This is a genomic window from Mycolicibacterium sp. CBM1 (assembly GCF_054073305.1).
On the sequence record NZ_JBSXPP010000005.1, the window covers coordinates 278,431 to 334,947 of the forward strand.

Sequence of the window (56,517 nt, forward strand, 5' to 3'; positions counted from 1 at the left end):
GCACTCGAGGACCGCCTCGATACACCGCAGCAGCTGATCGGGCGGAGCGTGCGCCGCCAGTGCCGCCACCTTCTCGGCCATGTCGGGATGGTTCGGCACCACCACCGAGCCGGCGCCGTTGGCCACCACCAGCGCGTCCCGGAAGTACGTCGCGAGGTCGATCAGCGCGCGATCCAGCGCGTCGCGGGAAGCCCGGGTCTGGCGTGACTTCTGCCGCCGCTCCAGGTCGCGGATCGCCCCGGTGGCGCCCCGCAGCGCGCCCGCGGTGCCCTTACCGGTTCCGCCGGCACCCAATGCGGTGCGCAGTTCGTCGGACTCGGCCTCGTCGCGCCCGACGTTGAGCGCCTTGGCCTCCGCCTCGGCGGTGGTCACCAGTTCCTCGGCGGCCGCGTACGCCCGCGACGGGGTGGCCGCATCGCGGGCGAGTCGCAGTGCCCGGGACCGGCGTTCCCTGGCATCGGCATCGGTGGCCAGGCGCCGCGCGCGGCCCACGTGACCGCCGCTGACCGACGCCGCCCACTGCGCCTCCTCGGCCGACAGCCCGTCGTTGTCCATCAGCACCTGGGCGATGGCCGCCGTGGGCGGTGTCACCAGCGCCACGTGCCGGCACCGCGACCGCAGTGTGATCGCGATGTCCTCGGGATCCACCGACGGGGCACACAGCAGGAACACCGTCGACGGCGGCGGCTCTTCCACCACCTTCAGCAGCGCGTTCGCCGCACCTTCAGTGAGACGGTCAGCGTCCTCGATCACGACGATCTGCCAGCGTCCGGTGCTGGGCCGTCGCGAGGCGATCTGCACGATTGCCCGCATCTCGTCGACACCGATGGACAGCCCTTCGGGGATGATGCGCCGCACGTCGCCGTGGGTGCCGGCCATGGTGGTGGTGCACGATCGGCACCGGCCGCACCCCGGCGTGTCGTCGGCGGTGCACTGCAGCGCCGCGGCGAAACACAGCGCGGCCACCGAGCGGCCGGAACCAGGGGGCCCGGTGATCAGCCAGGCGTGTGTCATGGTCCCGGTCGCGGCGATGTCGTGAGCGGAATCACCGCGGGCGGCGCGCGCGGCACCGACCAACTCCGCTTCCACGGCACTTTGGCCGACCAGGCGAGCGAAAACTCCGGACATCACCGATAAACACTAGTGCTCAGCAACGACACAGCCGTTCCGCGGTGCGTTGTGAAGGTGCAGATCCGTCGCGCTGTACCGATACGGTGGGCTGGTGAGCACCGCACAGTTCAGTCCGGGGCGAATCAGCGGATTCGTCCGCTGGGTCGCACGGACGCCCTGGCCGGTGTTTTCCCTGGGCATGCTGCAGGCCGACATCATCGGTGCTCTGCTAGTGCTCGGCTTCCTGCGGTTCGGGCTACCGCCGTCGGACCGCATCATGCTCCAGGACCTGCCCACCCTCAACCTAGTCATCTTCCTCAGCTACCTGTTCATCTCGTTCGGCGTCGGCGCGTTTGTCAGCCTCAAGCTGCTGGTGCCGGTGTTTCGCTGGCAACGTCGAGACGCGCTGCTGGCCGACGACGACCCGGCCGTCACCGAAGCGGCCCGATTGCGGGCGCTGCGGATGCCCGTCTACCGCTCGGTGATCAGCATGACCAACTGGGTGCTGGGAGCGGCGGTGTTCATCGCCGCCAGCTGGCCGGTGGCCAGCCACGCCGCACCCGTGCTGGCGGTGTCCACCCTGCTCGGCGCCACCGCAACCGCGATCATCGGGTACCTGCAGTCCGAGCGGGTGTTGCGCCCGGTGGCCGTCGCCGCGTTGCGCGGCGGGGTCCCTGAGAGATTCCACCGGCCCGGTGTCACCCAGCGCCTGGTGCTGACCTGGCTGCTGTCCACCGGAGTGCCGCTACTGGCCATCGTGCTCTCGATCGTGGCAAGCAAGTTCTCCCTGCTACAAGCCTCGGCCGACGCGCTGTTCACCCCAATCCTGCTGATGGCGATCGCCGCGCTGGTGATCGGCTTGGCCGGCAACGTGCTGGCGGCGATGTCGATCGCCGACCCGCTGCGCCAGCTGCGCTGGGCGCTCGGCGAGGTCCAGCGCGGCAACTACAACGCCCACATGCAGATCTACGACGCCAGCGAGCTGGGCCTGTTGCAAGCGGGCTTCAACGACATGGTTCGCGACCTGTCCGAGCGGCAGCGGTTGCGCGACCTGTTCGGCCGCTACGTCGGAGAGGACGTCGCCCGCCGCGCCCTGGAACGCGGCACCGAACTCGGCGGTCAAGAACGCGACGTCGCGGTCCTGTTCGTCGACCTGGTCGGCTCCACCCAGCTGGCGGCCACCCGACCGCCTAGCGAAGTCGTCAGCCTGCTCAACGAGTTCTTTCGGGTGGTCGTCGACACCGTCAAGAAGCACGGCGGCTTCGTCAACAAATTCCAGGGCGATGCCGCGCTGTGCATCTTCGGAGCGCCGATCGAACACCCCGACGCCTCCGGAGCGGCGCTGGCCGCCTCGCGGGAACTGCACGACGAGCTGGTCAGCGTGCTCGGGCAGACCGACTTCGGCATCGGGGTGTCCGCGGGCCGGGCCATCGCCGGACACATAGGCGCCCAGGCCCGGTTCGAATACACCGTCATCGGAGACCCGGTCAACGAGGCGGCCCGACTGACCGAACTGGCCAAGCTCGAGGGCGGCCATGTGCTCGCCTCAGCGATCGCGGTCAGCGCGGCACTGGACGCCGAGGCGCTGTGCTGGAATGTCGGCGAGATCGTCGAACTGCGGGGCCGCACCGCACCCACCCAACTGGCTCGCCCGATGAACCTGGTGTCACCCGGCACGGCCCGCGAGACCGCAACGCGGTAGAGCCAGCCCGGCTAGGCCTTCTTCGCGGGGGCCTTCTTGCGCGGCGCAGCCTTCTTCGCGGGGGCCTTCGCGGTCTTCTTGGCGACCTTCTTCACCGGCCCGCGGGCGCGGCGTTCGGCCAGCAGCTCCGAAGCCCGCTCGTCGCTGATCGTCAGCACGTCGTCGCCCTTGCGCAGGCTGGCATTGGTCTCACCGTCGGTGACGTACGGGCCGAAGCGGCCGTCCTTGATCACCATCGGCTTGCCCGAGGCCGCGTCGGTGCCCAATTCCCGCAGCGGTGGCGTCGAAGCCCCTTGACGGCCACGGCGTTTGGGCTCGGCATAGATCTTCAACGCCTCATCGAGGGTGATGTCGAAGATCTGGCTCTCGGTGGCCAGCGATCGAGAATCGGTGCCGCGCTTGAGATACGGACCGTAGCGACCGTTCTGCGCGGTGATCTCCTCGCCATTGACGGGATCCACGCCGACGACTCGCGGCAGCGACAACAGTTTGAGCGCGTCGTCGAGGGTGATGGTCTGCAGATCCATCGACCGGAACAGTGAACCGGTGCGCGGCTTGGGGCCGGTCGGCTTCTTGCCCTTCTTGGCAGTCACACCGGGGTCGTCGTCCGGCGGCGGGGGCAGCACCTCGGTGACATACGGCCCGTACCGACCGTCCTTGGCGACGATCTCGTGGCCGGTGTCCGGGTCAACCCCGAGCGAGCGGCCCTCCTGTGGTGTCGCGAAGAGGGTCTCGGCCATCTCCAACGTCAGCTCGTCGGGCGTGATCTCGTCACTGAGGTTGGCCCGCTGCGGGGTGGGCTCACCGTCGTCGCCGGTGATCATCCGCTCCAGGTACGGCCCGTTCTTGCCGACCCGCACCACGACGGGACGACCCTCCGCGTCGTCGAAAAGCTTGATGGAGTTGACTTCTCGCGCGTCGATGCCTTCGAGGTTGACACCCACCAGCTTCTTCAGTCCGCCGGCGCGGGCGATCGAGTCGGCCACCCCGTGCTCGCCGCCGAAATAGAAGTTGGACAGCCAGTTGGTGCGCCGCTCGTTACCGGAGGCGATCTCGTCGAGTTCGTCCTCCATGGCGGCGGTGAAGTCGTAGTCCACCAGTCGGCTGAAGTGCTGCTCGAGCAGTCCGGTGACGGCGAACGCCACCCACGACGGCACCAACGCACTGCCCTTCTTGTACACGTAGCCGCGATCCTGGATGGTCTTGATGATCGAGGAATACGTTGAGGGACGGCCGATTCCGAGTTCTTCGAGCGCCTTGATCAGTGAGGCCTCGGTGTAGCGGGCGGGCGGGTTGGTGGTGTGCCCGTCGGCAGTCAACCCAGTCGCGTCAACACGCTGGCCCTGCCGCAGCTGCGGCAGCCGGCTCTCTGCGTCGTCGGCCTCACCGCCGGCGAGTTCATCGACGGTCTCCACATAGGCCTTGAGGAAGCCGGGGAAGGTGATGGTGCGGCCGCTGGCGCTGAACACCACCTCGCGTGTGCCGGCGGCGACTCCGTTGATCCGCAGGCTCAACGTGGTGCCCCGCGCGTCGGCCATCTGCGAGGCCACGGTGCGCTGCCAGATCAGCTCGTAGAGCCGGAACTCGTCGGTGTCGAGTTCGCGGTGCAGCGCTCCCGGGGTGGCGAAGGTGTCACCCGCGGGACGGATGGCCTCGTGGGCCTCCTGGGCGTTCTTGACCTTGCGGGTGTACTGGCGGGCCGACGGGTGGACGTACTCGTCGCCGTAGAGCTGGCGGGCCTGGTTGCGGGCGGCGTCAATGGCCGACTGCGACAGGGTCGTCGAGTCGGTACGCATATAGGTGATGTAGCCGTTCTCGTACAACCGCTGCGCGACGCTCATCGTCCGTTCGGACGAGAACCGCAGCTTGCGTCCGGCCTCCTGCTGCAACGTGGAGGTCATGAACGGCGGATACGGCTTGCGGGTGTAGGGCTTCTCCTCCACGGACGCCACGGAGAGGCTGGAGCCCCGTAGGCCCGCGGCCAGCGAGCCGGCCCCGGCCTCGTCGAGCACCGTCACCTCGTCCGGCTTGCGGAGCACCCCGAGTGAGTCGAAGTCGCGGCCGGTGGCCACGCGCTTGCCGTCGACGTTGACCAGGCGGGCGGTGAACTTCGGCGGCGCGGCGTTCGGATCGGACACGCTGGCGTCGAGCTCGGCGATCACGTCCCAGTAGGAGGCGCTGCGGAACGCCATGCGGTCGCGTTCGCGTTGCACGATGATGCGGGTGGCCACCGACTGCACGCGGCCGGCCGAAAGCTTCGGGGCGACCTTCTTCCACAGCACGGGGCTGACCTCGTAGCCGTAGAGCCGGTCGAGGATGCGGCGGGTCTCCTGCGCGTCGACGAGGTCGTTGTCCAGGTCACGGGGATTTTCGGCGGCCGCGCGGATGGCCGGTTCGGTGATCTCGTGGAAGACCATCCGTTTGACCGGTATGCGGGGCTTGAGCGTTTCCAGCAGGTGCCAGGCGATAGCCTCACCCTCGCGGTCACCGTCGGTGGCGAGGTAGAGCTCGTCTACATCCTGCAGCAGGCCCTTCAGCTCCGAAACGGTGCCCTTTTTGTCCGGGCTGATGATGTAGAGCGGCTCGAAATTGTGCTCGACGTTGACCCCGAGGCGAGCCCAGGGCTCGGATTTGTACTTGGCCGGTACGTCGGCGGCGTTTCGCGGCAGGTCACGGATGTGCCCGCGGGACGACTCGACGATGTAGTTGGAGCCCAGGTAGCCGGCGATTTTGCGCGCCTTGGTGGGCGACTCGACGATGACGAGCCGCCGGACGTTGCCGCCGCCCCTGCCATCACCACTTGCGCCGGATCTGTCGTCAGCCAACTGCGCTTACGCTCCACTTCTGTCTTGCCCACAGGTACCCCCAACCCGCGCGCACCTGACAATTTCGCACTCTGGACCGATCAACGCAAACCGGCCCCCTCCACGAAATCTCTCAGACCCGCGGCCACGCTGACAACGCCTCCATGCCATCAGGCGGTTCCCCCACATTCTCTACCAGGCGCGATAGCCGTCGGCGACCACTTATTCGCAGGGCCGGGCGGGCGCCCCGGGTGCCGATCAGAGTGGGTGCCATCCCGACCCGCATCAGCGCCGACGCCAGCGGGGAATGGGTGTCGGGTGCGTGCGGGTCCAGCCCGAGCAGATAACGGTCGGCCTCGGGCACGCCGGCGGCCAGTGTCCACGCCCGCAGCTCGCGCGGTCCGGGCAGCCACTGCGGGGGCACGGTCTTCACGGCACCGCGCGTCCAGTCGGCCGCCAGACCGACTAGGCGCACGTCGACGGCGGTCCGGACCAGCGGGGTCTCTTCGTCGGTGCGGGTAATCTCGGCGTCGAGTCCGGCGTCGTCGATCATCGCGGCCAGCGCGCGAGCCCGCCACAGGTCGTCGACGACCACCGACAGCCGGGCGCCACCGCCGACCATCGCCACCTGTCCGGCCGCTGCAAGCAGCCCGGTCAGGTCGGCGACCGCAGGGGGCACCGACTCAGCCGAGAAGAAGGACAGCTGGCTCACGATTCGACAGTAAGCCAGTCAGCGACCGCCGTGGCGCCGCCGAGCCGTAATGGCAGTACACAAACACCACGGGGCCGGCAAACCGGGCCCCGAAACGAAAGCACCCCCGGCGGTACCCGTCACCGGGACGCTCGGGGGTGATTCCTGTTGGCGTTGTGGATCAGACTGCGCGGACGCCTGTGGCCTGCGGCCCCTTGGGGCTCTGGCCGACCTCGAACTCGACCCTCTGGTTCTCCTCAAGGGTGCGGAAGCCGGACCCCTGAATTTCCGTGTAGTGGACAAACACGTCGGCAGAGCCGTCCTCGGGAGCGATGAACCCGAAACCCTTCTCGGCGTTGAACCACTTCACAGTTCCCTGTGGCATCTTTCGTACTTTCCTTCTCTTCCTACCGGGAGCGGTCGACCGAGTTTTTCGGCAGACCGGGCCCGTTCCGACCGCCATCCTTCGTGGAGTCGTCGGAACTCACCCGACCTACAGACCCTCGCAGGAACCGCGATCGCAACGTCGATCCTGCGAGTGTTGGAACACGAACACAGAAGCTGCGACCGCCCTTATCCAATCACGTCCAGAGCGCTTAGGACAGTCTCGGTGCTACCAACTGATGAACAATTCGATACAGGCCTGTAGACATGCGCCCGAAAGCACGTCGCAGTGGCCGCAAGTAGCCCTTAGTTATAAGGAAAGGCACGATTTCGATGGTGAGTTTCGGCAGCGAGCTGCTTACGGCAGCGGTGGCCGGCGCCGAATCCTCGCCCGATGCGCTGCGTCACGTCGCCGAGCTCCCGGCACGGCAGGCGCAGAGCGCGGACTGGCCCGGTTGGGCGCACCCAGATGTGCTCCGCGCGTTCGTTGATCACGGCATCGCCCGGCCGTGGTCGCATCAGCTGCGTGCCGCCGATCTGGCGCACGACGGGCACCACGTCGTCATCAGCACCGGCACGGCGTCCGGTAAGTCGCTGGCGTTCCAACTGCCGATCATGGATGCCCTGGCCCGCGACCCGCGGGCACGGGCGCTATATCTGTCGCCGACGAAAGCGCTCGGCCACGACCAGCTGCGCACCGCGCATTCACTGACCGCGGCCGTAGCCGCCCTCGGCGATGTGGCACCGACCTCTTATGACGGCGACACTCCGACCGAGGTGCGCAGATTCGCCCGCGAACGGTCGCGGTGGCTGTTCTCCAATCCCGACATGATCCACCTGTCGCTGCTACGCAACCACGCCAGGTGGTCGGTCTTCCTGCGCGGCCTGCGCTATATCGTGGTCGACGAATGTCATTACTACCGAGGCATTTTCGGCTCGAACGTGGCCATGGTGCTGCGCAGGCTGCTGCGATTGTGTGAGCGGTACGCACCGGCGTCGTCGCGGGAGGGGGCCGGGCCACTGCCCACGGTGATCTTCGCCAGTGCGACCACCGCGGCACCGGGCGCCACCGCCACCGAACTGATCGGGCAGACCGTGCAGTCCGTCACCGAGGACGGTTCGCCGCAGGGGGCGCGCACGGTGGCGCTGTGGGAGCCGGCGCTGCGCACCGATCTACTCGGCGAGAACGGCGCCCCGGTCCGGCGGTCCGCGGGTGCGGAGGCGGCCCGGATGATGGCCGACCTGGTCGCCGAAGGCGCACGCACCCTGACGTTCGTGCGGTCAAGGCGCGGTGCGGAGTTGACGGCGCTGGGAGCGCAGGCGCGACTAGAGGAGATCGCCCCCCAGCTGCGCGACACCGTCGCCTCCTATCGGGCAGGCTACCTCGCCGAGGACCGCCGTGCGCTTGAGCGTGCCATCGCCGACGGGGAGTTGCGCGGCTTGGCCACCACGAACGCCTTGGAGCTGGGTATCGACATCGCCGGGCTGGACGCGGTGTTGCTCGCCGGCTTTCCCGGGACGGTCGCCTCGTTCTGGCAGCAGGCCGGCCGATCGGGACGGCGGGGCCAGGGTGCACTGGTGGTGCTCATCGCCCGTGACGATCCCCTGGACACCTACCTGGTCCACCATCCGGCGGCCCTGCTGGACAAGCCGGTGGAGCGCGTCGTCATCGATCCGGCCAACCCCTACGTTGTCGGCCCGCAATTGCTCTGCGCGGCAACCGAACTGCCGCTGGACGAGGCGGAGGTCCGGCGCTGGGAGGTCGAGCCTGTCGCGGCCGAGCTGGTCGAGGACGGACTGCTGCGACGCCGCGGCGGCAAGTACTTCCCCGCCGCCGGTCTCGATCCCCATCCGGCGGTGGACATCCGCGGTTCGGCCGGCGGAACGGTGGCGATAGTCGAAGCCGGCACCGGACGGATGCTCGGCAGCTCCGGCGCCGGACAGGCACCGGCCACGGTCCATCCCGGGGCGGTGTACCTGCATCAGGGCGACAGCTACGTCGTCGACTCGCTCAGCCTCGAGGACCGCGTGGCGTTCGTACACGCCGAAGACCCCGGCTACGCCACCTTCGCCAGGGAGATCACCGACATCACCGTGACCGGAGCCGGTGAACGCGCCCACTACGGCGCCGTGACGCTCGGCCTCGTCCCGGTGACGGTGACCCACCGCGTCATCGGCTACCTGCGGCGGCGGCTGTCCGGGGAGGTGATCGACTTCGTCGAGCTAGACCTGCCCGAACAATGTCTGTCGACCACCGCGACGATGTACACGATCACCCCGGAAGCACTGTCCGACAGCGGAATAGACCTGCGGCGCATACCCGGCTCACTGCACGCCGCCGAGCACGCGGCGATCGGACTGCTACCGCTGGTGGCCAGCTGCGACCGCGGCGACATCGGCGGGCTGTCCACCGCCGTGGGCGAGGACAGCCTGCCCACAGTGTTCGTCTACGACGGCCACCCCGGCGGAGCAGGGTTCGCCGAACGCGGCTACCGGCAGGCCGAAATGTGGCTCGGCGCCACCGCGGCGGCGATCGAAGCGTGCGAGTGCCCACTTGGCTGCCCGTCGTGCGTGCAGTCACCCAAGTGCGGCAACGGGAATGACCCCCTGGACAAGTCCGGAGCGATCGGTGTTCTCAACCTCGTTCTCACTGCGTTGGCCGGCGGACTCGACTGATCCTGCGCCGACCGACCCCTCGAACGGTCGACTCCTACGATCTGCGAGCACGCCAGCCGGCGTATCGATCAGGTGCCCCGCGCTGCTGGAGGCGTGCTGGCAGCCGACTGCACTGCCGGAGACGAACGGCCGGACAACTCGGTCCCTAACAATCCCGACGGGTCGGGCGTAGGCGAAAAATACCCAACCGCACCAGTGGCTCGCAAGAAATTGGACATCACGATGGCAGTCCAGGCGAATTCGTTCACTCCGACCTGCGGATTCCACCCGCTCACGCCTCAAGGTCGGCCGAAACTTTCGCCGTTAAACTGCCGCGCATGGACCACGACTGGCTACTGGTAGAAACACTCGGTACCGAGCCGGTGGTCGTCGCGCAGGGCCGTCAGATGAAGAATCTCGTGCCGCTGCGCATCCTGTTGCGACGCAACCCATACCTGTCGGCGATCCAGACCGCGATCGCCGAGACGGTGGCGAGCGCTCAGAGCCTGGCCAGCATCACGCCCAAGAGCGATCGGGTGATTCGCACCGAGCCGGTCCGGATGCCGGACGGCCGGATGCACGGGGTTCACGTGTGGATCGGTGCTGCCGACGCCCAGCCGCCCGAGCGTCCGCTGCCAGGTCCGCTGAAGTGGGACATGACGTTGGGCATCGCGACCGAGACCGCCGAGTCGCTGACCAATGCGGGCATGGATCCCACGCTGGAGCCGACCCACGGCCGCGCCTTCGCCGAAGATCTGCCCGCGCGCAGCTTCACTCGCGACGAGGCCAAGGTGCTTGCGCTGATGATCGACGCCGCACCGGGCCGGACATATTGCACCACATGGGATTTCACCGATCCTGACGGTAATCCGATCAGAGCGGGGTTCACGGTGCGCACGGCCGTCGAGATCGTCGACGACGGGACACAGCACGTGATTGCCCGGGCGATGAACCTGCGCTGCGATATCACCGAGAATCCGCCGCTGCCCGAACATCTGGCCAAACGCATCCTCGACGGCCTCACCCCGCCCGGGGCGCACCGTGCGCTGGTCGACCTGAGCACGTGGCGGCTGTTGAAGTGGCTCGACGAACCCTGCCCACACTTCGACTGGCGCCAGAGCGTCCGGTTCCACCCGGATGATCGCGACGTCCTGCTGCCGATGACCGAGGAGTTCGAGACCGGGAGCACCAGCCGGGTGTTGCGGCTGCCTCGCACCGACGGCGGCTGGGTGCCGATGCATGTGACAGTCAACCGTGTCGAGGTCGACACCGGGGTGTTCGCCGGGCTGATCGCCGTTCGGCTGCCGACCGCGGCTGAACTGGCCGAGGCCGGACACGCCGGAGCGACGCCCTAGCCGGCATCGTCAGCCGGTCCGGCGCGCGCCCTGGCTTTCGCGACCCCGCCGAGCAGGCGGCCCGTCGCGACGTCGACCGTCACCACGACATCGAGCTCCTCGACGTCGCATGCACCCAGCGCTGCGCCCATGGCGTGCGTGACCCCGGCCGCTTCCCGGCATGCCGCCGCGGTACCGCCGGGCAGCCAGACGGCCGCCGCCAGGGCGGCGAGATCGGCGGCCGCCTGGGCGCGGTGACGCGCCACCACAGCTCCGCCGATCTGCACACCGGCGACGGTGACGGCGACCAGGACGGTGATCAACACCGCCGCCAGTACGGTGGCCGCCCCGGTGTCATCGGCCGGGTTCGATGGCGGCGACGGCATCGGCGGTGATGACGACGCCGGGCAGCAAGTGGGATCGGCCGCGGACCGTGGCCACCACGAACTGCCCGTCGCGCCGCACCGACACCGCCGCATCCTCTGGTCCGACAAGGCGGGCCGCGGCGAGCGCACCCGGCTCGTCACCCCGTGCCGCCAGCCGCGCCGCCTCCCGCGCGGCGTCGATACAGCGCACCTGCATCGCCATCGCTGTGAGACCCGCGGCGCACACCACCAGCACCACCACCAGCGCGGCGATCGCCAGCGCCGCCTCGACGGTGGCAAACCCCGCCGCACCGGCTAGACGTTGGTGTTGAGCGCGCGATTGATGATGTTGGTCAACGCACCGACGATCGAGTCGCCGGTGACCACGCTGTAGAGGATCGCGCCGAACGCGGCCGCGGCAATGGTTCCGATGGCATATTCGACCGTCGACATTCCCGCGTCGTCGACCACCGCCACGACAAGCCTGGCCTTCAGCTCCCGAAATAAGTTGATGGACTTGATGGACACGACATTCCCCTTCTCTCACAGCATTCCCGAGGTGAACACGTCGCCGGCCAATCCGGCGACGACGGGCACGATGCCCAGACAGACGAACGCGGGCAGAAAGCACAGGCCCAGCGGCCCTGCGATGAGCACCGAGGCACGTTCGGCCCCCGCGGCCGCGGCATGGGCGGCGCCCTGGCGCGATTCTTCGGCGAGTTCGGCCACGGCTCGAGCCAATGCACTACCGGAAGACGCCGATCGCCGAGCCAACCGGCGCAGTGCCTCGCCGCCGTCGTCGCCACCGCTGTCGCCGGAGCCGGTTGGTGCCGACCATGCGGTGTCCGCGTCGGCGCCGAGGGCCAAAAGATCGGCCGCCCGCCGCAGGGCAGTGCCGACGCCGGTCGGGGCCGACGGCGCCGTAGCGGCGGCGGCCGCCGACACCGACATGCCGGCGGACAGACACACCGCGAACACGTCGAGCGCGGAGGCGGTCGCCAACGGGTCGTCACGGTGGCCACCGGGTCGAGCCCGTAACCGGTGGACCCTGACCAGACCGGTCCGGCGGCGGGTCACCAGTGGGGCTGGACTCACCAGCAGCGCGGCGGCGAGGAACAGCGCCGCGGTGCTCACGCCACCAGCCGATCGGTGATGCGATCGGCCCACAGCAGCCCCAGGCAGACCAGGGCCACGCCCACCACGAGCAGCACACCGCCGGCCCCGCCACCAAAGAGGAATCGGACGGGATGGGCGTCGATGAGCTCGCCGAGCAGCACACCGAGCAGCGGCAGCCCCGCCAGGATGACGGCCGTGGCTCGCGCACCCGCCAGGCCGGCCTGCACCCGGGCGGTGAATCGCTGCCGTTCGACGATGTCACGCTGGGCAGCCCGCATCAGCGCCGCCATCGCCAGGCCGTGCTCACTGGCCAGCTGCCAGCACACCGCGAGGCGTTCCCACTGCGCGGGCACCGTCGATGTGGCGGTCATGGCGCGCAGGCCGCCTGCGACGTCAGCACCGAGCCGGGCCCGGGCCGCGACCGCGCGCAGGGTGCTGCCGACCTCCCCGGTGGAGTCACCGGCGGCGACGCCGAACGCGCGCACCGGGTGCGCACCCACCCGCAGCTCACCGACCAGCGTCTCCAGTGCTGCCGCCAGGGCGTGACCGTCCCGGCGGCGGCGGTCGTCGCGGAACCGCCTGCGCCGGTGCAGGCCCAACGTCATCGCCAACACCGCCAGGCTCAGCAGCGCCGGCGGCGGCAGGAACACCGCGGCCAACAAGGTCGCGGCCACCGGCACCGGGAAACTCCTACCGACGCGCGGAACCACCGGCACCAGCCGCCACCGCGGCGGTGGCGGCGCGACCAACACCGCAGCCGCCAGGAGGGCAGCCGCCAGCGGGATGCCACTCATGACGGCCGCCGCCGGGTGAGCAGATCGCGCAACTGCGCTTCGCCGCGCTCCCAGCCGCGGTCGGCGTGCCAGACGGGAACGGCGTGCACCCACCCGGAGTCCCCGCGAGACAGCACGGCGATCTCGCTGAGCCGGCGCCGGCCGTCGCGCCCACGCCCGACATGCACGACGACCTGGAGCGCGGCCGCCAGCTGGCTGTGCAGCGCAGTCCGGTCGAGCCCACCAAGCGCCGCCAATGCCTCCAGCCGGGCGGGCACTTCGGCCGGGCTGTTGGCGTGTACGGTCCCGGCACCCCCGTCATGGCCGGTGTTCAACGCGGTCAGCAGATCCACCACCTCGGCGCCGCGCACCTCCCCGACCACGATCCGATCGGGCCGCATGCGCAGCGCCTGGCGGACGAGCTGACGCATCGTCACTTCACCGGCCCCCTCGACATTCGCGCCGCGCGCCACCAGCCGCACCAGGTGCGGATGGGCCGGCGCCAGTTCTGCGGCATCCTCGACACACACGATCCGCTCGGTGCCGGGCACTGCCCCCAGAGCGGCAGCCAGCAGGGTGGTCTTGCCCGCACCGGTTCCACCGGAGACCAGGAAGGCCAGCCGGCCGTCGATGATCTCCTCCAGCAGCCGCCCGGCGTCGGGTGCGATCGCACCGGCCGCGGCCAGGGCGGCCAGATCCTGGGTGGCCGGCCGCAGCACCCGCAGCGACAGGCAGGTGCCCCCGGCGGCCACCGGCGGCAGCACCGCATGCAGACGGACGGAGAACTCGCCGGTGCCCAGCCCGGTCAGCTGGCCGTCGACCCACGGTTGCGCGTCGTCAAGCCGGCGACCGGCGGCCACCGCGAGGCGCTGCGCCAGCCGCCGTATCGAGGCCTCGTCGGCGAAGCGCACCGCGGTGCGCCGCAATCCGTCGCCGTCGTCCACCCATACCGCGTCGGGGGCGGTCACCAGCACGTCGGTGGTGCCGGGCGCACGCAGCAGCGGCTCCAGCAGACCGGCGCCGGTCAACTCCGTCTGCAGCACGTGCAGGTTCGTCAGCACCTCGGTGTCACCGAGCACTCCGCCGGATTCCGCTCGGATCGCCGCCGCCACCGCGGCCGGCCGCAGCGAAGACGACTCGGCGGCCAACCGCTCCCGCACCCGCTCGATCAGGGAGTCACTCATGCGGCACGTGCCCGGCCGCTCGCGGGCAGCATCTCGAGCACGGTGCGGGCCGCCACGCCCAGCGGGGAACGGCGCCGCAGCCGCAGGCCGCCGCGTTCGAGTCGTTCGGCCAGCAACGGCTCGGGACGCATGGCCGCCAAGAGCGCAAGGTCGGTGACCTCGGCCACCTCGGCCGCCCGAAGCCCACCCGGAGCCGGGCCGCGCACCACCAAACCCACGTTGGGGTTGGCCGAGCGCAACACCGGCGCCATGGCGGCGGCGGCCGCCACCCCGCGCACGTCACAAGTGGTGATCAGCACGACGAGGTCGGCTCGGTCCAGCGCGGCGGCGGCTGCTGCCGTGGTTCGCCGAGGCAGGTCGCAGATCACTACCACCCCGCCGCGGCGGCCTGCGTCGAGGACGGCCTCGACCGCCGCGCCGTCCAGTTCGTGACAGTGCCGCGCGCCCGACAACACGCTGACCCCGTGCCGGTTCGGCAGCGCGTCCCGCACCGCGGTCCACGCCAATCGGCCGCCCTGCAGGTTCAGGTCCGGCCAACGCAGCCCAGGCTCCGATTCGCTGCCGGCCACCAGGTCGATGCCGCCGCTCCAGGGATCGAGATCGACCAGCAGCGCCGCGGTGGCGGCCTGCGCCAACGCGACGGCGAACGTGGAGGCACCGCCGCCGCCGCGGCCGCCGGTGACGGCGACCACCGCCCCGGTCCGTGACCCGTCATGGCTGGTTTCGGCGGCGTCGGACAGAGCCCGCACCAGCTCGGCGTCTTGCGCGGGAAGTACGCAAACTCGTTGCGCGCCAATGGCCATCGCGATCGACCAGGTTGCGGATTGCGGTTCACCGGACGCAACCAGGATGACTCCCGCGCGGCGGGGCAGCTCGTCGCTCTCGAGGCTGCGGGCGGCGTCCTCGTCGAGGATCACGGCCGCGGCGGCCATCCAGGCCTTGCGGCTCGGCGGCTCGGCGCACGGCACGGGGCGCACCCCCACCGCGGCAGCCACTCGCTCAGCCTGTTCGCGCAGTTCACTGTCCCCGATGAGGGTGATGACGACGGCCGGGTTGCTACTCACTCCCCCACCGTGCGGCGGCCGGGCCATCCGCGCCAGGCAGGGTGACCCCGGCTGTGGACGAACCCGATTCTGGGGATGACGCGGCGCGGCACCTGACGCACAACAGCGATCCCGGCAACATTTTCTACGTTTGCCGGGATCACTGTTGGATTCTTGCTGCAGAAAAAAGACGACCCCCGCCAGGGGGGGAGGAGGCGGAGGTCGTCGTATATCAGCCCCGGGGGGTCGGGCTGATATACACCCGGCATAAGCCGAGTAAGGCTTACTATACACACGAGAAAGCGGGCCCGCGCAAGGGTTGCGGCCACTTTGAAACCATGTATTCGCTGTGAAAATGCTGGGTATGACACCTGGCTTGGCCTGCCACTTTGTCGCCGGCGGCGGTCTCGAGACGGGGTCACACCTATCCTGGTCGGTGTGACCGTCCCCGCCTCGGGTGCTAGCCAGCTAATCGATCCCAGACCCCGCCCGGGCCCGCCGGGCCCATCGCGCACCGCGGCGTTCTTCGACCTCGACAAGACAGTCATCGCCAAGTCAAGCACGCTCGCTTTCAGCAAACCCTTCTTCGATCAGGGCCTCCTGAATCGTCGGGCCGTCCTCAAGTCCAGCTACGCCCAATTCCTGTTCCTCATGTCCGGCGCCGACCACGATCAGATGGACCGGATGCGCTCCTACGTCACCGCGATGTGCGCCGGCTGGGACGTCGAACAGGTGCGGGCGATCGTCAACGAGACGCTGCACGACATCGTCGACCCGCTGGTCTTCGCCGAGGCGGCCGACCTGATCGCCGACCATCGACTGTGCGGTCGCGACGTGGTGATCGTGTCCGCGTCGGGCGAGGAAATCGTCGCCCCGATCGCCCGCGCGCTCGGCGCCACCCATGCCATGGGAACCCGGATGGTCGCACAGGAGGGCAGATACACCGGCGAGGTTGCCTTCTACTGCTATGGCGACGCCAAGGCGGCGGCGATCCGCGAGCTCGCCGCGCTGGAGGGCTATCCGCTGGAACATTGCTACGCCTACTCCGACTCGGTCACGGATCTGCCGATGCTGCGCGCGGTCGGACATCCCCACGTGGTCAACCCCGACCGTGCGTTGCGCAAGGAGGCGGCCGCGCAGGACTGGCCGGTGCTGACCTTCTCGCGTCCGGTGCCGTTGCGTGACCGGATTTCAACCCCATCGAGCGCGGCGGTGGCCACGACTGCCGCACTCGGGCTCAGCGCGCTGGCAGCAGGTGCGCTCACCTACTCGGTAATCCGAAGGTTGTCCTTCTAGCGTCCGACTCGCGCCCAATTCGTTGCCGACAAGACCCTTGCTGTGACGGGGGTCACGGAGTACAAAGGAAGCACGGACGCCTGGCAAGGCCAAGATAGCGCCGGAAGAGAAGGCACTATCTCCCGAGTCAAGCGGCCCAGCACGGTTCCTGGCACCCACGCGGAGCACGCCGCGATAATGGCAAAAGTGTTGCGGGCCTGCGTAATTGCGAAGAGCGGACAGACACCTCAGCCCCTTGGGTGGGGCTAAGTCAGTAGCGCAGCGCAAGACCGCCGAGGCCAACCCACGCAGCCCACCTCGCACGCTTGGTAACCGGGTCACCGTGCTAGCGGGCGGCGAGCCGAATCTTTCGGATCGCCGCCCGCTTTCGGCGTCCAGCGGGCGTTACTTCGCCGCGGCCTCGGCGATCGACAACGCTTCGCGCGCACCGTCTTCCAAGGCCTGACAGCACATCAACAGCCACGCCCCCACCGCCTCCGGCTCCCCGGTGGCGAACGCCCTCGCGCTCGCCCGGTAGTCGTCGGCGCGGCGCATCCAGTACACCTCGGGCACTCCGAGCCCGTGCGGGTCGAGCCCACTGGCCATCGTGACGAGGCGCGAGACCGCGCGGGCCACCACACCGTCGGCAGCGCCGAAGGGGGCCAGCGTCAACAACTCGCCGTGGGCGACGGCGGCCAGCACCGGTGCGGGCGCGGAGCTTCCACCGGTCACCAGCCGGGTCACCAGATCCAGCCGAGCCGCCACCTCCGGAACCTGACGCGGCCGGCCCAGTTCGTCCTCCCCGATCAGGTCGGCGGCGGCCAGCGCATGCAGTCGCGCCAGCGCCTGCAGTGGGGCCCGCCGCCACACCCCGACGAGGTTGGTGGTTCCGCCCTCGAGCGCCTGGCCGACGCGCAATGCACCCGCCAGGACCGGATCGTTGGGTTCGGCACCGGAGGCGTCGAGTTGCACGGCGCCGCCGTCGAGCGCCGAGGATGACCTCGCCCCGCGGATCGCCGACTCGGCGGCGGTCACCGGCCAGTTGCGCAGGTTCGTGCGGTGCCGGTGTGCCTTGGCCAGCGCCTCGCGCGCAGACTCCGCGCCGTCGGCCACCCCGGGCAGTTCGAGCAGCGGGGCCAGGAGATTACTCACGTTCGGTCACGCTATCCGATGCTGAGCTGCCGTTCGGCGCGCGGCAGGAACCGTCCGCCGACGATTGTGAGGCGCCAACGCCGATGCAACGTTCGGTGACTACGCTCACAAACATGACCGAGGCGCACACCGAAGTTCCGTCAGGCTATCCACCGTTGGCCGAATTCGCCGCCAACGCCAACGCCACCGCCGAACTCTACGAGCGGGCGGAGGCCGACCGGCTGGCGTTCTGGGCCGAGCAGGCCAACCGGCTGTCCTGGGCGACCCCTTTCAGTGAGGTCCTGGACTGGTCGCAGGCGCCGTTCGCCAAGTGGTTCGTCGGCGGCAAGCTCAACGTCGCCTACAACTGCGTCGACCGGCACGTCGAGGCCGGCAACGGTGACCGGGTCGCCATCCACTGGGAGGGCGAGCCGGTCGGGGACTCCCGGGTGCTCACCTACGCCCAGCTCAAGGACGAGGTGTGCCAGGCCGCCAATGCCCTGACCGAACTCGGCCTGGTCGCCGGCGACCGGGTGGCCATCTACATGCCGATGGTTCCCGAGGCCATCGTGGCGATGCTGGCCTGCGCGCGCCTGGGCGTCATGCACAGCGTGGTCTTCGCCGGGTTCTCGGCCTCGGCGCTGCGGGCCCGCGTCGAGGACGCCGAGGCCAAGATGGTGATCACCACCGACGGCCAGTACCGGCGCGGAAATGCGGTGTCGCTCAAGGACGCCGTCGACGAGGCGGTACAAGGGCTCACGGCCGCCGAAAATGGCCCTGTAAAGCACGTGCTGGTGGTCCGCCGCACCGGCATCGACATCGATTGGACCGATGGCCGCGACCAGTGGTGGGACGAGGTGGTGGCCAAGGCCTCCACCGAACACACGCCGGAGGCGTTCGACTCCGAGCATCCGCTGTTCCTGCTCTACACCTCCGGCACCACCGGTAAGCCCAAGGGCATCATGCACACCTCCGGGGGTTACCTGACCCAGGCCTCCTACACCCACCACTACGTCTTCGACATCAAGGCGGAGACCGATGTCTATTGGTGCACAGCCGATATCGGCTGGGTCACCGGGCACACCTACATCGTCTACGGGCCGCTGTCCAACGGCGCGACCCAGGTGGTCTACGAGGGCACCCCGGCGTCGCCCGACGAGCACCGCCACTTCCAGGTCATCGAAAAGTACGGTGTGACAATCTATTACACCGCGCCGACGTTGATCCGCACGTTCATGAAGTGGGGTCGCGAGATCGCGTTCGCCCATGATCTGTCCAGCCTGCGGCTGCTTGGGTCGGTGGGCGAGCCGATCAACCCGGAGGCGTGGCGCTGGTACCGCCTGGTCTTCGGCGGCGATGCCGCCCCGATCGTCGACACCTGGTGGCAGACCGAGACGGGTGCGGCGATGATCTCCCCGCTGCCCGGCGTGACCACCTGCAAGCCGGGCTCAGCCATGCGCCCGCTGCCGGGCATCTCCGCCAAGATCGTCGACGACGACGGAAATGACTTGCAGCCCAGCCCTGATCACGGTGAACACGTCACCGGCTATCTGGTGCTGGACAAGCCCTGGCCGTCGATGCTGCGCGGTATCTGGGGCGATCCGGAGCGTTTCAAGGAGACCTACTGGTCGCGCTTCGCCGAACAGGGTTGGTATTTCGCCGGCGACGGCGCGCGCTACGGCAGCGACGGTGAAGTGTGGGTGCTCGGCCGCATCGACGACGTGATGAACGTGTCGGGCCACCGCATCTCGACGGCCGAGGTGGAGTCGGCACTGGTCGGACATTCCGGTGTCGCCGAAGCCGCCGTCGTCGGTGCCACCGACGATCACACCGGTCAGGCGATCTGTGCGTTCGTCATCCTCAAGGCCCACCACGCCGAGACACCCCGCGAGCAGATGGTCGATGAGTTGCGCGCCGAGGTGGCCCGCGAGATCTCGCCGATCGCCAAGCCGCGCGAGATCCACGTCGTGCCCGAGCTTCCCAAGACCCGCAGCGGCAAGATCATGCGGCGGCTGTTGCGCGACGTGGCCGAAGGGCGCGAACTCGGTGACACCTCGACGTTGGTGGACCCGACGGTGTTCGAGGCGATTCGGGCCAGTAAGGCCTGAAACCGCCAATCAGCTAAGCGGGGCCCGGCGCCACTGACGCGGTCGGAACGAAGCCGGTGCCGGGCCGGTTCTTCGCGGCGATGTCACCCAGGATCGCGTTGATCGACATCGTCACCGCCGGGGTGTGCAGCGGGATGAACTTCACGACGCATGTCGGCAGGTCCTCGCTGAACGCGCCGTGGATCATGCCGACCAGTTTGTTGTCCACCGTCACCGGGGCGCCGGAATCGCCGGGCTGGCCGCAGACCTGGTTGACGATGGTGCCCGGATCCTGTCCCGGCCCCCACGTGACGCCGCACGAGTAGCCGGTGGTGCGGCCGAGCTTGCAGGCGATCTGACCGAAGACCGGGTCCGCGCCGATGCCGTCGATGACGAAGCCCTTGTAGTTGGAGACGGGATCGACCTTGGCGGGGTCGAAGCGGATCACCGCGTAGTCGAGGTTGTCGTTGCCGGCGACCATCGTGCCAACCACGCCATCATCGGGTCGCTCCTCGGAGGAGACCTGCGCACCCGGCCCGCCACAGTGCGCGGAGGTGAATCCGATCAGCGCGCCGGTGTTGTCATTGCCGATGGCGGTCAGGGTGCAGTAGGTGTCGCCGTTGACGACGATGCCCGCCCCGCCACCGAGCGGCACCTTGCCGTCGGCACCGGCATACGAAGCCGGGCCGGCCAGCAGCCCGCCGAGGGCCAGAACCGCAGCCCCCGCCGTCAGCCGCACACGGTGCGCGGTCGTCACTGGCAACCTCCATCAACAGTCCACCCCGACAACGCAGTCTAGCCTGATCACACCCGTAACTTGCGTAACAGCTCACTGGGTATCCCGCCGCGAGCCGGGCATGGCAACATGAACCGCGACGACAGCGAACAGTTGGAGGACAGCCGTGAGCAATGGCGATCGCAAGAACGGGGTGCCCACCACCGTCACCTCGATCCCGCTGGTGGACCCGAACGCGGTCCCTGCCAATCCCTCCATCGGCGACCTGGTCAAGGATGCCACCGCCCAGGTGTCCACCTTGGTGCGCGCCGAGGTCGAGCTGGCCAAGGCGGAGATCACCCGCGACGTCAAGAAGGGCCTGACCGGCAGCGTCTTCTTCATCCTCGCGCTGGTGGTGCTGTTCTACTCCACGTTCTTCCTGTTCTTCTTCCTCGCCGAACTGCTCGACACCTGGTTGTGGCGATGGGTCGCCTTCCTCATCGTGTTCGGGTTGATGTTGCTCACCACCGCGGTGTTCGCCTTCCTGGGGTATCTCAAGGTCCGCCGGATCCGCGGGCCGCAGCAGACCATCGAATCCGTCCGGGAGACCAGGGACGCGCTGACGCCGGGGCATGACAAGACACCCGGCAAGGCGGTCGCGACGACGAACGGCAGCACCACACCGCCCACCGACCCCTCCGGCTGGTGATGGCGCAACCGGATCCATCGGTCGCCCGCATCGCGGGCCCGTGGCGTCACCTCGACGTCCACGCCAACGGCATCCGGTTCCACTGTGTCGAGTCGAACAACGGCGACCAGCACGACGACACCCAGCCCCCCACCCCCGGCACGTCCCGCCCGCTGGTCATCCTGCTGCACGGCTTCGGATCGTTCTGGTGGTCGTGGCGCCACCAATTGCGTGGGCTGTCCGGAGCGCGAGTGGTCGCGGTGGACCTGCGCGGCTACGGCGGCAGCGACAAGCCGCCACGCGGCTACGACGGCTGGACCCTGGCCGGCGACACCGCCGGTCTGATCCGGGCGCTGGGCCACGGCTCGGCGACGCTGGTCGGGCATGCCGACGGCGGGCTGGTGTGCTGGGCGACCTCGATGCTGCACTCACGGATGGTGCGGGCCGTCGCTCTGGTTAGTTCGCCGCACCCGGCGGCACTGCGCGCGTCGGCGCTGACCCGCCGCGACCAGAGCCGCGCCCTGCTGCCCAGCCTGCTGCGCTACCAGCTGCCAATGTGGCCCGAGCACGCGCTCACCCGGCACAACGCCGAACTGCTCGAGCGCATCGTACGCAGCCGGGCCTCGGGCAAATGGCTTGCCTCCGAGGACTTCTCCGAGACCATCTCGCACATGCGCCGGGCCATTCAGATTCCGTCGGCCGCGCACTCGGCGCTGGAATACCAGCGCTGGGCCGTCCGCAGCCAGTTACGCAGCGAGGGTTGGCGCTTTATGAAGGCGATGAACCGCCAGCTCGACGTCCCCCTGCTGCACCTGCGCGGCGATGCCGACCCCTACGTGCTCGCGGCCGCCGTACACCGCACCCAGCACTACGCCCCACGCGGACGGTTCGTCTCGGTCGCCGAGGTCGGGCACTACGCGCACGAGGAGGCGCCGGCCGAGGTCAACGAGCACCTGCGCCGGTTCCTCGACCAGGTGCACGGTCCGGCTAAGTGACACAGGCGCCGGTGGGCACCTTGTCGGTGTTGCCGATCTTGGCCAGCTGACGCGACACCTCGTTGGCCGTCAGCACGAATCCGGTGTCGTTGTCGTCGACCGCGGCACCGAACACCACACCAAGCACCTGGCCAGCACGGTTGATCATCGGACCACCCGAATTACCTTGTCGCACAGTACCTCTGATGGTGTACACCTCGCGATTGACGGTGGTGGTCCGGTAGATGTCGGGTCCGCTCAGCTCGATGGTCTCCCGTACCCGCGCCGGGGTCGCCGCGAATTCGCCACCACCGGGGTAGCCGAGCACGACGGCGTCGGTGCCCGACTTGGCCGGTTGTTCGGCGAACACCAGCGGGCGCTGCGGCAGGTTCGGCACGTCCAGGATCGAGATGTCGGCGTTGGGGTCATAGGAGACCACCGTCGCGTCGTAGGTCTGGCCGTCGGCCTCCACGGTGACGCTGTCGGATCCGGCGACCACGTGCGCGTTGGACATCACCCGGTTGGGGGCGATGACGAATCCGGTGCCCTCCAACACCTTCTGGCAGCCGGGCGCGACGCCGCGGATCTTCACCACGCTGGGGCGGGCGTTGGCGACGGCAATGCTGTCGGCCAGCGAGGCGTCGGGGGCGTCGACGGCCTGGATCGGGGTGCGGCCGAAGGGCTGCAGCACCTCGGGCAGGCCCGACGTCCGCAGCAGTGCCGACATCCGCTTGGGCACCGACTTGAGCCACTCCGGGGCGTACTTGTCCACTTCGGCAAGCACTTTCGAGCCGCGGGTGGCGGCGGCGAGATTCGGCTGGTCCGAGGAGGTCAGCGGGCTCGCCAGCAGCCAGGCCGCCACCATCACCACGACCAGTTGCAACGCGACGCCGATCACCGAGTCGACCGAGCGCACCCCGCGGTTGCGGATCGCACCGCGCACCGCGCGGCCGAGCACCACGCCGGCCACCTCACCGATCACCACCAGCGCCAGGATCAGGAACAGGGCGGCGAACAGCTTGGTCCGCGGCGAGGTGATGTGGCTGACGATGTGCGGGGCCAGCATCACGCCGGCGATCGCGCCCAGCACCACACCGACGAAGGACATCAGCGAGCCGAGTGCGCCGGACCGCCAGCCGGAGATCGCCGCGACGAACGCCACGGCCACTACGGCGATGTCCAGCCATTGCGAACTCGTCACAGCGGCTCCTCACTGCTTCCGACGAGCGCCATCGCCTCGTCCAACTCCCGGACGTCCTCGGTGTTCCACGGCTGGGACCAGCCCGCCACGTCCAGCATCGCCGAGATGACATGGCCGGTGAAGCCCCACACCAGCATCTCGTTGAGCAGGAAGGCAGGGCCGGCGTAGCGGACTCCCGCGCCGGTGCGGTACACCATCAGCCGGTTCTCCGGATTGACGAAGGCCCGCACCGGAACCCGTGCGACGACGGCGGTTTCGGCCGCGTCGACAACGGTCACCGGCCCGGGGTCGGGCGAATACGCCAACACCGGCACGACATGAAAGCCGGACGGCGGGATGAAGATTCGCTCCAGAGTCGCCAGCGGGTGCAGGCGGCCCGGGTCGATGCCGGTCTCCTCCTGAGCTTCCCGCAGCGCGGTGTCGACCGGGCCGGTGTCGCCGGGATCGACGGCACCGCCGGGGAAGGCGGCCTGACCGGCATGGTGGCGCAGGGTGCCGGCCCGCACCGTCAGCAGCAGGTCGGCGTCGTCGGGCAGCGGGCCGGGCGAGCGGGCGGAGTCTGGTCCGGAAAACAGCACCAGCACCGCGGCGTCGCGGCCGCTGCGTGCGGCCTCACCGGCTCCACTGACCGCCGCGACGAGTTCGGGGGGCACCCGAAGGCGGTAGGCCTGCGGCACCCGGTCGACGTTTTCCACCAGCGGCGCCAGCCAGGACGGCCGGCGATGCGGGTTGAGCGTCACCGGGCTCTGTGAGCGGGAGGTACCCCCAGAGGTCACCGGCGCGTCTCTCTCATTCGTTGTCACTGCAAAGCATTCTTCACCGCTGCGGCGATCTCGTCGGCACTGGCGAACGCCTGCGGCAGGATTTTCGCAACGCTACCGTCCGCGCGGAGCACCACCGTTGCGGGCATCACATTGGGCACGCCGAGGGCGGCGGCGACCTTACGCTGACCGTCCTGCAGCGTCGGCAGCCGCACCCCCAGCTCGGCGAGCCGCAGCAGCGCCGCGGTCTCGTTCTCGTCCTGGTGAACGGTCACCACCGCCACCGTTTCGCCGGCTCTGCGCTGGTATTCGGCCATGGCCGGCAATTCCTCGGCGCACGGCCCGCACCAGTAGGCCCACAGATTCAGCACCACCGGGCGGCCGGCCAGCGCCCGGGCCACGTCGACGCTCGAGCCGTCGGCGGCGCACTCGACCACGATCCCGCGCAACGTGGCCGGGCCGGGATTGTCCGCGCCGGTGGGGCACGGCGGCAGATCGGCGCGCTGGCGCGGACCGGCCAGCGCTTCGGGAGTGTCGGCGTCGCGGTGCGTGCGGGACACCTGGGTGCTCGGATCACCGGTCGGGCCGGCCGGCGGGTCGTCGAGTGCGGCCACCAGCGCCGCCACCAAGGCGGCGATCACGGCGAGCACCAGCAGGGTCCAGCGGGTCGAGGTCGTCATAAGTGCGTAGTGCCGGGCCGAGGGGTCAGAGCCCGGCCAGGGCGAGCAGATGCTCGGTCTCGGGGCCCTTCACCAGCGGCGCGGCGATCAGCGGGTCGGTGGGGCCGAGGCCGAACGACGGGCAGTCCTTGGCCAGCACGCAGACGCCGCATGCCGGCTTGCGGGCGTGGCAGACGCGGCGGCCATGAAAGATGACACGGTGGCTCAGTAACGTCCACTCGCTGCGCTCGATCAACTCGCCGATCGCGTGCTCGACCTTCACCGGGTCTTCCTCGGCGGTCCAGCGCCAGCGCCGAACCAGCCGGCCGAAGTGGGTGTCGACGGTGATGCCCGGGATGTCGAAGGCGTTGCCGAGGATGACGTTGGCGGTCTTGCGCCCGACACCGGGCAGGGTGACCAATTCGTCCATCGTCTTGGGCACCTGCCCGTCGAAGCGTTCGACGAGTTCCTGACCGAGCCGGATCAGGGAGCTGGTCTTGTTGCGGTAGAAGCCGGTGGGCCGGATCAGCTCCTCGAGTTCGGTGCGGTCGGCCTGGGCGTAGTCGCGAGCGGTTCGGTACTTGGTGAACAGCGCCGGGGTGGTCAGGTTGACCCGCTTGTCCGTGGACTGCGCCGACAGGATGGTGGCGACCGTCAGCTCCAACGGATTGGTGAAGTCGAGTTCGCAATAGACGTGGGGAAACGCCGTCGCCAGCTCCCGATTCATCCGGCGAGCGCGGCGCACCAGGCCGAGGTGGGTTTCGGTGTCCCACTTGGTGGCTGCGGGCTTGACCGCCGCCTCGGCCGAAGCGGGCTTCTTGGCAGGCTTGCCGGCCGTCTTGCGCCTGGTCGACGTGCCGTCCGTAGTCACGAAGCCAAGGGTACTGACGGGGTCCGTCAGGCTGCGGACGGACCGGTGACAAACCGTAATCCCGCTGAGACCTTGCCCGTGTTTACTTTCCCCGTGACCTGGTTGCTCGCGGTGTGTGTTCCAGGGTTGTTGATGCTTTCGACGTTCGGCTTGCAACGAGTCGAGGAAGCACTGCAGACCGACCGCACCGCCGAGGACGACGTCACCGAGTATCTGGAGCGGGCGGCCAAAGCGGCCAAGGCGGCGGCAAAGGCGCCGCCAGCGGCGGCTGGAATCCCCCATCGACGGCCGGACGGGCACTCCCGACTGGGCGCCGATGAGCCCGGTTTGCCCACCCGGTCGTACGCGCACGCCACGCCGAATCCGCAAGTTCACCGGACTCAATACGCCAATCGTGTGTAGCGTTGGCTCGTCGCAAGACCGGCTGCCTCTACACTGAACTCGCTAAGCGACAGAGCTGGCCTGCGTATTTCACATCATCGAAGAGTTTAAAGAGGGGCAACGTGGACGAGATCCTGGCGAGGGCCGGAATCTTCCAGGGAGTTGAGCCCAGCGCTGTTTCCGCGCTGACCAAGCAACTACAGCCGGTTGATTTCCCGCGAGGGCATACGGTGTTCGCCGAGGGCGAGCCCGGTGACCGGCTGTACATCATCATCTCCGGCAAGGTGAAGATCGGCCGCCGCTCCCCGGATGGACGCGAGAACCTGCTGACCATCATGGGACCGTCCGACATGTTCGGTGAGCTGTCGATCTTCGACCCGGGCCCCCGCACGTCCAGCGCTACCACCATCACCGAGGTGCGCGCGGTCTCGATGGACCGCGACGCGCTGCGGGCCTGGATCGCCGACCGCCCCGAGATCGCCGAGCAGCTGCTGCGCGTGTTGGCCCGCCGGCTGCGCCGCACCAACAACAACCTTGCCGACCTGATCTTCACCGACGTTCCCGGCCGGGTCGCCAAGCAGCTGCTCCAGCTGGCGCAGCGGTTCGGGACCCAGGAGGGCGGCGCCCTGCGCGTCACCCACGACCTCACCCAGGAAGAGATCGCCCAGCTGGTGGGCGCCTCCCGCGAGACGGTGAACAAGGCGCTGGCCGACTTCGCTCACCGCGGCTGGATCCGCCTGGAAGGCAAGAGCGTGTTGATCAGCGACAGCGAAAGATTGGCACGGCGAGCGCGCTAGAGCCCGCTAACCGCGCCGATTCCGGCGCGGTTGCGTTCGCTCAGCGGCGGTTTCCGCGCCGAAGTCACGCCCGCAGGTAGTCCAGCTGGGCGCGCACCGACTTCTCGGCGGCGTCCCACAGTTTCTCGTCGACATCGGTGTAGACGTGCTCGACGACCTGCCGGGCAGTGGCGTCTTCGCCGATCACCCGCAGGGCTTGGCGCACCTGATCGAGGCGCTCCTCGCGGTGGGCCAGGTACATGGCACTTACCGCAGCGAGATCGTCGAGCTCGGGCCCATGCCCGGGTAGCACCCGGCGCGGGCCAAGCCCCTGCAACCGGCGCAACGATTCCAGGTAGTCGCTCAGGTTGCCGTCCTCGTCGTCGATGACGGTGGTCCCGCGGCCCAGCACGGTGTCGGCGGTGAGCACCGCGTCACCCACCACAAACGACAGTGAGTCAGCGGTGTGGCCGGGGGTGGCCATCACGGTGATGCGCAGCCCCGCAGCGTCGATGACCTCGCCGTCGGCCAGCGGGCCACCCAGCCCGCGCAGGAAGCCGCTGCCCACCGAGCGCACCACCGCCCCGGAGGCGTCGACGATCTTGTCGATGCCGCCGGTGTGGTCCTCGTGCTTGTGGCTGATCAGCACCAGCGAGATCCTGCCGAGGCCGGCCAGCCGGCTGATGTGTTCGTCGTCGTCGGGCCCGGGATCGATGACGACGATCTCGTCGCTGCCGGGGTGGCGCAATACCCAGGTGTTGGTGCCGTCCAGCGTCATGATGCCCGGGTTGTCACACAGCAAGACGGAGGCCACGACCGTGTCCGTCTCCACGACCGGCCTCAACACCCCGTACGCGGGATGGGTCACGCGCTCACGCGACCTCGACGATCAGTTCCACCTCGACCGGCGCGTCGAGCGGCAGTTCGGACACCCCGACGGCCGAACGGGCGTGAGCGCCGGCCTCGCCGAAGACCTCACCGAGCAGTTCCGAGGCGCCGTTGATGACGCCGGGCTGTCCGGTGAATCCGGGGGCGGAGGCGACGAATCCGACGACCTTGACCACCCGGGTCACGTTGTCGATACCGACCACACTGTCGACGGCGGCCAGGGCGTTGAGTGCGCACACCCGCGCGGCGGCCTTGGCGTCTTCCGGGGTGACCTCGGCGCCAACCTTGCCGCTCACCGGCAGGGTGCCGGCCTGCATCGGCAGCTGACCGGCGGTGTAGACCAGGTTGCCGGTGCGCACGGCCGGGACATAGGCCGCCAGCGGCGCCACGACCTCGGGAAGCGTCAGCCCCAACTCAGCGAGGCGGGCGGTTGCCCCACTCACTTGGGCCGCTTCAGATAGGCGACGTGCTGCTCACCGGTGGGGCCCGGCAGCACCGCGACGAGTTCCCAGCCGTCGGCACCCCACTGGTCGAGAATCTGCTTGGTCGCGTGGGTCAGCAGGGGCACGGTGGCGTACTCCCATGTCGTCGGTTCGCTCATGGCCGAAGCTTATCGCTCACACCTTTCACCCAGGTTGGTGCAACCGCTTGGCTAGCATGCATGGATGGTGACCACACCGAGCGACGGCGCTCCTGTCGGCTGGCCTTCTCGCCTCACGAAGGCCCGGCTGCATTTCGTGACCGGCAAGGGGGGCACCGGTAAGACGACCGTCGCGGCCGCCCTGGCGCTAACGCTGGCCGCCGGGGGCCGCAGGGTCCTGCTCGTGGAAGTCGAAGGGCGCCAAGGCATTGCGCAGCTTTTCGATGTGCCGCCGCTGCCCTATGAGGAGTCCAAGATCGCCACCGCCGACGGCGGCGGGCACGTCAACGCGCTGGCGATCGACATCGAGGCGGCGTTCCTGGAGTACCTCGACATGTTCTACAACCTGGGGCTGGCCGGCCGGGCCATGCGCCGGATCGGGGCGATCGAGTTCGCGACGACGATCGCGCCGGGCCTTCGCGACGTGTTGTTGACCGGCAAGATCAAGGAATCGGTGGTGCGGGTGGGCCGCGACAAGCGCCCCGCCTACGACGCGGTCGTCGTCGACTCGCCGCCTACCGGGCGGATAGCCCGATTCCTCGACGTCACCAAGGCGGTTTCCGACCTCGCCAAGGGCGGGCCGGTGCATTCGCAGGCCGAGGGGGTCGTCAAGCTGCTGCACTCCGAGCAGACGGCGATCCACCTGGTCACCTTGCTGGAAGCGTTGCCCATCCAGGAGACCATCGAAGCCATCGAGGAACTCGAAGAGCTCGGCCTGCCGATCGGCAGCGTGATCGTCAACCGCAACATCCCGCCGTTCCTGGCCCCCGACGACCTGGCCAAGGCCGCCGAAGGCGACATCGACGCCGACGCGGTCCGCGCCGGTCTGACCCGGGCCGGCATCACCCTCGAGGACGCCGACTTCGCCGGGCTGCTGACCGAGGCCATCGAGCACGCCAGCCGGATCCGCGCCCGCACCGAAAGCGCCGAACAACTCGAGGGTCTGCACGTCTCACGGCTGGAGTTGCCGACCATCGCCGACGGCGTGGATCTGGGCAGCCTGTACGAGTTGGCCGAAACGCTTGCAGAGCAAGGAGTCCGATAAATGAGCGGCGCACCTCCAGCCCTCGACATGAAGTCGATCCTGGCCGACAAGTCCAACCGGGTCGTGGTGTGCTGCGGCGCCGGCGGCGTCGGGAAGACCACCACCGCGGCGGCGATGGCGCTGCGCGCCGCCGAGTACGGCCGCCACGTGGTGGTGTTGACGATCGACCCCGCCAAACGACTGGCCCAGGCGCTGGGTATCAAGGAACTCGGCAACTCTCCGCAGCGGGTGCCGCTGGCACCCGAGGTGTCCGGTGAGCTGCACGCGATGATGCTGGACATGCGTCGCACATTCGACGAGATGGTCATCGAGCATTCGGGAACCGAACGCGCACAAGCGATTCTGGACAACCAGTTCTACCAGACGGTCGCCACGTCACTGGCCGGCACGCAGGAGTACATGGCCATGGAGAAGCTCGGCCAGCTACTCGGCCAGGACCGCTGGGATCTGGTGGTGGTGGACACCCCGCCGTCGCGCAATGCGCTCGATTTCCTGGACGCCCCGAAACGGTTGGGCAGCTTCATGGACGGCCGGCTGTGGCGCCTGCTGCTGGCCCCGGGCCGCGGTATCGGACGTCTGGTGACCGGCGTGGTCGGCCTGGCCATGAAGGCGATGTCGACGATCCTGGGCTCGCAGATGCTCTCCGACGCTTCGGCTTTCGTGCAGTCACTGGACTCGACATTCGGCGGGTTCCGGGAGAAGGCCGACCGCACCTACGAGTTGCTCAAGCGGCGGGGCACCCAGTTCGTCGTGGTCTCGGCCGCCGAGCCCGACGCGCTGCGCGAGGCGTCGTTCTTCGTCGACCGGCTCTCCGCGGAGGGTATGCCGCTGGCCGGGCTCATCCTCAACCGCACCCACCCGACGTTGTGCGCGTTGAGTGTCGAGCGCGCCGTCGACGGTGCCGAGGCATTGGCAGCGGGGTCGGACAACGGTGATCAGTTGACGGCGGCCGTGCTGCGGATCCACGCCGATCGGGCGCAGACCGCCAAGCGCGAGATCCGGCTGCTGTCGCGGTTCACCGGGGCCAACCCACATGTGGCGGTGGTCGGGGTGCCTTCGCTGCCCTTTGACGTGTCCGATCTGGACGCACTGCAGGCGATTGCCGATCAGATCACCGGGGAAACGGGACGGTAACCGCCGGCGACATGCGGCGGCTCGGTCCGGAGGCTGGGTCCGGACGTTGAGTCCGGACGTTTGGTCCGAAGTTAGCTGACGCTACGGTGCTTGCGCTGCGCGGCGAAGAATTCGGCCCAGGACACCACTTCGGGGTGCTGCTTGAGCAGGGCGCGCCGCTGACGCTCGGTCATGCCGCCCCACACCCCGAACTCCACGCGGTTGTCCAGGGCGTCGGCACCGCATTCGGCCATGACCGGACAGTGCCGGCAGATCACGGCTGCCTTGCGCTGCGCCGCACCCCGGACGAATAGCTCGTCAGGGTCGGTTGACCGGCACAAAGCCCGGGATACCCACGCAATCCGGGCCTCCCCGTCAGCTTTGTCGCACAAACCGTTCAGAGGCGCTGCGCTTGGCTTACAGGCAGCGGGCCGAATACTTGACACCGGCGATCCCCTTCGTCCGGCCGCACACCGCGGCTTACAAATGTTCGGGTGCAGACCTTATGCGATCTACGCCACATTGCGATCGGGAGTGTTACCTGAATCGCACTGTCTGTTTAAGTTAGGTGGTCAGGTATCTTTTGCGCAACAGTTGGATCTCATGTTTTTTGGGACGATCGTGCCGACCGATCATGAACTGGGCTTTCTGACTTGTCCGTCAATTGCCACGGCCATATTGGCCCGGCCCGGTACGCACCGCAAGGCCCCGGAACCCCTAGTTACTCTGTAACCCATGTCGGATCGCCCGCCGGCCGGCGCCACCATCATCAAGCTGGCCTGGTGCTGCCTATTGGCCAGCGTGTTGCTCGCGGCACTGCTGTTTCCCGTGGTGGGTGGCATCGGGTTGATTTCCAACCGCGCCTCGGACGTCGTAGCCAACGGATCGGCGCAGCTGGTCGAGGGCGAAGTGCCTGCCGTGACGACGATGGTCGACGCCAAGGGCAACACCATTGCGTGGCTGTACTCGCAGCGCCGCTTCGAGGTCCCCAGCGACAAAATCGCCGACACGATGAAACTGGCAATCGTTTCGATCGAGGACAAACGGTTTGCCGAACATAACGGTGTCGACTGGAAGGGCACGCTGACAGGTCTGGCGGGCTACGCCTCCGGCGATATGGACACCCGCGGTGGATCGACGATCGAGCAGCAGTACGTGAAGAACTATCAGCTGTTGGTGATCGCGCAGACCGACGCCGAGAAGCGCGCGGCGGTGGAGACCACCCCCGCGCGCAAGCTGCGCGAGATCCGCATGGCGCTCACCCTGGACAAGACGTTCACCAAGCCCGAGATCCTCACCCGCTACCTGAACCTGGTCAGCTTCGGCAACGGCGCCTTCGGCATCCAGGACGCGGCGCAGACCTATTTCGGGGTCGACGCCTCGCAGCTGAACTGGCAGCAGGCCGCGCTGCTGGCCGGGTTGGTGCAGTCCACGAGCGCACTCAACCCGTACACCAACCCCGACGGCGCGCTGGCCCGGCGCAACCTGGTGCTCGACACCATGATCGACAACCTGCCGGACAAGGCCGACGAGCTGCGCGCCGCCAAGCAGGAGCCGCTGGGCATCCTGCCGCAGCCCAACGAGTTGCCACGAGGCTGCATCGCCGCCGGCGATCGCGCGTTCTTCTGCGACTACGTACAGGAATATCTGGCCCGCGCCGGCATCAGCAAGGAGCAGCTCGCCAAGGGCGGCTACCTGATCAAGACGACCCTGGATCCGGACGTGCAGAACTCGGTCAAGCAGGCCGTCGACTCGCTGGCCGCGCCCGACATCCAGGGCATCGCCAGCGTGATGAGCGTGGTGATGCCAGGCAAGAGCGCGCACCCGGTGACCGCGATGGTCAGCAACCGCACCTACGGCCTCGACTCGGCGCTCGGGGAGACCATGCAGCCGCAGCCGTTCTCCCTGGTCGGGGACGGCGCGGGGTCGATCTTCAAGATCTTCACCACCGCCGCCGCCCTCGACATGGGGATGGGCATCAGCGCCAATCTCGACGCCCCGGTCCGATTCGAGGCCAAGGGACTGGGCAGTGGCGGCGCCAAGGGTTGTCCCAAAGACACCTGGTGCGTGCAGAACGCCGGCAACTATCGCGGCTCGATGAGCGTCACCGACGCGTTGGCCACCTCGCCCAACACCGCCTTCGCCAAGCTGATCTCGCAGGTCGGGGTGCAGCGGACCGTCGACATGGCGGTCAAGCTGGGCCTGCGTTCCTACGCCGAGCCGGGCACTGCCCGCCCCTACGAGCCCGGCACCAACGAGAGCCTGGCCGATTTCATCAAGCGGCAGAATCTCGGGTCCTTCACCCTGGGTCCGATCGAAGTCAACCCGCTCGAGCTGTCCAACGTCGCGGCGACGCTGGCGTCCGGCGGCGTGTGGTGCCCACCCAACCCGATCGACAAGCTCTACGACCGCAACGGCAACGAGGTGTCGGTGACCACCGAGGCCTGTGACCAGGTAGTGCCCGAGGGGCTGGCCAACACCCTGTCCAACGCCCTGAGTAAGGACGACGTCAGCGGCACCGCGGCCGGCTCGGCCAGCTCGGTCGGCTGGACCCTGCCGATGTCAGGCAAGACCGGCACCACCGAGGCGCATCGGTCCTCGGGTTTCCTGGGCTACACCAACCGCTACGCGGCGGCCGCCTACATCTATGACGATTCCCCGACGCCGTCGGATCTGTGCTCGTGGCCGCTGCGCCAGTGCGGCGATGGAAACCTCTACGGCGGCAACGAGCCCGCCAAGACCTGGTTCACCGCGATGAAGCCGATGGCCGAGGCCTTCGGTGACGTGGCGCTGCCGCCCACCGATCCGCGATATGTCGACGGCGGCCCGGGTTCGCGGGTGCCCAGCGTCACCGGGCTGACCCAGGACATGGCGCGGGATCGCCTCAAGGAGGCCGGGTTCCAGGTCGCCGACCAGCCCACCCCGGTCAACAGCGCCTCGCCCTACGGCACAGTGGTCGGCACCTCCCCCGGCGGGCAGACCATCCCCGGTTCGATCGTCACGATCCAGATCAGCAACGGAATCCCGCCGCCTCCACCACCACCTCCGGCGGGCCTTCCCCCGCCGATCCCGGGCCTGGACGGCGCGCCGTTCGGCCAAACCGTGGTGGAGATCCCCGGCCTGCCGCCGATCACGGTGCCCCTTCTGGCGCCGCCACCACCGTGAGGCGGATGTGACGTCGCGTTTTTCACAGCCAGCTCGGCGGGCCCGTAACCAGGCGGTAGCAGTATTCTTGCCGGTATGGCTGTGCCGTCAGCAGTGAAATCCTCCGCAGTAGCGGCCGCGGGTTCGGCCGCGCTGGCGATCGGCTACGCCACGGTGGTCGAACGCAACGCCTTCGTCGTGCGCGAGGTCACCATGCCCGTGCTGACGCCGGGCTCCACGCCGCTGCGGGTGCTGCATCTCAGCGACATCCACATGCGTCCCGCCCAACGGCACAAGCAGGCCTGGCTGCGGGAGCTGTCGCGCTGGGAGCCCGACCTGGTGGTCAACACCGGTGACAATCTCTCGCACCCCAAGGCGGTACCGGCGGTGGTCCAGGCGGTCGGCGACCTGCTCTCGGTGCCCGGTGTGTTCGTCTTCGGCAGCAACGACTACTTCGCGCCCAAGCTGAAGAACCCGGCCAAGTACCTCACCGACAGCGACCACCGCATTCACGGCAAGCCGCTGCCCTGGCAGGACCTGCGGGCGGCGTTCACCGAACGCGGCTGGCTGGATCTGACCCACACCCGCCGCGACTTCGAGGTGGCCGGGCTGACCATCGCGGCCGCCGGCGTGGACGACGCGCACCTGGCGCGCGACCGGTACGACACCATCGCCGGGCCCGCCAACCGGAGCGCCAACCTCACCCTCGGCGTCACCCACGCCCCGTACACCCGCGTCCTGGACCGGTTCGCCGCCGACGGCTACCAGCTGGTGATGGCCGGCCACACCCACGGTGGGCAGCTGTGCCTGCCGTTCTACGGCGCGATCGTCACCAACTGCGATCTGGACCGTTCGCGGGCCAAGGGCGCGTCTCGGTGGGGGGCGGAGACCGCGCTGCATGTGTCGGCGGGGATCGGCACCTCGCCGTACTCGCCGTTCCGGTTCTGCTGCCGCCCGGAGGCCACCCTGCTGACGCTGGTGGCCGCACCGACCGGCGGGCGCGACGAGAGCCGGACCGCGGTGCGGTCCTCCCCGACCGCGTCCGTGCGGTGATCGTCGCCGCCCACAGCCATCCGCGGGATTGGGTCGACGGAGCCATCCGTCTGATCGAGGCGGACGCGCGACGCAGTGCCGACACCCATCTGCTGCGCTACCCGTTGCCCTCGTCGTGGTGCGACGGGGTGGATGTCGCGTTGTATCTCAAGGACGAGTCGACCCACATCACCGGCAGCCTCAAGCACCGGCTGGCCCGCTCGTTGTTTCTCTACGGGCTGTGCAACGGCTGGATCGGTGAGCACACCACCGTCGTCGAGGCGTCGTCCGGCTCGACGGCGGTGTCAGAGGCCTACTTCGCCGCGCTGTTGGGTCTGCCGTTCGTTGCGGTGGTGCCCGCTTCGACCAGCACGTCGAAGGTCCGGTTGATCGAGGCCAAGGGCGGCCGGTGCCATTTCGTCGACCGGTCCGACGAGGTCTACGCCGAGGCGCAGCGGATCGCCGCCGAGACCGGCGGGCACTACCTGGACCAGTTCACCAACGCCGAACGCGCCACCGACTGGCGGGGCAACAACAACATCGCCGAGTCGATCTACGAGCAGATGCGCGACGAGCGGCACCCGATTCCCACCTGGGTCGTGGTCGGGGCAGGCACCGGCGGCACCAGCGCCACAATCGGGCGCTACATCCGCTATCGGCGGCACGACACCAAACTGTGCGTCGTCGATCCGGAGAACTCGGCGTTCTTCCCGTCCTACGCGCAGCGCCGCTCCGACGTGGTCACCGGCATGCCCTCACGGATCGAGGGGATCGGTCGCCCTCGGGTGGAGCCGTCGTTCCTGCCGGAGGTAGTCGACCGGATGGAGTGCGTTCCGGACGCGGCCTCTATCGCTGCGGCACACCATGTTTCGCGAGTCTTGGGACGACGGGTCGGGCCGTCGACGGGGACCAACATCTGGGGCGCCTTCGGCCTGTTGGCCGAGATGGTGGCTGCCGGCGTCAGCGGCTCAGTGGTCACGTTGATCGCCGACAGCGGCGACCGCTATGCCGATACCTACTTCGATGCCGACTGGCTATCGGCTCACAAGCTGGAGCCGAGCGAGTACTCCGGCGCGCTCGCCGAGTTCGAGCGATCCTGCACCTGGGTCTGATCCGGCGCGGCCGCGTCGGCACCCACGGTGTCGAAGTCTGCATCGGAGTCAGCGGTGTCGTAGTCGCCGGTCACCACCAGCCACAACGCCGCCAGCAGAAAGAACCCTCCGTAGACCACGGCCCCCAAAGCGGTCATCATCCGCTCCACCCTTCGTGCTCGGCATGTTCGATCTGCCGCTAGTCTGCACAACGCCACCGACATCGCCATTGCTTCCCGCGGTGCGCCGCGAGTTTGGCGAATCGGCCTCCGACTAGCCGTTTGGCTTCTCGAGGGTCACGTGCGATACGCTGTCGTGGCTCCACGCGGGGTGTGGCGCAGCTTGGTAGCGCGCTTCGTTCGGGACGAAGAGGTCGTGGGTTCGAATCCCGCCACCCCGACTTGAGTGAGCAGACAGAGGGCTCTGATCCGGTTTCCGGGTCGGGGCCTTCTGTCGTTATTCGGCCAGGAGTTCGGGCAGGTCGCTAGCCAGCGACAGTGCCAGCATCACGTCGAGTGGTTGGTCTCCGCTGTCCCGCGCCAACAGCTGCTCTGCCCGCTTGACGCGGTAGGCGACGGTGTTTGGGGCAACGTGCATCTTCTCGGCCACCAGACGCGGACTTCGCCCGCTGGAGAGGTACTGCAACAGAGTTTCGCGTAGATCTTGGTCCTTGGGACTTACGCCGACCAAACCGCCCAGGGTGTCGCGAACGAACCAGCCGGCGAACTCCAGGTCATCGACCAGAAGGCTCGCAGCCCGCACCGAGTCCAGGCCCAGCACGGTGTTGCCGTCGCGCGGGTGCGATTGTGCATGGCGCCCCAACCGTGCCGCCACCAAGTAGCTGCGCCGAAAACCCTTGGCGCCGGCAATTGTTGGCCCCACAGCGCACCAGGCGGCAGGCAGGTCCACCAACAGCTCGCGGACCGTCATCAGAAACCGGTCCGAGGGCGCGGTGGGCAAGCTCAGCCACGCTCCGAGCATTCCGTTATCCATCTCGACGACGGTGATCTGAGCGGCGAGCGTCTTGGCCGCGTCGGTCAGCGCGCGCCGTAATCGGGCAGTCAGGGCCGACGCCGACGCCTGAGTTTCGTCGGTTCCGACGACGATCGCGACGTGGTGGGAGGTGAGCTTGAGCCCCACAACTCCCTCGACCTCGTCGACGTCTGCGGTCCCGTCGATGATGGACAGGACGGCCTCCCGCTTGGCAAGTGCGGCATGCTGTTCCCAGTCGCGCTGGTGGTAGTCCCACTCCTCGGTGGACTTCTTCCACAAAGCGTCGAAGTAGGCGGTCATCGTCTGATTGACGTCCGCAGCCATTCGCAGGGTTCCTTCCGGGGAGGTCGCCGCGACGGTGTCGTTGACCAGCATGTTCAGCAGTTCCTGCTGCAGGTGGCTGTGGGCGTGCCAGGCGTTCTGCAACAACGTCGCAAACGGCATCCCGCGTCGCAGCGCCCGCTGGTTGGATTCCCAAACCTCGGCGGGGATGACCAGGGCTGAAGGGCCAACACCCGCGTAGAGACCCCGCAGCAGGGCAAGCACGCAAGCCTCGCAGTTGGCCCGCTCGTCGCTCTGGGCGAGGGACGCTGCGTGCCCGAGGCTTCCGCCTTCGTTGGCGGCGGCGATCCGGGCGCTGATGTCGACGGTCCAGGCGACCGGACCGGCACCGAGTTCTGCCTCCGCCGCCGCGACGGTCGCGGCCGAACACGCAGGTTCGAGCGAGAATCGGGGCGGGGGCGCAAGATCGCGGATCCATGTGTGTCGGACGGGCACCACACACCTCCAAACCGACCTCGCCTGCAGCGCCATCTTAGGGCCCGTCCGCCTGCGCGCCGTCCCGCTGCGAACCTGCTTTCTGCGTTCTCACCGCAAAACGAACACCGAACCCTGTGGCGGCACCGCAAGAGATCCCCTACGCGACTGGCTGCAATGGCAATGAACCGCAATACCGCCGACACCCGCCGGCGCCCGAACTGCATCCGAGGACGACCATGAACACGTCACTGAACCTGCGGCCCGGCACGTCCTTTCCGGACATCCCGCTGTTCCAGGGAGACAACGCGCCCAGCCGCATCGAAGCCGATGTCTACGAGTTGGAGTCGTTCGGCCAGATCCCGGCCGACCTCAACGGTCGCTACTACCGGGCCGCCTACGACTGGGCCCACCCTCCGATGTTCCGCGACGAAATCGGCCTCAACGGCGACGGCATGGCGACGATGTTCCATTTCCAGAACGGTCACGCCGACTTCAAGTCGCGCTATGTGCGGACCGAGAAGTTCCGACTGGAACGCGCCGCCCGCCAGGCCCTGTTCGGCCGGTACCGCAACGTCTACACCGCCGACCCCAGCGTGCGCGGCCGCGTCCGTTCCACGGCCAACACCCACGCCGTGTGGCATGCCGGCAAGCTGCTGATGCTCAAAGAGGACGGTCTGCCGTGGGAGATCGACCCCGACACCCTAGAGACCATCGGGCAGTGGGACTTCCACGGCGCGATGACCAGCAAGACCTGCACTGCCCACCCGAGCTTCGATCCGGACACCGGAGAGATGTTCCTGTTCGGCTACGAGGCCAAGGGTGAGGCCACCCGCGACATCGCCTACTACGTCATCGATCCCAGCGGGCACGTCAAACACGAAGCCTGGTTCGAGGCACCCCACGCCGCCTACATCCACGACTTCCGCGTCACCCGTGGGCACGTTGTCATCCCCATCTCCCCAGCCGCGGTCGACCTGGAACGGTTGAAGGCCGGCGGTGACCATTGGCAGTGGGATCCCACCAAAGGAACCTACGTCGGCGTGATGCCGCGCTACGGCCGCGGCGAGGAGATGCGCTGGATCGAGATCCCCACCGCGGCGGCCGGCCACTTTCTCAACGCCTATGACGACGGCGATGTCACTGTGGTCGACCTGACTGCGGGGCGCAAGGGGCCCTTCCCGTTCTTCTTCCCCGACACCCAGGGCAACATGTTCGAACCGCTGGATCTCGCCACACGGTTGACCCGCTGGCGCATCGACCACAGCGACACGGCGACTCCATTCACCACGGAAGCCATTTCCGGCATCCTGTGTGAGATGCCGCAAATCGACGCCCGAAGGGAGATGTCGGAGCATCACCACGGGTTCGTCACGGTGATGAATTCGGGTGTTCCGTACGAGGCCGTCGAGGCCGCCTTGCAGGACTCTGCCAGCCCCGAAGACATCACGAAGTACGCGCCGCTGGTGTCGAGGCTAAACGGAGTCGGGCATTACGACTTCGACGAGAAGAAGTTCTCGGTGCACGTCCTGCCCGAGGGCGATACCGCGCACGAGGTCGAGTTCGTCCCAGCGTCTCCTGAGGCACCTGAAGGCGTGGGTTACCTTCTGGCACTTGTGAATCGGGTCAGCCAGCGCCACAGCGATCTGCTCGTCTACGACGCGCAGAACGTGCAGGCCGGCCCGCTCGGCGGGTACAAGCTGCCGCTGCGTCTGCACACGATTCACGGCACCTGGGTCCCTGAACACGCGCTGAGCCTGTGAACGCGAGGCACCTGCCCACAGTTGCGGGCAGGTGCCTCGATTTCAGAATGGTGGTGCGGGCAGCGCCGGTGGCGGCGGCAGCGGCGGCGAGCCGGGCAGGAACGGGATCCACGGTGGCGGTGGCAGCGCGGGCGGCGGCGGCAGGGACGGCGGACCGAGCGCCGCGGGCGCGGACAGCGATGGCAGCCCCACCGAAGCGGCGGGCACCGCGGCCGCTGACAACGCGGACGCGCCGGATGAACCGAAACCGCCGAGGTTCTGGATGAACAGGTACGACAGTGCCGAGGCGACGCCACCGGTGGCCGCCGACGCGACTCCGACACCACCATTGGCGATCGGAACGGCGACGGCCGTGGCGATGTTGGCCTGGGTCTGTTCGGTGGCGGAATCGCGCGCCTCATCGACCGATCGGCCGATGGTGTCGTTGTAGCTGCGCGTCAAACTGTCGAGAAACGTCTGCAGGTCGGACGTGTCCGACGCCGGCGCAGCCGGGTTGGTACTCGGCGCGGCAGTCGCGGTTCCCCCCGCGGCAAACAACGCCCCGACGCACAGCGACGTGGCCGCGGCGGCGCGGACCGACGTGTGTCGAAGGCTCATATCAGCCCCTTCCTGATGGAGCCATACTATCCGGCCTGGGCTAGAACCGATACCTATCGTTACCCACGCTAACTATCGGGCACCCAGCAACATGGCCAGAAGGGCGCCGCGGCCTACAGGGCCGCCGCTGCCGCCCGTCCCGCGGCACGGCCGGAGAACAGGCACCCGCCCAGGAATGTGCCCTCCAGCGCGTTGTAGCCGTGCACTCCCCCACCGCCGAAGCCCGCGACCTCGCCGGCGGCGTACAGGCCGTCGATCGGCGTGCCGTCGCGGCCTAGAGCCCGAGACGACAGGTCGGTCTGGATGCCACCCAGCGTCTTGCGGGTCAGGACGTGCAGCTTAACCCCGATCAGCGGGCCTGCCGCCGGATCGAGGATGCGGTGCGGCGCGGCGGTGCGTCCGATCCGATCGCCGATGTAGCGCCGCGAGTTGCGGATGCCCTGCACCTGCGCGTCTTTCGCGTAGGGGTTAGCCATCTGCAGATCGCGGGACTCGATCTGCGACCGGATCAGCCCCGCATCGAGCAGCGGCTCGTCGGTGAGGGCATTCATCTTGGCCACCAGCTCCTCGAGTCCGTCGGCGACCACGAAGTCCGCGCCGTGGGTCTTGAACGCCTCGACCGGTCCTGGCGCGCCCTTGCTCAGCAGCCGCTCCTTGAGGAACGCGCCGCGGTCCTTACCGGTGATGTCAGGATTCTGCTCGGAGCCCGACAGGGCGAACTCGCGCTCGATGATCTTCTGCGTGAGGACGAACCAGCTGTGGTCGTAGCCGGCGATCTCGGGCGTGGTCCGCAGATAACGCAATGTCCCCAGGGTGTCGTAGCCGGGCAGGTAGGGCGCCGGGAGCCGACGGCCGAGCGCGTCGAACCACATCGACGACGGTCCGGGCAGGATCCGGATCGCGTGGGCCGGCCAGATCGGATCCCAGTTCTGCACGCCCTCGGTGTAGTGCCACATCCGGTCCCGGTTGACAAGCCGAACACCGGACTCGGCGGCGATGTCGAGCATCCTGCCGTCGACATAGGCAGGCACACCGGTGATCATCCGCTTGGGGGCAGTTCCCATCCGCGCCGGCCAGTGCCGCCGCACGATGTCGTGGTTGCCCCCGATGCCACCGGTCGTAACGATGACGGCCTGACCACGAAATTCGAACTCGCCCAAATGATCCCGATTGGACGGTGCGCCGCGCGGCGCATCGTCGGGGGCCAGGATGGCGCCCCGCACGCCGGTGATCGCCCCGTCGCTGACAACCAGCTCGTCCACCCGGTGGCGATGGTGGAAGGTCACCAGTCCGCGGTCGGCCGCCACCAGCGCGGAGACGACGAATGGCTCGACCACACCGGTTCCGGTGCCCCACGCGACGTGGAAGCGCGGCACCGAGTTGCCGTGTCCGTCGCTGCGCAGATCGCCGCGCTCGGCCCAGCCGACGGTAGGCAGGAACGTGATCCCATGCCCGTGCAGCCAAGAGCGCTTTTCGCCAGCAGCGAACTCGACGTAGGCCCGGGCCCACTTCACCGCCCAGGAGTCCTCGTCGTCGATCCGGTCGAACTGGGCGCTGCCCCGCCAGTCACTCCAGGCGAGTTCGAAAGAGTCCTTGACGCCCAGGCGGCGCTGCTCGGGGGTGTCGACCAGGAACAGCCCTCCGAAGGACCAGTAGGCCTGACCACCCAGGTTCGCCTCGTTCTCCTGGTCGACCAACGCAACCCGCTTACCGCGACTGGTTAGCTCGTGGGTGGCGACGAGTCCGGCCAGGCCGGCCCCGACGACGATGACGTCAGCTTCCATAGGGTGAATCCTTCGGTGTCGGAACAGGGCCACCGTACAACTCGACTCCGCGGACCGAACGTCGAGCGCCGGGACTGATGGGACACACGGGGTTTAGCCTCGCTCGCGTTCGGGAAATAGCTTCAGGTGGTGCTTGCTCCGATTGTTCTCGAACCTCGTCTCCCAGAGGCTCGGGGACCGCTGTCCATGGCCGTGCTGGATCTCCTCGCCGAGCGGGCGCCGCGCAACCACCTTCACCGCATCGAGGCGTCCGTCCACGATTCGGACCCCTACGGCATCGACCTCCAACTGGCGCTCTACGTCTGCTACGAACTGCACTACCGCGGGTTCGCCGGTGTCGAACCCGGGTGGGAATGGAACCCGGGGCTGCTGCACCTGCGTGCGCAGTTCGAAGAGTCCTTCCTGGGCGCGGTGCAGCGTGACGTCGGCGAGATCAGTCCCGAGGACACCGCTGCCGCGGAGATGGAGAACTTGACCGTCGAACCCACGAACGGGACCGGGCCATCGTATTACCTGCGCAGCAAGGGCACCTGGGAGCAGATGCAGGAGTATTTCGTGCACCGCTCGCTCTATCACCTCAAAGAGGGCGACCCGCACGCCTGGGCCATCCCCCGGCTGACCGGTCGGGCCAAGGCCGCCTTCGTCGCCGTCGAATTCGACGAATTCGGCGGCGGCCGCGCCGATCAGGTGCACCAGCAGTTGTTCGCAGACCTGATGGTCGCTGCCGGGCTCGATTCCAGCTACCTTGGCTACATCGATCTGGTGCCCGCCGAGACGCTGGCGGTGGTCAACCTGATGTCGTTCTTCGGTCTGCACCGCGAGTACCGCGGAGCGGCGATCGGGCACTTCGCCTCCACCGAGATCACCTCCTCGCCCGGTTCACGCCGGCTGGTCGACGCGCTGGAGCGTTTTGGTGCTCCCGACGTCTGTGTGGGGTTCTACCGCGAACACGTCGAAGCCGACGCCGTGCACGAACAGGTGGTGCGCTCCGATGTGGTGGGCGACCTGGTGCGGCGCGAGCCGGCTCTGGAACGCGACGTGATCTTCGGCATTCGGGCACTGGACGTGGTCGAGGACCGCCTCGGCGATCACCTGATGCGGTGCTGGACGAGCGGGCAAACGTCGTTACGCAGGCCGTTGAGCTGATTCGTCGGTATGCCGACGGCGGCGGTGGCTGGTGTCGCACAGCGGATATGTCTTGCTGCGCCGGCACATACAGATCGCGACCATGAACCGGTCGGATTCGACGACGGCGCCGTCGGGCATTTCGATTCGGACCGGCCCCTGAACCATCATCGGGCCGCCCGAAACGATCCGGACGACCCGAGGTTCGGGGTCGCTCACCGCTTATCCGCGCGGATGACGAAAAGTTCCTCTTGACGCCGGCCGACGGGCAGCATCCCGATGCTTTCCATCCATCGCGCCCGCGCGGTGAGCACCGGTCCGAACGGGATAAGCTGGTTCAGAACAACTTCCGCGCGCAGGCCACCGCTGCGCAGCCGGCGAAGCGACTGGGCGGTGTCGGCGAACTCGGAGTGCACGACCAGCAGCGTACCGCCCTCGTCGAGCAGTTCCGGAGCCGAATCGCATAGCGGATTGAGGATCTGGCGGCCGTCGAGACCGGCGTTCCAGGCCGCGACAGGGCCGACAGCGGCGGGAATGTTCTCCAGATGGGCATCCGGAGGTGTTGGGACGTAAGGAGGATTCGACACCACGACGTCGTAGGGTCCCGCGGCAAGCGCCGTCGACCAGGTGCCCGCCACAGCATTGACCCCGACGCCCGCATCGGTCGCGTTGCGCCGCACGCAGGCGATTGCTTCGGGGCAGATGTCCAGTGCGGTGACGGCCCGCGCGCCGAGCCGGGCCGCCGCGATCGCCACGACGCCGCTGCCGGTGCACAGGTCCAGCACTCGGCGGCCCGCCGCCACACCGGTGAGCGTCATCGCCTCGATCAGTAGCCGCGAATCCTGTTGCGGTGCATATACACCGACCTGTGCGTGGACCGAGTCCTGCACGTCCGGATAAAGTGTAGTCAACGCGGGCCTTTCGAAGTGAATAGCGCGGCGTGGTTCCACGGCGCTCGGTGACAAATGCCCAATTACGGGTTTGTTAAACCCGCTGACGGGTTTTGCCCAGTCCGCCGCCCCGACGCTGAGCCGGGTGAGCACGACGCCTCCTGTGCCCCGGCCAGACCGCCGCGCACTTGTGAGGTCCAGCTGCGGCCGGAGAGGTCAATCCGGCGGCTCGAGGTCAGGCGCGTCGGCCACATCGGGTGCGATGTCGCGGATGTCCTCGTGGTCACTGAGCTGCTCAACCGCCCGATCCGCTCGGCGTTCTTCCTGATGGTCGTCGATGTAGTCGGCGTGGTCATCTTCGTCAGACGTCGGTTCGGCCATGGTCGACGGAATTGCCCGTGCGCCCCAGTTTCAACCCGTTGGTGCCGGGTATCACGCCTCGACCACGATGAGAGGGGAATCCCGATGGCGCCCCCACAGGCACTGCGCGCGGCGCAAAGCGGTCTGGACCCCGCCCCGACACCGCCAAACAAGGTTTCGGACAATCAATTTGCCGCGGCGCGGAGCTTCACCAGCAAGGGTTCGGTGGCCTGCGCCACGGCACCGAGCAGAGTCCAGGCGTTCGGCGCGTGGCCCTGAGAGGTCAGCCACGACGAGAAGTGGTCGGAGGAGACCTCGAAGTCGAACCCGGCGTTCTCGGCCGAGACTGCATACCGCAGAAGGCCTTTCGGTCCGCTCTGTTCGGTCGTCAGCGCGTACCCGAAACGCGTCATAGCCGACGGGTACCCGTGTGTCGCCGACCGAAACGCGGACGGGTTACAGCCGGTCTTTGACCGCCGCGGACAGTCGCGATCCGTCGGCCTTGCCGGCGGCGATCGCCGTAGCAGCCTTCATCACCAGGCCCATCTGCTTCACCGACGGCCGCTCGCCGATCTCTTCGGCCACCTGAGCGATCGCGGTGTCGGCCACGTCGGCGACCTCGGCGTCGGTGAGCGGGGTGGGCAGGTACTCGTCGATGATGCGCGCCTCGGCGTGCTCCTCGGCGGCCAGCTCACCGCGACCGTTCTGGGTGTAGATCTCCGCGGATTCGCTGCGCTTCTTCGACTCCCTGGCAAGGACCTTGAGTACCTCGTCGTCGGAGAGTTCACGCGCCTGCTTTCCCGCGACCTCCTCGCTCTGGATCGCGGCAAGCAGCAGCCGCAGCGTCGCAGTGCGCAATTTGTCCTGGGCTTTCATCGCCTCGGTCAGGTCCGACCGCAACCGGCCTTTGAGCTCCGCCATGGCGCAAACACTACGCACCGGAAATCAGCGGACGTTGAGAAATGCCGGTCCGCTCGACAGGATGGGTTCATGAGCAACGACGACGGGGGCGTGCTCGGGTGAGCACACCACCCAACGGAGCACCGGCACCGCCGCCTGGATGGCCAGGTCAGCAGCCATTCCCGCCGCCGGGATACGGCCCACCCGGCTACGCACCTCCCGGCTACGGCCCGCCCGGCTACCCCCCACCCGGCTACGCACCGCCCGGCTACGGCCCACCCGGCTACCCCCCACCCGGCTACGCACCGCCCGGCTACGGCCCACCGATGGTGATCAAGCCAGGCGTCATCCCGCTGCGACCGCTGTCGCTCAGCGACATCTTCAACGGGGCCGTCGGCTACATCCGGGCGAACGTGAAAGCAACGCTCGGTCTGACTACGGTCGTCGTCGTCATCACCCAGGTGCTGGCGCTCATCCTCAAGGTGGGTCCGCTGGCCGCCACCGGCAACCTCGGCGTGCTGCGCGGCACCGAGGACTACTCGACGGCGGCAATCCTCGGCTCCTCGCTGTCAAACCTGACCAGCGGTCTGGCCACCGCGCTGGCCGGGATCGTGCTGTCGGGCATGCTCACCGTGGTCGTCGGACGAGCGGTGTTCGGTGCCGGCATCAGCGTCGGTGAAGCTTGGCAGCGGGTGCGCGGGCGGGTGTGGGCACTCATCGGTTTCAGCGCGTTGGAAGTCATTGCCGCCGTCGTGCTGATCGGCGTTGCCGTCGGGATCGTCGTGGGCGTAGCGGCCGCGAACACCACGGCCGCGGTGATCGTCGGCATCGCACTGGCACTGGCCCTGATTCCCGCCCTGCTCTACCTGTTCACCGCCCTGATGTTCGCACCGGTGGCGATCGTGCTGGAACGCAAGTCCTTGGTAGCCGCGGTCAAGCGGTCATTCGCATTGGTGCGCAACCACTTCTGGCGGGTGCTGGGGATCCGGCTACTGGCCTCGCTGGTAGCGGGCCTGGTCGCCGGAGCGGTGGCCGTTCCGTTCAGCCTCGTCGGGCAGATCCTGCTGGTCGGCTCGACTTCGACCGGGCCCATCATCGTGGCCACCACCCTGGCCGCCGTCGGCGGAGCGGTCGCCGAGATCATCACCGCACCGTTCACCGCCGGCGTGGTGGTGTTGCTGTACACCGACGCCCGGATCCGCGCGGAGGCATTCGACCTCGTGCTGCAAACCGGCGCGGTGGGCGGACCGGCAGACACGATGACGGCGGACAACCTGTGGCTCACCGCCCCGCGGTGACGCCGGATCACCATGCCCGTTATCGATATCGACCGTGAAGCCGCCCACGAGGCGGCCCAGCGTGAGCTGGCCAAACCGATCTATCCCAAGGAGTCGCTGACCGACCGGCTCAGCGAATGGCTCGACGAACTGCTCTACCGGGTGATCCTCAAGGGCTCGTCGATTCCCGGTGGCTGGCTGACCATCGCCGTGCTGGCCATCGTGGTGCTGGTCGCCTTCGTGGTGGCAGTTCGGATCGCCAGGCGCACGATGCGCACCAGTCGCGGCGATTCCGCACTGTTCGGCGCCAGCGAACTCAGCGCCGCCGAACACCGGTTGACCGCGGAAAGCTATGCGGCCGCGGAGAATTGGGCAGTAGCTATTCGGCACAGACTGCGGGCGGTCGCGCGCGATCTCGAGGAGACGGGTGTCCTGACCGCGGTTCCCGGCCGCACCGCCACCGAGCTGGCCCGCGACGCCGGCGAGTCACTGCCCTCTTTCGCTCACCAACTTCGATGCGCGGCAATGGTTTTCAACGAAGTCACCTACGGTGAGCAGCCCGGTACCGAAGCCGGCTACCGCACGATCGCCGAACTCGACGATGCGCTGCGCCGGCACACCGCCCCGACAGCCGGCGTGACGCCCGCGTCCGGCGGCGCCGCCGAGACCTGGTCTGCGCTGCAGTGAGTTCCTCGACCGCGCAACGCTGGCGTACTGGGCGCTGGATCGCCCTGGCCCTTGTCGCGATCGCCGTCCTGGCCGCGGTCAGTGCTTTGCTCACCTCGCCGCGCCCCGGCGGCCGGATGGCCCCCGACTCCACCGACGCCGACGGCGCGCGCGCACTGGTCACACTCCTGCGCGATCACGGCGTCGACGTCGTCGTCGCCCGCAACATCGGCGAGGTGGAGCGGGCCGCCGGACCGGACACGCTGCTGCTGGCCGCCGATACCTACCGGATCCGCGGCGATGACCTGCTGAACCGGCTGGCGGCCGTGCCCGGCGACCGGCTGCTGGTGGAGCCCACCGCCCGGGTACGCCAGGCACTGGCACCCGGCATCCGCATCGACAGCGCAAGCATCTTGGACCGCCAACCCGACTGCGATCTGCGCGAGGCCAACCGGGCGGGCACCGTGGCGCTGGGCGCCACCGACACCTACGCCCAGGCCGGCGACGTCGCCCTGACCCGGTGCTACGGCGGCGCGCTGGTACGCAGCCAGGCCGGCGACCGGACCGTGACCGTCGTGGGCAGCGCCGATTTCCTGACCAACGGCGGCCTGCTCAAAGAGGGCAACGCCGCGTTGGCCATGAACCTGGCCGGCGAGCGACCCCGGCTCATCTGGTACGCCCCACAACAGATCGAGGGCGACGGATCAGCGGGCTCGACGATCACCGACCTGATCCCCGACGCGGTGACTCCGATCATCTGGCAGCTGTGCCTCGTCGTCGTCCTGCTGGCGGTGTGGCAGAGTCGGCGGCTCGGGCCGCTGGTCGCCGAGCGACTGCCCGTGGTGGTGCGGGCCTCGGAGACCGTCGAGGGCCGCGCCCGGCTCTACCGGTCACGGCGGGCCCGCGGCCAGGCCGCCCAGGCGCTGCGGACGGCGACCCTGCAACGCCTCGCGCCTCGACTCGGCCTAGCTACCAACCCGTCTCCCGCGGCGGTCGCGGCGAGCGTCGCACACCGCAGCACCGTCGACGAGAACGCGGTGCACCATCTGTTGTTCGGTCCGGCGCCGGCCACCGATTCCGAACTGCTGCATCTGGCCCAGGCACTCGACGACATCGAAAGGCAGGTCACCACCTCGTGACGAACTTCGCCCCACCCCCGGCCCCCGCGGTGTCGCACGACGCGGCGCGTGCCGCGCTGCTGGCCCTGCGCGGCGAAATCGCCAAGGCCGTCGTCGGCCAGGACGCCGTCGTCAGCGGATTGGTGATCGCACTGCTGTGCCGCGGCCACGTGTTACTCGAAGGCGTTCCGGGCGTGGCGAAGACGCTGCTGGTGCGGGCCACCGCCGCAGCGTTGTCGTTGGACTTCAAGCGGGTCCAGTTCACCCCCGACCTGATGCCGGGCGATGTCACCGGCTCGCTGGTCTACGACGCCCGCACCGCGGAGTTCGTGTTCCGGGAGGGTCCGGTATTCACCAATCTGATGCTGGCCGACGAGATCAACCGAACCCCACCGAAGACCCAGGCCGCCCTGCTGGAGGCCATGGAGGAGCGTCAGGTCAGCGTCGACGGCCAGCCGCGGCCACTTCCTGATCCGTTCATCGTCGCGGCCACCCAGAATCCAGTCGAATACGAAGGCACCTACCAGCTGCCGGAAGCCCAGCTGGACCGATTCCTGCTCAAACTCAACGTGCCGCTGCCGCCGCGCGATCACGAGATCGCGATCCTCAACCGGCACGCACAGGGCTTCGATCCGCGGGATCTGAGCGGGATCCGCCCGGTGGCGGGAGCCGCCGAACTGGCCGCGGGTCGCGAAGCCGTCAAGCAGGTGCTGATCGCCGATGAGGTGCTCGGCTATATCGTCGACATCGCGGGTGCGACACGCAATTCCGCCGCCCTTCAGCTCGGGGTGTCACCGCGCGGCGCCACCGCGCTACTGGGCACAGCGCGGTCGTGGGCATGGTTGTCGGGGCGTGGCTACGTCACCCCCGACGACGTCAAGGCAATGGCCCGGCCCACGCTGCGCCACCGGATCGCGCTGCGTCCAGAAGCCGAACTCGAGGGGGCCACCCCCGACGGAGTGCTCGACGGCATACTGGCCGCGGTGCCGGTGCCGCGCTAGTGGTCCTCACCGGCCGTGTCGGGCTGATCGCGCTGATCGGCGTCCTGCCGATCGCCGTCTCACCCTGGCCCGCAGCGGTTTTCGTCCTCCTTCTGCTGGCACTGACGGCCGCCGCGGGACTCGACGTGGCGCTGGCGGGCAGCCCGCGTGCGCTGGCAATGACGCGTTCCGGTGACACCACCGCCCGGCTTGGTCAGCCCGTGGACGCAGTACTTCAGGTGACCAACACCAGGTCCCGCCGCTGGCGCGGTGCGCTGCGTGACGCCTGGCCGCCCAGCGCCGCGGCGCAGCCCCGTTCTCACAACATCGTCGTGAGAGGCCGTGAAACCGTCTCTGTGACAACCCGATTGCACCCGACCCGTCGTGGCGACCAGCGCTCGGAACTGGTCACCGTCCGTTCGATCGGACCGCTGGGCCTGGCCGGCCGCCAGCGCTCGCTTCCGGTGGCCGGACAGCTGCGCATCCTGCCGCCGTTCCTGTCCCGCAAGCACCTGCCGTCGCGACTGGCCCGGCTGCGCGAGATCGACGGGCTCATCCCGGTATTGATCCGTGGTCAGGGCACCGAATTCGATTCCTTGCGTGAGTATGTCGTGGGCGACGACGTCCGCTCGATCGACTGGCGGGCCACCGCCCGCCGGGCCGACGTCGTCGTGCGGACGTGGCGCCCCGAGCGGGACCGGCGGGTGGTAATCGTCCTCGACACCGGCCGCACGTCGGCGGGCCGGGTCGGGGTGGATCCGACCGCGCGCGATCCGGGCGGCTGGCCCCGGCTGGACTGGTCGATGGACGCCGCCCTGCTGCTGGGAGCACTGGCCTCCCGCGCCGGTGACCACGTCGACTTCCTGGCTCATGACCGGGTGACCCGCGCGGCGGTGTTCGGGGCGTCGCGCACCGAACTGCTGGCACGACTGGTCGAGGCGATGGCGCCGCTGGAGCCGGCACTGATCGAGTCCGACGCAACAGCTATGGTCGCCGCCGTGCAGCGCCGTGTGCGCCGCCGCGCGCTGGTGGTGTTACTGACCGACCTGAACGCGACGGCCCTCGACGAGGGACTGCTGCCGGTGTTGCCGCAGTTGTCGGCCAAGCATCGGGTGATCGTGGCGGCGGTGTCCGATCCTCGTGTCGACGAACTCGCCGCCGGGCGCGCCGACGCTGCGCAGGTCTACGACGCGGCGGCTGCCGAGCGGGCCCGCAACGACCGGCGGGCCATCGCGTCGCGGCTGCGGCACAGCGGAGTGGAGGTGGTCGACGCCCTGCCGGAGGACCTGGCGCCGGCGCTGGCCGACAGCTACCTGGCGATGAAGGCCACCGGCCGGTTGTAGCCGCGCCAATCCCCGCTTCCCGGCCCCGCGCGGCGAGAATCAGCCCGTCGGGACGACGTCCGGGGCGTCCTCGACGTCACCGGTCTCACCGGCCCGGGCCGCCTTGCGCCCGAAGTGCACCACGTAGGCCAAAAACGCCGCCTCGGCGGCCACCCCGATGCCGATCCGCACGAATGTCGGCAGCGGCGACGGCGTCACCAGCGCTTCGATCAGGCCCGACACCAGCAGCACACCGGCCAGCCCGACCGCTGCCGCCACCACCGCGCGGCCCTGCTCGGCCAGCACCTGCGTGCGCGGGCGATCGCCCGGGGAGATGACCGTCCAGCCCAGCCGCATGCCGACCGCGCCGGCCAGGAAGACCGCGGTCATCTCCAGCAGGCCGTGTGGGATCAGCAGCCCGAACAACACGTCGGCCTTACCGGCGTCCATCATCAACCCGCCGATCACGCCGAGATTCGCCGCGTTCTGGAACAGCACCCACGGGATCGGAACGCCCAGCAGGATCGAGAACCCGATGCACTGCGCCGCCACCCAGGAGTTGTTGACCCACACCCGCAGCGCGAACGACCCGGCCGGATTTTCGCTGTAGTACGAGGCGAAGTCGTGGTTGACCAGGTGCTCGATCTCGTCGGGGGTGCTCAGCGCCGACTGCACCTCGTGGCTGCCGGCCACCCACGCCCCGATGACGACGACAACGGCGAAGAACACGATCGCCGTCGCCAGCCACCAGCGCCATGCCCGGTAGGCCACCACCGGGAACGACACCGTCCAGAACCGGGCGAACTCGTGCCACATCGGGGCGTGCGCGCCGGTGACGGCGGCCCGGGCCCGGGCCACCAGGCTGGAGAGCCTGCCCACCAGAACAGAGTCCGACGATGCCGAACGCACCATCGACAGGTGGGTGGAAACCCGCTGGTAGAGCTCGACGAGTTCGTCCACCTCGGGGCCTGAGAGACGGCGGCGCTTCTTGACCAGCTGCTCCAGCCGCTTCCAGGTGTCCTGGTGGGCCATCACGAATGCGTCGACGTCCACCCCGACGACACTAGTAGCGTTGATCGCCATGGCGACCGATACCGTGGTGACCGGCGACGCCGTCGTCCTCGACGTGCAGATCGCGCAGTTGCCGGTGCGTGCCCTCGGCGCCTTGATCGACCTGTGCGTGATCGTCGTCGGCTATCTGGTGGGCGTTCTGCTGTGGGCCACCACCGTCACCCAGTTCGACGAGGCGCTCAGTGCGGCGATCCTGATCATCTTCACCGTGCTCGTGATCATCGGCTACCCGGTGGTGTTCGAGACCGCCACCCGGGGGCGTTCGCTCGGCAAGATCGTCATGGGCCTGCGGGTGGTGTCCGACGACGGTGGGCCGGAACGCTTCCGCCAGGCCCTGTTTCGCGCGCTCGCCGGGTTCATCGAAATCTGGATGTTCACCGGTGGACCGGCAGTGATCTGTAGCCTGGTGTCCGCCAAGGGAAAACGCATCGGCGACGTGTTCGCCGGGACCGTCGTGATCAGTGAGCGCGGGCCCAAGATGGCGCCGCCGCCGGTGATGCCGCCGGCGCTTGCGTGGTGGGCATCGTCGCTGGAACTGTCCGGGATCGGTCCCGAGCAGACCGAGCTGGCCCGCCAATTTCTCTCCCGCGCACCCGAACTCACCCCGCAGGTGCGCGACCAGATGGCCTATCGCATCGCCTACGATATGGTCGCCCGGATCTCCCCGCCCCCGCCGCCCGGAGCTGCACCGCACTACGTGCTGGCCGCGGTGCTCGCCGAACGCCACCGCCGCGAGGTGCTCCGGTTACGGCGGGCGGCGAGCACTCCGACGCCGCCGCCGTACCCGCCGCCGTACCCCCCGGCGCCGGCCCCGAGCGCCCCACCCTCCGGTTTCGGCGGGTTCGTCCCGCCGAGCTAGCTCGCCGGCGCTAGGAGAATGCCGCTATGAGCACCGCGACGTCGACGGCGATCAACACCCAGGCGATCACCGGCACGAGGAAGCCACGCGGATGGCGTGCGGTGAAGAAGGAGACGACGATCGCCGCCACGGCGACGGCCGGGGCGCCGTAGGTGAGCAGCCCGTAGAGAAAGCCGCTGGGCTTGGGGCAGTTCGGTGCGCTGCACGACGCGGTGCTCATCACCGCGCCCATCGCGAGTAGTTGGACGGCGGACGCCCCCGCGATGGTGGACAGTGTTAGGAGCCAGTTGACCCACAGCCGGGTCCGGTACGCCTTGCCGGAGTGGGTTTCGGTGGCGTTCGATGCGGTCATGGAGGTCGGCTACCCGCACTGCGCGGTCGACACACCTCGATCACGCTTCCGGCACCCGCTGCGTCCGCCGGCGGGCTGCGATGACGCTGGCGACCGAGGTCACTGTGATGGTCAACAACGCGCCGAGCATCAGGGCCGAAGGTTCACCCTTGGACAGCAGGTGGTTCTGGGTGCCCAGGGTGGCCGCGGCCACCGGCACACCGAGTTGCGCGGCGGCCAGCGCGCCCAGGGCCAGCGGCTGCCCCGTTAGGCGGCCCGCCAGGTGGGCCACGACGGCGCCGAGACCCAGGGCCACACCGAGCAGGATGTAGGCGGGTCGGTCACCGAGTTCGCGCACCTGCAGCGACGCGCCGAGCCAGACGAAGAACAGCGGGCTGAACAACCCCTCGGTGATGCCGAACAGTTGGCGTGCCAACCGGTGCGGTTCACCGGCGGCCTTGACCACCAGCCCCAGCACGAAGCCGGCCAGCATGATCGACACGTGGGTGCTCACCGCCAGTATCGCCAGGGTGAACAACACGATGAGGCTGATCCGCAGCTCCAGCGCGAACCGGTGCGCCTCGGAGTATAGGTGCATCCGCCGGCGCAGTCCGCGCCGGTCGAAGCTCCGCAGCAGGACGAACAGCGCCAACCCGCATGCCCCGATGATGCCGGCACCGATCGCGGCGGTCAGGGCGTGGTCCGGGTCGATCACCAAGGGCAGCAGCAGGATTGACGCAGCATCGGCGATGGCGATCTGCGCGGTCACACCCAGCACCTGCGGACCGTCCAGGTCCAGCGTCTGGATGACGGGCAGGGCCAGTGCCGCCGAAGACGAGGCCATCAGGACCGCGTACACCGCGGCGTGGCCGGTGTGGAACACCTGGGCCAGCGCCACACCGAGTCCGGCGGCCACCGCCCCGACCAGCACAGCGCGCGCGACCGCCACCGGAATCGACGACCGCAGCGTCGTGTCGCGGATGGGGACATGGGTGCCGACGACGAACATCACCAACGCGAACCCGACCTCGGCAAGCAGGCTGAAGGTCTGATCGGCTGGATCGACGATGCCGAATCCCGTTCTGCCGATCACCAATCCGGCGGCGAGCTCTCCGATCACGACCGGGATCCGCAGCCTCGGCACCGAGGCGAGCAGTGGCCCGGCCATGCCGACCACCGCCACCAACGCCAAGGTGTTGAAGCCAAATCCGTTCAATGCGCGGTCCAGGACGCGAGCCGGCCCGGGATCGCGGTGTTCTCGGCGGTCAGGTAGCTGGCGCAGACGCGGTGGTACCCGTCGGCGATCTGCAGCGTGCCGACCGTGTTCAGGTCCCGGTTGTCGGCGGCCAGCAGGCTCAGGTAGTCCGCTGCCGCGTCGTAGCCGCGCTCTTCAGGATCGTCGAACCAGTTCACCGCCATGGTGTGCTGAGGGTACTCGCACCGACCGGGCTGTGACCTTAAGTCGAACCGTAACGTCGCCTAAGAACGTAGAGCGGGTCGTCGTGGTCGCGCCGGCCGCGGGGCCCCGGCCGGTCGGCGGCGACGAACACCTCGGGACGCGTCCATTCCCGCACCGCCCAGCGTTCGGCGATTGCCCATCGGCCGTCGCGGCGTTCCATCACGTCGACGTAGCGTGCCCCGCTGGTGAAGTTGAGCCGGGAGTCCTGCTCCGGACGGCCCCAATGTGTTGCTTGGCAGTAGGTTTCGCTGATAGCGACGTCGTCACCGATGAAGTCGACGTGGTGATTGCCGATGACGTGCATGGTGCCGGCCAGGAACGCAAGGCTGGTGCGCAGCCATTCCACGTATTCGTCGACGCTGCCGTCGAATCCGCTGTGGTGGTCGACCGCGTCGGGGTGATACGCCCGGCGCACCAGATCGAAGTCCAAACGATCCACCCCGCGGCAGTACAGGGTGATCACGTCCCGGATCTCGTGGATGTCGGCCAGCCGTGGTTCAAACACCGTAGCCGCCGTCGACGTCGAGCTTCTGGCCGGTGATGAACCCCGCCTCGGGCGAAGCCAGAAAGCACACGGCGACAGCGACATCGGCCGCACAGCCGAACCGCCGCAGCGGTGTGTTGGCGCGCGCGACGTCCAGCGCGCGCTGGTCGAGGTCGCCGTCGGCGACCAGTCGCTGCGCGTTACCGTCGACGAGCATGCCCGGACCCACGCAGTTGGCGCGCACCCCGAATCGGCCTTCCTCGGCGGCGATCCCACGGATCAATGCCTCGATCGCCGCTTTCGGGGCCACCGATAAGCCATCACGGACCGCGAAACGCCTTGTCGCCGCGGTCGTCACGGCCACCAGGCTGCCGCGCGCAGCGCGCAGATGGGGCAACGCCGCGGCGACGAGATTGAAAAAGCCGACGGCGTCGGTGTCGATCTGGCGACCGAACTGCGCGGCCCCGATCGTGCTGAGGTGCCGCATCGGCACGTGCGGACCGGCCGCGTAGACGACGGTGTGCACTCCCCCGGCCCGCTCGGCGATCGAGTCGACAGCCTCGTGCACGGCGGCGGCATCGGCGATGTCCAGTCGCCGGGCATCGACACCGAGTTCCCCGGCCAGGGCCTGGGCTTTGGTCTCGTTGCGGTGATAGGTGAACGCCACCCGGGACCCCTGGGCGATCAGCGTGCCGACGACGGCCGACCCGATCCCGCCGGTGCCGCCGACGACGATCGCCGTGCCGTCCAGCGCGCTGAAGTCGCCCATGAGCCCATATCGTCGCAACTCGCGCCGTGACGCGGGCACCGGTGTACCACTACGCGGGAGTCAGGCGGGAATCCAGTTGCCGTGGAAGCCGTAGGGCACCCGCCGCGGCAGCCGAATCCGGGCGACGGGGTCGCCGGCGAAGTCGGACGCATCGAGTATCACCAGATCGCTGCCGTCGCGCGAGGGGTCGTAGACGTAGGCGAGATACCAGCCGTTGCTCTCGTCGGCCGGGCCGGACGCCGACGGAACGAAGACGGCTTCACCGGGTCCGCCCGGCTCGGCCGACGTGCCGAAGCGATGTTCGACGACGCTGCCGGTGCACAGATCGTGGCGGACCAGGCTGGCGTCGGCGACGGAGACCGCATAGCGGGCCGGCAGCCCAGCCAGCCGGTCGTCGATGCGCGGGAACTCCACCGCCCGGTCGTCGAGCTGACGCTCGCTGATCGTGCCGGTCCGCAAGTCGATCGTCCAGGTCCACAACACCGCGCTGGCGTCGAATCCACCGTTTTTACGCCACAGCTCGGGGTAGCGAACTGCCTGCAGGACAATCGATTGTCCATCCGCACCCTCGTGGGCATTGGCGACATGGAAGACATAGCAGGGATCGATCTCGAACCAGCGGATCTCGCCGAACGGATCGTCGCGCCGCAGCACACCCAGCCGGGCGCCGTAGTCGTCGTCCCACCGGTAGGGCATATCGCCCTCGCCTTTGAGCGCGATGTCGAGGTTGAACACGATCGGCAGGTCCATGAAGATGACGTGCTGCGCAGTCAGAGCGAAATCGTGCATCATCGTCAGCGCTTTGACCTCGACCGGACGGTTGATGGTCAACTCCCCGTTAGCGTCTGCCCGGTGGTAGGTGACGTGCGGCGCGAAGATGCTGCCATAGCCGAAGAAATGCAGTTCCCCGGTGGTCGGGCAAATCTTGGGGTGCGCGGTCATCGAGTCGACGAGCTTGCCGCCGAAGTCGTAGCAGCCGACCGTCTCGAGGTCGTTGGTGATCTCATAGGGCAGCGAGGACTCGACCAGCGCCAGCGTCTTACCGGCGTGGTTGACGACGTGGGTGTTGGCCACCGCGGCCCGCAGATCCCGTGTCCCGTCCTCGCGGTAGAGCGGGAACGGCTCGACGAAGCTGTCGGTGCGCACCCAGCGGTTGCGGTACCACTTGGCCGCGCCGCCCTCGATCCGGACGCCGTGGATCATCCCGTCACCGGTGAACCAGTGCCCCGTGGGCTGGCGCGGGTTGGGGCCGTTGCGTAGATACCAACCGTCGAGTTCGGGCGGGATCGCCCCCTCGACGGGCAGGTCGTCGACAGTGAGTTCGTCCGGGACCGGGGCGTAGTTGCCGCGCTCGAAGAACTGACCCGAGGCGGGCAGGTT

At 68.6% G+C, this 56,517-nt stretch carries 57 protein-coding genes, 1 tRNA gene and 2 pseudogenes (2 of these 60 cut by a window edge); 23 read left to right on the forward strand and 37 right to left on the reverse strand.

The window, feature by feature from the left end:
- Positions 1 to 1,128, reverse strand: partial view of a DNA polymerase III subunit delta' gene (locus tag ACXDF8_RS09460; protein WP_457223061.1) — the 5' portion only. The gene continues 90 nt to the left of window position 1, outside the view; only the first 1,128 of its 1,218 coding nucleotides appear in the window; the start codon lies at positions 1,126 to 1,128; the stop codon falls past the left edge of the window.
- 94 nt (positions 1,129 to 1,222) lie between these two features.
- Between ACXDF8_RS09460 and ACXDF8_RS09465 the strand changes: the two genes are divergently transcribed.
- Positions 1,223 to 2,812 (forward strand): adenylate/guanylate cyclase domain-containing protein, encoded by a 1,590-nt coding sequence (locus tag ACXDF8_RS09465; RefSeq protein WP_457222985.1) that lies wholly within the window; start codon positions 1,223 to 1,225, stop codon positions 2,810 to 2,812.
- Positions 2,813 to 2,823: 11 nt separating this feature from the next.
- On the opposite strand, the gene topA is transcribed toward ACXDF8_RS09465, so the two are convergent.
- The 3 genes from topA to ACXDF8_RS09480 form a co-directional block, all read right to left on the reverse strand.
- Entirely contained in the window at positions 2,824 to 5,637 is a 2,814-nt protein-coding gene (gene topA, locus ACXDF8_RS09470) for a type I DNA topoisomerase (protein WP_457222986.1), read from the reverse strand.
- 112 nt (positions 5,638 to 5,749) lie between these two features.
- Entirely contained in the window at positions 5,750 to 6,328 is a 579-nt protein-coding gene (locus ACXDF8_RS09475) for a hypothetical protein (protein WP_457222987.1), read from the reverse strand.
- Between the two features lie 160 nt (positions 6,329 to 6,488).
- Entirely contained in the window at positions 6,489 to 6,692 is a 204-nt protein-coding gene (locus ACXDF8_RS09480) for a cold-shock protein (protein WP_005138711.1), read from the reverse strand.
- Positions 6,693 to 7,024: 332 nt separating this feature from the next.
- Between ACXDF8_RS09480 and ACXDF8_RS09485 the strand changes: the two genes are divergently transcribed.
- Together ACXDF8_RS09485 and ACXDF8_RS09490 are read left to right on the forward strand one after the other, a co-directional pair.
- Positions 7,025 to 9,367 (forward strand): DNA 3'-5' helicase SftH, encoded by a 2,343-nt coding sequence (locus tag ACXDF8_RS09485; RefSeq protein ID WP_457222988.1) that lies wholly within the window; start codon positions 7,025 to 7,027, stop codon positions 9,365 to 9,367.
- A 317-nt stretch (positions 9,368 to 9,684) separates the two neighbouring features.
- Positions 9,685 to 10,701, forward strand: coding sequence for a PAS domain-containing protein (locus tag ACXDF8_RS09490; RefSeq protein WP_457222989.1), 1,017 nt, complete (start codon positions 9,685 to 9,687; stop codon positions 10,699 to 10,701).
- Here the strand turns inward: ACXDF8_RS09490 and ACXDF8_RS09495 are convergent.
- From ACXDF8_RS09495 to ssd, 7 genes are read right to left on the reverse strand one after another with little or no spacing between them, the layout of a single operon-like run.
- On the reverse strand, positions 10,698 to 11,066 hold the full coding sequence (locus tag ACXDF8_RS09495; protein ID WP_457222990.1) for an Rv3654c family TadE-like protein: 369 nt from the start codon (positions 11,064 to 11,066) through the stop codon (positions 10,698 to 10,700). The two genes, ACXDF8_RS09490 and ACXDF8_RS09495, sit on opposite strands and share 4 nt — an antisense overlap.
- Positions 11,035 to 11,307, reverse strand: coding sequence for a TadE family type IV pilus minor pilin (locus tag ACXDF8_RS09500; protein WP_457222991.1), 273 nt, complete (start codon positions 11,305 to 11,307; stop codon positions 11,035 to 11,037). Before ACXDF8_RS09500 ends, ACXDF8_RS09495 begins: the two co-directional genes overlap by 32 nt.
- Before the next feature lie 53 nt (positions 11,308 to 11,360).
- A complete protein-coding gene (locus tag ACXDF8_RS09505; RefSeq protein WP_457223062.1) occupies positions 11,361 to 11,567 on the reverse strand; it encodes a DUF4244 domain-containing protein in 207 nt (68 codons plus the stop codon).
- A 21-nt stretch (positions 11,568 to 11,588) separates the two neighbouring features.
- The gene (locus ACXDF8_RS09510; protein WP_457222992.1) at positions 11,589 to 12,179 is read right to left on the reverse strand and encodes a type II secretion system F family protein; all 591 of its coding nucleotides are present in this window, start codon (positions 12,177 to 12,179) and stop codon (positions 11,589 to 11,591) included.
- Complete coding sequence (locus ACXDF8_RS09515) at positions 12,176 to 12,955, reverse strand: type II secretion system F family protein (RefSeq protein ID WP_457222993.1); 780 nt, start codon at positions 12,953 to 12,955, stop codon at positions 12,176 to 12,178. The genes ACXDF8_RS09510 and ACXDF8_RS09515 overlap by 4 nt, the downstream gene beginning before the upstream one ends.
- Positions 12,952 to 14,118, reverse strand: a complete 1,167-nt coding sequence (locus tag ACXDF8_RS09520) for a TadA family conjugal transfer-associated ATPase (protein ID WP_457222994.1) — start codon at positions 14,116 to 14,118, stop codon at positions 12,952 to 12,954. The genes ACXDF8_RS09515 and ACXDF8_RS09520 overlap by 4 nt, the downstream gene beginning before the upstream one ends.
- Positions 14,115 to 15,182, reverse strand: a complete 1,068-nt coding sequence (gene ssd, locus ACXDF8_RS09525) for a septum site-determining protein Ssd (protein ID WP_457222995.1) — start codon at positions 15,180 to 15,182, stop codon at positions 14,115 to 14,117. The genes ACXDF8_RS09520 and ssd overlap by 4 nt, the downstream gene beginning before the upstream one ends.
- A 450-nt stretch (positions 15,183 to 15,632) precedes the next feature.
- On the opposite strand from ssd, the gene ACXDF8_RS09530 reads away from it, so the two are divergent.
- The gene (locus tag ACXDF8_RS09530) at positions 15,633 to 16,457 is read left to right on the forward strand and encodes an HAD-IB family hydrolase (RefSeq protein WP_457223063.1); all 825 of its coding nucleotides are present in this window, start codon (positions 15,633 to 15,635) and stop codon (positions 16,455 to 16,457) included.
- Positions 16,458 to 16,841: 384 nt separating this feature from the next.
- Here the strand turns inward: ACXDF8_RS09530 and ACXDF8_RS09535 are convergent, their stop codons facing one another.
- Positions 16,842 to 17,588, reverse strand: a complete 747-nt coding sequence (locus tag ACXDF8_RS09535; RefSeq protein WP_457222996.1) for a Fic family protein — start codon at positions 17,586 to 17,588, stop codon at positions 16,842 to 16,844.
- A 113-nt stretch (positions 17,589 to 17,701) separates the two neighbouring features.
- Here ACXDF8_RS09535 and acs point away from each other — a divergent pair, with 113 nt between their 5' ends.
- Positions 17,702 to 19,675: an acetate--CoA ligase gene (gene acs / locus ACXDF8_RS09540; RefSeq protein ID WP_457222997.1), complete on the forward strand. Its 1,974-nt coding sequence runs from the start codon at positions 17,702 to 17,704 to the stop codon at positions 19,673 to 19,675.
- Positions 19,676 to 19,688: 13 nt separating this feature from the next.
- On the opposite strand, the gene ACXDF8_RS09545 is transcribed toward acs, so the two are convergent.
- Entirely contained in the window at positions 19,689 to 20,411 is a 723-nt protein-coding gene (locus tag ACXDF8_RS09545; RefSeq protein ID WP_457222998.1) for a S1 family peptidase, read from the reverse strand.
- Positions 20,412 to 20,556: 145 nt separating this feature from the next.
- On the opposite strand from ACXDF8_RS09545, the gene ACXDF8_RS09550 reads away from it, so the two are divergent.
- Together ACXDF8_RS09550 and ACXDF8_RS09555 are read left to right on the forward strand one after the other, a co-directional pair.
- A complete protein-coding gene (locus tag ACXDF8_RS09550; protein ID WP_457222999.1) occupies positions 20,557 to 21,078 on the forward strand; it encodes a phage holin family protein in 522 nt (173 codons plus the stop codon).
- Entirely contained in the window at positions 21,078 to 22,052 is a 975-nt protein-coding gene (locus tag ACXDF8_RS09555) for an alpha/beta fold hydrolase (protein ID WP_457223064.1), read from the forward strand. The genes ACXDF8_RS09550 and ACXDF8_RS09555 overlap by 1 nt, the downstream gene beginning before the upstream one ends.
- On the opposite strand, the gene marP is transcribed toward ACXDF8_RS09555, so the two are convergent.
- Genes marP through nth form a run of 4 tightly spaced genes read right to left on the reverse strand, consistent with a single transcriptional unit; the run spans position 22,045 to position 25,523 of the window.
- Positions 22,045 to 23,232, reverse strand: coding sequence for an acid resistance serine protease MarP (marP, locus tag ACXDF8_RS09560; RefSeq protein WP_457223000.1), 1,188 nt, complete (start codon positions 23,230 to 23,232; stop codon positions 22,045 to 22,047). The two genes, ACXDF8_RS09555 and marP, sit on opposite strands and share 8 nt — an antisense overlap.
- Positions 23,229 to 24,008 (reverse strand): NUDIX hydrolase, encoded by a 780-nt coding sequence (locus ACXDF8_RS09565; RefSeq protein WP_457223001.1) that lies wholly within the window; start codon positions 24,006 to 24,008, stop codon positions 23,229 to 23,231. Before ACXDF8_RS09565 ends, marP begins: the two co-directional genes overlap by 4 nt.
- A gap of 23 nt (positions 24,009 to 24,031) precedes the next feature.
- Positions 24,032 to 24,673: a TlpA family protein disulfide reductase gene (locus ACXDF8_RS09570; RefSeq protein ID WP_457223002.1), complete on the reverse strand. Its 642-nt coding sequence runs from the start codon at positions 24,671 to 24,673 to the stop codon at positions 24,032 to 24,034.
- A gap of 25 nt (positions 24,674 to 24,698) precedes the next feature.
- Entirely contained in the window at positions 24,699 to 25,523 is an 825-nt protein-coding gene (gene nth / locus ACXDF8_RS09575) for an endonuclease III (RefSeq protein ID WP_457223003.1), read from the reverse strand.
- Between the two features lie 93 nt (positions 25,524 to 25,616).
- Between nth and ACXDF8_RS09580 the strand changes: the two genes are divergently transcribed.
- Together ACXDF8_RS09580 and crp are read left to right on the forward strand one after the other, a co-directional pair.
- Positions 25,617 to 25,925, forward strand: coding sequence for a hypothetical protein (locus ACXDF8_RS09580; RefSeq protein ID WP_457223004.1), 309 nt, complete (start codon positions 25,617 to 25,619; stop codon positions 25,923 to 25,925).
- A gap of 101 nt (positions 25,926 to 26,026) precedes the next feature.
- Positions 26,027 to 26,701 (forward strand): cAMP-activated global transcriptional regulator CRP, encoded by a 675-nt coding sequence (gene crp / locus ACXDF8_RS09585; RefSeq protein WP_005138643.1) that lies wholly within the window; start codon positions 26,027 to 26,029, stop codon positions 26,699 to 26,701.
- 64 nt (positions 26,702 to 26,765) lie between these two features.
- Here the strand turns inward: crp and ACXDF8_RS09590 are convergent, their stop codons facing one another.
- Genes ACXDF8_RS09590 through ACXDF8_RS09600 form a run of 3 tightly spaced genes read right to left on the reverse strand, consistent with a single transcriptional unit; the run spans position 26,766 to position 28,169 of the window.
- Complete coding sequence (locus ACXDF8_RS09590; protein WP_457223005.1) at positions 26,766 to 27,548, reverse strand: MBL fold metallo-hydrolase; 783 nt, start codon at positions 27,546 to 27,548, stop codon at positions 26,766 to 26,768.
- A gap of 4 nt (positions 27,549 to 27,552) precedes the next feature.
- Positions 27,553 to 28,011, reverse strand: coding sequence for a RidA family protein (locus tag ACXDF8_RS09595; protein ID WP_457223006.1), 459 nt, complete (start codon positions 28,009 to 28,011; stop codon positions 27,553 to 27,555).
- Positions 28,008 to 28,169: a Sp36 family protein gene (locus ACXDF8_RS09600; protein ID WP_163805316.1), complete on the reverse strand. Its 162-nt coding sequence runs from the start codon at positions 28,167 to 28,169 to the stop codon at positions 28,008 to 28,010. The genes ACXDF8_RS09595 and ACXDF8_RS09600 overlap by 4 nt, the downstream gene beginning before the upstream one ends.
- Before the next feature lie 64 nt (positions 28,170 to 28,233).
- Between ACXDF8_RS09600 and ACXDF8_RS09605 the strand changes: the two genes are divergently transcribed.
- Both ACXDF8_RS09605 and ACXDF8_RS09610 read left to right on the forward strand, forming a co-directional pair.
- Positions 28,234 to 29,253 carry an ATPase BagA gene (locus ACXDF8_RS09605; RefSeq protein WP_457223007.1) on the forward strand — a complete coding sequence of 340 codons (1,020 nt, stop codon included), beginning with the start codon at positions 28,234 to 28,236 and terminating at the stop codon, positions 29,251 to 29,253.
- Positions 29,254 to 30,387: an ATPase BagB gene (locus tag ACXDF8_RS09610; protein ID WP_457223008.1), complete on the forward strand. Its 1,134-nt coding sequence runs from the start codon at positions 29,254 to 29,256 to the stop codon at positions 30,385 to 30,387.
- A gap of 71 nt (positions 30,388 to 30,458) precedes the next feature.
- Here the strand turns inward: ACXDF8_RS09610 and ACXDF8_RS09615 are convergent, their stop codons facing one another.
- The gene (locus tag ACXDF8_RS09615) at positions 30,459 to 30,812 is read right to left on the reverse strand and encodes a WhiB family transcriptional regulator (RefSeq protein ID WP_457223009.1); all 354 of its coding nucleotides are present in this window, start codon (positions 30,810 to 30,812) and stop codon (positions 30,459 to 30,461) included.
- A 289-nt stretch (positions 30,813 to 31,101) separates the two neighbouring features.
- On the opposite strand from ACXDF8_RS09615, the gene ponA2 reads away from it, so the two are divergent.
- The 3 genes from ponA2 (at position 31,102) to cds1 (ending at position 35,654) form a co-directional block, all read left to right on the forward strand.
- The gene (gene ponA2 / locus ACXDF8_RS09620) at positions 31,102 to 33,531 is read left to right on the forward strand and encodes a transglycosylase/D,D-transpeptidase PonA2 (protein ID WP_457223010.1); all 2,430 of its coding nucleotides are present in this window, start codon (positions 31,102 to 31,104) and stop codon (positions 33,529 to 33,531) included.
- A 75-nt stretch (positions 33,532 to 33,606) separates the two neighbouring features.
- Positions 33,607 to 34,563, forward strand: a complete 957-nt coding sequence (locus tag ACXDF8_RS09625; RefSeq protein WP_457223011.1) for a metallophosphoesterase — start codon at positions 33,607 to 33,609, stop codon at positions 34,561 to 34,563.
- Positions 34,560 to 35,654, forward strand: a complete 1,095-nt coding sequence (gene cds1 / locus ACXDF8_RS09630) for an L-cysteine desulfhydrase Cds1 (protein ID WP_457223012.1) — start codon at positions 34,560 to 34,562, stop codon at positions 35,652 to 35,654. Before ACXDF8_RS09625 ends, cds1 begins: the two co-directional genes overlap by 4 nt.
- On the opposite strand, the gene ACXDF8_RS09635 is transcribed toward cds1, so the two are convergent.
- Entirely contained in the window at positions 35,585 to 35,794 is a 210-nt protein-coding gene (locus ACXDF8_RS09635) for a hypothetical protein (RefSeq protein ID WP_457223013.1), read from the reverse strand. The two genes, cds1 and ACXDF8_RS09635, sit on opposite strands and share 70 nt — an antisense overlap.
- A gap of 165 nt (positions 35,795 to 35,959) precedes the next feature.
- Here ACXDF8_RS09635 and ACXDF8_RS09640 point away from each other — a divergent pair.
- Positions 35,960 to 36,033, forward strand: a tRNA-Pro gene (locus tag ACXDF8_RS09640).
- 56 nt (positions 36,034 to 36,089) lie between these two features.
- Here the strand turns inward: ACXDF8_RS09640 and ACXDF8_RS09645 are convergent.
- On the reverse strand, positions 36,090 to 37,403 hold the full coding sequence (locus ACXDF8_RS09645) for a PucR family transcriptional regulator (protein ID WP_457223014.1): 1,314 nt from the start codon (positions 37,401 to 37,403) through the stop codon (positions 36,090 to 36,092).
- A gap of 218 nt (positions 37,404 to 37,621) precedes the next feature.
- Between ACXDF8_RS09645 and ACXDF8_RS09650 the strand changes: the two genes are divergently transcribed.
- Entirely contained in the window at positions 37,622 to 39,145 is a 1,524-nt protein-coding gene (locus tag ACXDF8_RS09650; RefSeq protein ID WP_457223015.1) for a carotenoid oxygenase family protein, read from the forward strand.
- 42 nt (positions 39,146 to 39,187) lie between these two features.
- On the opposite strand, the gene ACXDF8_RS09655 is transcribed toward ACXDF8_RS09650, so the two are convergent.
- On the reverse strand, positions 39,188 to 39,742 hold the full coding sequence (locus ACXDF8_RS09655) for a hypothetical protein (protein WP_457223016.1): 555 nt from the start codon (positions 39,740 to 39,742) through the stop codon (positions 39,188 to 39,190).
- A gap of 113 nt (positions 39,743 to 39,855) precedes the next feature.
- Positions 39,856 to 41,526 carry an FAD-binding dehydrogenase gene (locus ACXDF8_RS09660; protein ID WP_457223017.1) on the reverse strand — a complete coding sequence of 557 codons (1,671 nt, stop codon included), beginning with the start codon at positions 41,524 to 41,526 and terminating at the stop codon, positions 39,856 to 39,858.
- Positions 41,527 to 41,652: 126 nt separating this feature from the next.
- Between ACXDF8_RS09660 and ACXDF8_RS09665 the strand changes: the two genes are divergently transcribed.
- Positions 41,653 to 42,672, forward strand: a complete 1,020-nt coding sequence (locus ACXDF8_RS09665; protein ID WP_457223018.1) for an iron-containing redox enzyme family protein — start codon at positions 41,653 to 41,655, stop codon at positions 42,670 to 42,672.
- On the opposite strand, the gene ACXDF8_RS09670 is transcribed toward ACXDF8_RS09665, so the two are convergent.
- From ACXDF8_RS09670 to ACXDF8_RS09690, 5 genes and pseudogenes are all read right to left on the reverse strand, one after another.
- Positions 42,652 to 42,870: a CDGSH iron-sulfur domain-containing protein gene (locus tag ACXDF8_RS09670; protein WP_457223019.1), complete on the reverse strand. Its 219-nt coding sequence runs from the start codon at positions 42,868 to 42,870 to the stop codon at positions 42,652 to 42,654. The genes ACXDF8_RS09665 and ACXDF8_RS09670 overlap by 21 nt on opposite strands.
- Complete coding sequence (locus tag ACXDF8_RS09675) at positions 42,867 to 43,562, reverse strand: HemK2/MTQ2 family protein methyltransferase (protein ID WP_457223065.1); 696 nt, start codon at positions 43,560 to 43,562, stop codon at positions 42,867 to 42,869. Before ACXDF8_RS09675 ends, ACXDF8_RS09670 begins: the two co-directional genes overlap by 4 nt.
- A gap of 195 nt (positions 43,563 to 43,757) precedes the next feature.
- Positions 43,758 to 43,922: a hypothetical protein gene (locus tag ACXDF8_RS09680; RefSeq protein ID WP_457223020.1), complete on the reverse strand. Its 165-nt coding sequence runs from the start codon at positions 43,920 to 43,922 to the stop codon at positions 43,758 to 43,760.
- A gap of 200 nt (positions 43,923 to 44,122) precedes the next feature.
- A pseudogene (locus tag ACXDF8_RS09685) lies at positions 44,123 to 44,314 on the reverse strand (LLM class flavin-dependent oxidoreductase); the annotation flags it as partial.
- 43 nt (positions 44,315 to 44,357) lie between these two features.
- Entirely contained in the window at positions 44,358 to 44,822 is a 465-nt protein-coding gene (locus ACXDF8_RS09690) for a GatB/YqeY domain-containing protein (protein ID WP_457223021.1), read from the reverse strand.
- A gap of 33 nt (positions 44,823 to 44,855) precedes the next feature.
- Here ACXDF8_RS09690 and ACXDF8_RS09695 point away from each other — a divergent pair.
- From ACXDF8_RS09695 to ACXDF8_RS09715, 5 genes and pseudogenes are all read left to right on the forward strand, one after another.
- A pseudogene (locus tag ACXDF8_RS09695) lies at positions 44,856 to 46,099 on the forward strand (glycerophosphoryl diester phosphodiesterase membrane domain-containing protein); the annotation flags it as partial.
- Positions 46,100 to 46,111: 12 nt separating this feature from the next.
- On the forward strand, positions 46,112 to 46,765 hold the full coding sequence (locus tag ACXDF8_RS09700; protein ID WP_457223022.1) for a DUF4129 domain-containing protein: 654 nt from the start codon (positions 46,112 to 46,114) through the stop codon (positions 46,763 to 46,765).
- Positions 46,762 to 47,883: a DUF4350 domain-containing protein gene (locus ACXDF8_RS09705; protein ID WP_457223023.1), complete on the forward strand. Its 1,122-nt coding sequence runs from the start codon at positions 46,762 to 46,764 to the stop codon at positions 47,881 to 47,883. Before ACXDF8_RS09700 ends, ACXDF8_RS09705 begins: the two co-directional genes overlap by 4 nt.
- Positions 47,880 to 48,863 (forward strand): AAA family ATPase, encoded by a 984-nt coding sequence (locus ACXDF8_RS09710; protein ID WP_457223024.1) that lies wholly within the window; start codon positions 47,880 to 47,882, stop codon positions 48,861 to 48,863. The genes ACXDF8_RS09705 and ACXDF8_RS09710 overlap by 4 nt, the downstream gene beginning before the upstream one ends.
- The gene (locus ACXDF8_RS09715) at positions 48,863 to 50,185 is read left to right on the forward strand and encodes a DUF58 domain-containing protein (RefSeq protein WP_457223025.1); all 1,323 of its coding nucleotides are present in this window, start codon (positions 48,863 to 48,865) and stop codon (positions 50,183 to 50,185) included. Before ACXDF8_RS09710 ends, ACXDF8_RS09715 begins: the two co-directional genes overlap by 1 nt.
- A gap of 39 nt (positions 50,186 to 50,224) precedes the next feature.
- On the opposite strand, the gene ACXDF8_RS09720 is transcribed toward ACXDF8_RS09715, so the two are convergent.
- Complete coding sequence (locus ACXDF8_RS09720) at positions 50,225 to 51,217, reverse strand: stage II sporulation protein M (RefSeq protein WP_457223026.1); 993 nt, start codon at positions 51,215 to 51,217, stop codon at positions 50,225 to 50,227.
- A gap of 28 nt (positions 51,218 to 51,245) precedes the next feature.
- Here ACXDF8_RS09720 and ACXDF8_RS09725 point away from each other — a divergent pair, with 28 nt between their 5' ends.
- Positions 51,246 to 52,094, forward strand: coding sequence for an RDD family protein (locus ACXDF8_RS09725; protein ID WP_457223027.1), 849 nt, complete (start codon positions 51,246 to 51,248; stop codon positions 52,092 to 52,094).
- 10 nt (positions 52,095 to 52,104) lie between these two features.
- Here the strand turns inward: ACXDF8_RS09725 and ACXDF8_RS09730 are convergent, their stop codons facing one another.
- The 6 genes in view from ACXDF8_RS09730 to ACXDF8_RS09755 are tightly spaced (at most 60 nt apart) and all read right to left on the reverse strand, a layout consistent with a single transcriptional unit that may run on beyond the window.
- Positions 52,105 to 52,446: a hypothetical protein gene (locus ACXDF8_RS09730; protein WP_457223028.1), complete on the reverse strand. Its 342-nt coding sequence runs from the start codon at positions 52,444 to 52,446 to the stop codon at positions 52,105 to 52,107.
- Positions 52,447 to 52,486: 40 nt separating this feature from the next.
- The gene (locus ACXDF8_RS09735; protein WP_457223066.1) at positions 52,487 to 53,593 is read right to left on the reverse strand and encodes a cation:proton antiporter; all 1,107 of its coding nucleotides are present in this window, start codon (positions 53,591 to 53,593) and stop codon (positions 52,487 to 52,489) included.
- A gap of 44 nt (positions 53,594 to 53,637) precedes the next feature.
- Complete coding sequence (locus ACXDF8_RS09740) at positions 53,638 to 53,844, reverse strand: hypothetical protein (RefSeq protein ID WP_457223029.1); 207 nt, start codon at positions 53,842 to 53,844, stop codon at positions 53,638 to 53,640.
- Between the two features lie 38 nt (positions 53,845 to 53,882).
- On the reverse strand, positions 53,883 to 54,389 hold the full coding sequence (locus ACXDF8_RS09745) for a nuclear transport factor 2 family protein (RefSeq protein ID WP_457223030.1): 507 nt from the start codon (positions 54,387 to 54,389) through the stop codon (positions 53,883 to 53,885).
- Complete coding sequence (locus tag ACXDF8_RS09750; protein ID WP_457223031.1) at positions 54,382 to 55,137, reverse strand: SDR family oxidoreductase; 756 nt, start codon at positions 55,135 to 55,137, stop codon at positions 54,382 to 54,384. The genes ACXDF8_RS09745 and ACXDF8_RS09750 overlap by 8 nt, the downstream gene beginning before the upstream one ends.
- A gap of 60 nt (positions 55,138 to 55,197) precedes the next feature.
- Positions 55,198 to 56,517, reverse strand: the 3' portion of a protein-coding gene (locus tag ACXDF8_RS09755) for a carotenoid oxygenase family protein (RefSeq protein WP_457223032.1). It continues 27 nt past the right edge of the window; the window shows 1,320 of its 1,347 coding nt (coding positions 28–1,347); its start codon lies off the right edge, out of view; its stop codon occupies positions 55,198 to 55,200.

Coding starts and splice junctions, on each gene's coding strand:
- ACXDF8_RS09485 (WP_457222988.1), top strand. CDS start 7,025: ATGGTGAGTTTCGGCAGCGAGCTGCTTACGGCAGCGGTGGCCGGCGCC.
- ACXDF8_RS09490 (WP_457222989.1), top strand. CDS start 9,685: ATGGACCACGACTGGCTACTGGTAGAAACACTCGGTACCGAGCCGGTG.
- ACXDF8_RS09605 (WP_457223007.1), top strand. CDS start 28,234: ATGGTGACCACACCGAGCGACGGCGCTCCTGTCGGCTGGCCTTCTCGC.
- ACXDF8_RS09610 (WP_457223008.1), top strand. CDS start 29,254: ATGAGCGGCGCACCTCCAGCCCTCGACATGAAGTCGATCCTGGCCGAC.
- ACXDF8_RS09600 (WP_163805316.1), bottom strand. CDS start 28,169: ATGAGCGAACCGACGACATGGGAGTACGCCACCGTGCCCCTGCTGACC.
- ACXDF8_RS09730 (WP_457223028.1), bottom strand. CDS start 52,446: ATGACCGCATCGAACGCCACCGAAACCCACTCCGGCAAGGCGTACCGG.
- acs (WP_457222997.1), top strand. CDS start 17,702: ATGACCGAGGCGCACACCGAAGTTCCGTCAGGCTATCCACCGTTGGCC.
- ACXDF8_RS09740 (WP_457223029.1), bottom strand. CDS start 53,844: ATGGCGGTGAACTGGTTCGACGATCCTGAAGAGCGCGGCTACGACGCG.
- ACXDF8_RS09650 (WP_457223015.1), top strand. CDS start 37,622: ATGAACACGTCACTGAACCTGCGGCCCGGCACGTCCTTTCCGGACATC.
- ACXDF8_RS09725 (WP_457223027.1), top strand. CDS start 51,246: ATGGCGACCGATACCGTGGTGACCGGCGACGCCGTCGTCCTCGACGTG.
- ACXDF8_RS09515 (WP_457222993.1), bottom strand. CDS start 12,955: ATGAGTGGCATCCCGCTGGCGGCTGCCCTCCTGGCGGCTGCGGTGTTG.
- ACXDF8_RS09555 (WP_457223064.1), top strand. CDS start 21,078: ATGGCGCAACCGGATCCATCGGTCGCCCGCATCGCGGGCCCGTGGCGT.
- ACXDF8_RS09680 (WP_457223020.1), bottom strand. CDS start 43,922: ATGGCCGAACCGACGTCTGACGAAGATGACCACGCCGACTACATCGAC.
- ACXDF8_RS09690 (WP_457223021.1), bottom strand. CDS start 44,822: ATGGCGGAGCTCAAAGGCCGGTTGCGGTCGGACCTGACCGAGGCGATG.
- ACXDF8_RS09635 (WP_457223013.1), bottom strand. CDS start 35,794: ATGATGACCGCTTTGGGGGCCGTGGTCTACGGAGGGTTCTTTCTGCTG.
- ponA2 (WP_457223010.1), top strand. CDS start 31,102: ATGTCGGATCGCCCGCCGGCCGGCGCCACCATCATCAAGCTGGCCTGG.
- ACXDF8_RS09570 (WP_457223002.1), bottom strand. CDS start 24,673: ATGACGACCTCGACCCGCTGGACCCTGCTGGTGCTCGCCGTGATCGCC.
- ACXDF8_RS09700 (WP_457223022.1), top strand. CDS start 46,112: ATGCCCGTTATCGATATCGACCGTGAAGCCGCCCACGAGGCGGCCCAG.
- ACXDF8_RS09520 (WP_457222994.1), bottom strand. CDS start 14,118: ATGAGTGACTCCCTGATCGAGCGGGTGCGGGAGCGGTTGGCCGCCGAG.
- ACXDF8_RS09480 (WP_005138711.1), bottom strand. CDS start 6,692: ATGCCACAGGGAACTGTGAAGTGGTTCAACGCCGAGAAGGGTTTCGGG.
- ACXDF8_RS09625 (WP_457223011.1), top strand. CDS start 33,607: ATGGCTGTGCCGTCAGCAGTGAAATCCTCCGCAGTAGCGGCCGCGGGT.
- ACXDF8_RS09655 (WP_457223016.1), bottom strand. CDS start 39,742: ATGAGCCTTCGACACACGTCGGTCCGCGCCGCCGCGGCCACGTCGCTG.
- ACXDF8_RS09750 (WP_457223031.1), bottom strand. CDS start 55,137: ATGGGCGACTTCAGCGCGCTGGACGGCACGGCGATCGTCGTCGGCGGC.
- ACXDF8_RS09660 (WP_457223017.1), bottom strand. CDS start 41,526: ATGGAAGCTGACGTCATCGTCGTCGGGGCCGGCCTGGCCGGACTCGTC.
- ACXDF8_RS09495 (WP_457222990.1), bottom strand. CDS start 11,066: ATGCCGTCGCCGCCATCGAACCCGGCCGATGACACCGGGGCGGCCACC.
- ACXDF8_RS09735 (WP_457223066.1), bottom strand. CDS start 53,593: ATGGCCGGGCCACTGCTCGCCTCGGTGCCGAGGCTGCGGATCCCGGTC.